The 57,671-nt window shown below is 27.6% G+C and carries 41 protein-coding genes (1 of these 41 running past the window's edge); 33 read left to right on the top strand and 8 right to left on the bottom strand.

From position 1 onward, the window contains the following. The 3 genes from psyc5s11_RS18290 to psyc5s11_RS18280 all read left to right on the top strand — a co-directional run. On the top strand, positions 1–5,245 hold the 3' portion of the coding sequence (locus tag psyc5s11_RS18290) for a phage tail tape measure protein (RefSeq protein ID WP_224033916.1). It extends 1,196 nt beyond the left edge of the window; only the last 5,245 of its 6,441 coding nucleotides appear in the window; the start codon falls outside the window, past its left edge; it ends in the stop codon at positions 5,243–5,245. A gap of 72 nt (positions 5,246–5,317) precedes the next feature. Next, positions 5,318–5,617 (top strand): hypothetical protein, encoded by a 300-nt coding sequence (locus psyc5s11_RS18285; RefSeq protein ID WP_224033915.1) that lies wholly within the window; start codon positions 5,318–5,320, stop codon positions 5,615–5,617. Positions 5,618–6,908: 1,291 nt separating this feature from the next. Then, entirely contained in the window at positions 6,909–8,132 is a 1,224-nt protein-coding gene (locus tag psyc5s11_RS18280) for an amidase domain-containing protein (RefSeq protein ID WP_224033914.1), read from the top strand. 266 nt (positions 8,133–8,398) lie between these two features. Here psyc5s11_RS18280 and psyc5s11_RS18275 read toward each other — a convergent pair whose 3' ends face one another. Then, the gene (locus psyc5s11_RS18275; protein ID WP_224033913.1) at positions 8,399–8,845 is read right to left on the bottom strand and encodes a DUF4829 domain-containing protein; all 447 of its coding nucleotides are present in this window, start codon (positions 8,843–8,845) and stop codon (positions 8,399–8,401) included. A gap of 658 nt (positions 8,846–9,503) precedes the next feature. Here psyc5s11_RS18275 and psyc5s11_RS18270 point away from each other — a divergent pair. The 17 genes from psyc5s11_RS18270 (at position 9,504) to psyc5s11_RS18190 (ending at position 25,631) form a co-directional block, all read left to right on the top strand. Beyond that, a complete protein-coding gene (locus psyc5s11_RS18270; protein ID WP_224033912.1) occupies positions 9,504–9,641 on the top strand; it encodes a hypothetical protein in 138 nt (45 codons plus the stop codon). Positions 9,642–9,791: 150 nt separating this feature from the next. Then, positions 9,792–10,856, top strand: a complete 1,065-nt coding sequence (corA, locus tag psyc5s11_RS18265; RefSeq protein WP_224033911.1) for a magnesium/cobalt transporter CorA — start codon at positions 9,792–9,794, stop codon at positions 10,854–10,856. A 430-nt stretch (positions 10,857–11,286) separates the two neighbouring features. Beyond that, positions 11,287–11,895, top strand: a complete 609-nt coding sequence (locus tag psyc5s11_RS18260) for a recombinase family protein (RefSeq protein ID WP_375541963.1) — start codon at positions 11,287–11,289, stop codon at positions 11,893–11,895. Positions 11,896–12,779: 884 nt separating this feature from the next. Beyond that, a complete protein-coding gene (locus psyc5s11_RS18255) occupies positions 12,780–14,360 on the top strand; it encodes a hypothetical protein (RefSeq protein ID WP_224033909.1) in 1,581 nt (526 codons plus the stop codon). A 3-nt stretch (positions 14,361–14,363) separates the two neighbouring features. Then, complete coding sequence (locus tag psyc5s11_RS18250; RefSeq protein ID WP_224033908.1) at positions 14,364–16,829, top strand: hypothetical protein; 2,466 nt, start codon at positions 14,364–14,366, stop codon at positions 16,827–16,829. After that, positions 16,816–16,998 (top strand): hypothetical protein, encoded by a 183-nt coding sequence (locus tag psyc5s11_RS18245; RefSeq protein ID WP_224033907.1) that lies wholly within the window; start codon positions 16,816–16,818, stop codon positions 16,996–16,998. Before psyc5s11_RS18250 ends, psyc5s11_RS18245 begins: the two co-directional genes overlap by 14 nt. A 181-nt stretch (positions 16,999–17,179) precedes the next feature. After that, positions 17,180–17,527, top strand: coding sequence for a hypothetical protein (locus psyc5s11_RS18240; RefSeq protein ID WP_224033906.1), 348 nt, complete (start codon positions 17,180–17,182; stop codon positions 17,525–17,527). Positions 17,528–17,553: 26 nt separating this feature from the next. After that, on the top strand, positions 17,554–18,021 hold the full coding sequence (locus psyc5s11_RS18235; protein WP_224033905.1) for a hypothetical protein: 468 nt from the start codon (positions 17,554–17,556) through the stop codon (positions 18,019–18,021). A 12-nt stretch (positions 18,022–18,033) separates the two neighbouring features. Next, the gene (locus psyc5s11_RS18230) at positions 18,034–18,534 is read left to right on the top strand and encodes a hypothetical protein (protein WP_224033904.1); all 501 of its coding nucleotides are present in this window, start codon (positions 18,034–18,036) and stop codon (positions 18,532–18,534) included. A gap of 159 nt (positions 18,535–18,693) precedes the next feature. Further along, positions 18,694–20,400 (top strand): DUF4209 domain-containing protein, encoded by a 1,707-nt coding sequence (locus psyc5s11_RS18225; RefSeq protein ID WP_224033903.1) that lies wholly within the window; start codon positions 18,694–18,696, stop codon positions 20,398–20,400. 296 nt (positions 20,401–20,696) lie between these two features. Next, on the top strand, positions 20,697–21,902 hold the full coding sequence (locus psyc5s11_RS18220) for a hypothetical protein (protein ID WP_224033902.1): 1,206 nt from the start codon (positions 20,697–20,699) through the stop codon (positions 21,900–21,902). Positions 21,903–22,094: 192 nt separating this feature from the next. Beyond that, positions 22,095–22,466 (top strand): hypothetical protein, encoded by a 372-nt coding sequence (locus psyc5s11_RS18215; RefSeq protein WP_224033901.1) that lies wholly within the window; start codon positions 22,095–22,097, stop codon positions 22,464–22,466. Positions 22,467–22,612: 146 nt separating this feature from the next. Further along, the gene (locus psyc5s11_RS18210) at positions 22,613–22,768 is read left to right on the top strand and encodes a YegP family protein (protein ID WP_224033900.1); all 156 of its coding nucleotides are present in this window, start codon (positions 22,613–22,615) and stop codon (positions 22,766–22,768) included. An 89-nt stretch (positions 22,769–22,857) separates the two neighbouring features. Next, positions 22,858–23,943, top strand: coding sequence for a hypothetical protein (locus psyc5s11_RS18205; RefSeq protein WP_224033899.1), 1,086 nt, complete (start codon positions 22,858–22,860; stop codon positions 23,941–23,943). Between the two features lie 283 nt (positions 23,944–24,226). Next, on the top strand, positions 24,227–24,643 hold the full coding sequence (locus tag psyc5s11_RS18200; RefSeq protein WP_258712466.1) for a 3'-5' exonuclease: 417 nt from the start codon (positions 24,227–24,229) through the stop codon (positions 24,641–24,643). A gap of 49 nt (positions 24,644–24,692) precedes the next feature. Beyond that, positions 24,693–25,079 carry a hypothetical protein gene (locus psyc5s11_RS18195; protein WP_224033898.1) on the top strand — a complete coding sequence of 129 codons (387 nt, stop codon included), beginning with the start codon at positions 24,693–24,695 and terminating at the stop codon, positions 25,077–25,079. Between the two features lie 321 nt (positions 25,080–25,400). Beyond that, complete coding sequence (locus psyc5s11_RS18190) at positions 25,401–25,631, top strand: hypothetical protein (RefSeq protein ID WP_224033897.1); 231 nt, start codon at positions 25,401–25,403, stop codon at positions 25,629–25,631. Between the two features lie 231 nt (positions 25,632–25,862). On the opposite strand, the gene fliB is transcribed toward psyc5s11_RS18190, so the two are convergent. Continuing rightward, positions 25,863–27,020, bottom strand: a complete 1,158-nt coding sequence (gene fliB, locus psyc5s11_RS18185) for a flagellin lysine-N-methylase (RefSeq protein ID WP_224033896.1) — start codon at positions 27,018–27,020, stop codon at positions 25,863–25,865. Between the two features lie 241 nt (positions 27,021–27,261). On the opposite strand from fliB, the gene psyc5s11_RS18180 reads away from it, so the two are divergent. Then, a complete protein-coding gene (locus psyc5s11_RS18180; RefSeq protein ID WP_224033895.1) occupies positions 27,262–28,293 on the top strand; it encodes an FIST signal transduction protein in 1,032 nt (343 codons plus the stop codon). Between the two features lie 11 nt (positions 28,294–28,304). After that, entirely contained in the window at positions 28,305–29,276 is a 972-nt protein-coding gene (locus psyc5s11_RS18175; RefSeq protein ID WP_224033894.1) for a methyl-accepting chemotaxis protein, read from the top strand. Positions 29,277–29,422: 146 nt separating this feature from the next. On the opposite strand, the gene psyc5s11_RS18170 is transcribed toward psyc5s11_RS18175, so the two are convergent. Continuing rightward, a complete protein-coding gene (locus psyc5s11_RS18170; RefSeq protein ID WP_224033893.1) occupies positions 29,423–32,335 on the bottom strand; it encodes an ABC transporter substrate binding protein in 2,913 nt (970 codons plus the stop codon). Positions 32,336–32,976: 641 nt separating this feature from the next. Between psyc5s11_RS18170 and psyc5s11_RS18165 the strand changes: the two genes are divergently transcribed. The 3 genes from psyc5s11_RS18165 (at position 32,977) to psyc5s11_RS18155 (ending at position 37,142) form a co-directional block, all read left to right on the top strand. Then, a complete protein-coding gene (locus tag psyc5s11_RS18165) occupies positions 32,977–33,831 on the top strand; it encodes a prohibitin family protein (protein WP_224033892.1) in 855 nt (284 codons plus the stop codon). Between the two features lie 382 nt (positions 33,832–34,213). Beyond that, positions 34,214–34,963 (top strand): hypothetical protein, encoded by a 750-nt coding sequence (locus tag psyc5s11_RS18160; RefSeq protein WP_224033891.1) that lies wholly within the window; start codon positions 34,214–34,216, stop codon positions 34,961–34,963. A 61-nt stretch (positions 34,964–35,024) separates the two neighbouring features. Beyond that, positions 35,025–37,142, top strand: coding sequence for a [Fe-Fe] hydrogenase large subunit C-terminal domain-containing protein (locus psyc5s11_RS18155; protein ID WP_224033890.1), 2,118 nt, complete (start codon positions 35,025–35,027; stop codon positions 37,140–37,142). 195 nt (positions 37,143–37,337) lie between these two features. Here psyc5s11_RS18155 and psyc5s11_RS18150 read toward each other — a convergent pair whose 3' ends face one another. From psyc5s11_RS18150 to psyc5s11_RS18135, 4 genes are all read right to left on the bottom strand, one after another. After that, positions 37,338–38,948, bottom strand: coding sequence for an IS1182 family transposase (locus tag psyc5s11_RS18150; RefSeq protein WP_224033889.1), 1,611 nt, complete (start codon positions 38,946–38,948; stop codon positions 37,338–37,340). Positions 38,949–39,094: 146 nt separating this feature from the next. Beyond that, positions 39,095–40,573: an ISLre2 family transposase gene (locus psyc5s11_RS18145; RefSeq protein WP_224033258.1), complete on the bottom strand. Its 1,479-nt coding sequence runs from the start codon at positions 40,571–40,573 to the stop codon at positions 39,095–39,097. 270 nt (positions 40,574–40,843) lie between these two features. Further along, positions 40,844–40,918 carry a hypothetical protein gene (locus psyc5s11_RS28250; protein ID WP_224038223.1) on the bottom strand — a complete coding sequence of 25 codons (75 nt, stop codon included), beginning with the start codon at positions 40,916–40,918 and terminating at the stop codon, positions 40,844–40,846. A gap of 48 nt (positions 40,919–40,966) precedes the next feature. Continuing rightward, positions 40,967–41,560 (bottom strand): TetR/AcrR family transcriptional regulator, encoded by a 594-nt coding sequence (locus tag psyc5s11_RS18135; RefSeq protein WP_224033888.1) that lies wholly within the window; start codon positions 41,558–41,560, stop codon positions 40,967–40,969. A gap of 207 nt (positions 41,561–41,767) precedes the next feature. Here psyc5s11_RS18135 and psyc5s11_RS18130 point away from each other — a divergent pair, with 207 nt between their 5' ends. The 8 genes from psyc5s11_RS18130 to psyc5s11_RS18095 all read left to right on the top strand — a co-directional run bounded on the left by psyc5s11_RS18130 (position 41,768) and on the right by psyc5s11_RS18095 (position 55,814). After that, the gene (locus tag psyc5s11_RS18130) at positions 41,768–43,093 is read left to right on the top strand and encodes a TolC family protein (RefSeq protein WP_224033887.1); all 1,326 of its coding nucleotides are present in this window, start codon (positions 41,768–41,770) and stop codon (positions 43,091–43,093) included. A gap of 90 nt (positions 43,094–43,183) precedes the next feature. Continuing rightward, the gene (locus psyc5s11_RS18125) at positions 43,184–44,395 is read left to right on the top strand and encodes an efflux RND transporter periplasmic adaptor subunit (RefSeq protein ID WP_224033886.1); all 1,212 of its coding nucleotides are present in this window, start codon (positions 43,184–43,186) and stop codon (positions 44,393–44,395) included. A gap of 13 nt (positions 44,396–44,408) precedes the next feature. Further along, the gene (locus psyc5s11_RS18120) at positions 44,409–47,552 is read left to right on the top strand and encodes an efflux RND transporter permease subunit (protein ID WP_224033885.1); all 3,144 of its coding nucleotides are present in this window, start codon (positions 44,409–44,411) and stop codon (positions 47,550–47,552) included. A 399-nt stretch (positions 47,553–47,951) separates the two neighbouring features. Beyond that, positions 47,952–49,283 carry a methyl-accepting chemotaxis protein gene (locus psyc5s11_RS18115; RefSeq protein WP_224033884.1) on the top strand — a complete coding sequence of 444 codons (1,332 nt, stop codon included), beginning with the start codon at positions 47,952–47,954 and terminating at the stop codon, positions 49,281–49,283. Positions 49,284–49,673: 390 nt separating this feature from the next. Beyond that, the gene (locus psyc5s11_RS18110; RefSeq protein WP_224033883.1) at positions 49,674–51,782 is read left to right on the top strand and encodes a cell division protein FtsA; all 2,109 of its coding nucleotides are present in this window, start codon (positions 49,674–49,676) and stop codon (positions 51,780–51,782) included. Positions 51,783–51,828: 46 nt separating this feature from the next. Beyond that, a complete protein-coding gene (locus psyc5s11_RS18105; RefSeq protein WP_224033882.1) occupies positions 51,829–53,010 on the top strand; it encodes a M20 metallopeptidase family protein in 1,182 nt (393 codons plus the stop codon). 197 nt (positions 53,011–53,207) lie between these two features. Beyond that, positions 53,208–54,182, top strand: coding sequence for an RluA family pseudouridine synthase (locus psyc5s11_RS18100; RefSeq protein WP_224033881.1), 975 nt, complete (start codon positions 53,208–53,210; stop codon positions 54,180–54,182). Between the two features lie 12 nt (positions 54,183–54,194). After that, positions 54,195–55,814 (top strand): putative polysaccharide biosynthesis protein, encoded by a 1,620-nt coding sequence (locus psyc5s11_RS18095; RefSeq protein ID WP_224033880.1) that lies wholly within the window; start codon positions 54,195–54,197, stop codon positions 55,812–55,814. 62 nt (positions 55,815–55,876) lie between these two features. Here psyc5s11_RS18095 and spoVB read toward each other — a convergent pair whose 3' ends face one another. Beyond that, the gene (spoVB, locus tag psyc5s11_RS18090; protein ID WP_224033879.1) at positions 55,877–57,376 is read right to left on the bottom strand and encodes a stage V sporulation protein B; all 1,500 of its coding nucleotides are present in this window, start codon (positions 57,374–57,376) and stop codon (positions 55,877–55,879) included. Between the last annotated feature and the right edge of the window lie 295 nt (positions 57,377–57,671).

Here is a 57,671-nt window from a genome sequence, read left to right as displayed (position 1 = left end):
ATTTCCAGAGAAAGCTAATGAAATGGGAATCTCATTAGGAAGAACAACCGAAGATGCTATAACAGCAACAGCTACTTTTAAACAATTAGGGTATACATTCAAAGAAGCAAGTGAATATATGGCTAAGAATAGTTTAGTATTATCAAATGTTGGGGATATGTCAGCAAGTGATAGTGCTTCAAGTTTAGTATCAATTTTGAAGGGTTTCAAGCTTGAAGCCAAAGATACAACACAAGTAGTTGATGTTCTAAATGAAGCAGGAAATAGGTTTGCGATTACTACAAAGGATTTGACCGAGGGATTAAGAATTGGTGGTGCTTCGCTTGCTTTAGCTAATAATGATTTAGCACAATCAACAGCTTTAATTACAACAGGAACTGAGGTTCTTCGTGACAGTAATATGGTAGCCAATGGACTAAAAACTATAAGTATGAGAATCCGAGGTGTAAAAGATGATGAAGGTGAATTAGTTCCTAAAATGAGAGAAGACCTTCAATCAATAGCAAATGTTGATATAAAAAATGTAAATGGTGGCTTTAAATCTACTTATGAAATCATTAAATCTCTTGGAGAAAAGTGGAGTACCTTCTCAGATATTCAAAAGGCTAATTTAAGTGAGGAAATAGCAGGAAAAAATCGTGCAAATGTTTTCGCTTCATTGATGCAAAACTACCAACAATTAGATAAAGTATATCAAATGGTTGGACAAAGTGCTGGTTCTGCTAAGAATGAGCAAGAATCTTACATGAATAGTATATCTGGAAAGCTAAATACATTTAAGGAAACAGTAAAAGCTGTATGGTTAAATTTAGGTAATTCAGATGGAATAAAATCATTATTATCTGGTAGTGCAAATGTAGTCGGTGGATTGAATAATATAATCAAAACATTTGGTGCTATGCCAACAGTAATAATGGGTGTTGTTGGAGCAATGACATTATTCAATACTAAATTTAGAGAATCAATGACAATATATCAACCAACATCTATAACTAATTGGATTAAAGGGTTAGAAGGAATAAAAACAACATGGGCAAGTGTAGCTCAAACTGCCACTCAAAATATTACTTCTACAAAGCAAAATATAACATATATGAATTCCATAGGAGAAAATGCCAGCAAAGCAAAAGTTCAATTAGCAGGATATCAAGGACAATTATTGTTAGCAAATATTGCACAAAAAGCTTGTGCAGTCGGAGCAATGGCATTACAAATGGCTCTATCTATGGGGTTATCTTTAGTTATATCTTATGCAATTACTAAAGTAATGGAATTAGCTAATGCTCAAGAAAACTTAAAGAAATCTAATGAGGATGTTATATCTAGCTATAATAGTACAAAAGAAAGTGTAGCAAGTGCAACACAATTATTAGCTGAAAAGAAAAAAGTTGAAGAACAATTAGCTAATACTAATGATGGAACTAAAGAAAATAAAGATTTAAAAGAAAAATTATTAGAAGTTGAAAGACAATTAGCACAAGCATTACCAAATAGTGTTAGTGGTTGGGATGCACAAGGAAAGGCTCTTGCAACTAATAATAAATTAATTCAAGCACAAATAGATTTAAAGAATAAACAATTACAACAGGATTCTATAAAACAATTAAAAGATAATACAACTATGTTTGATGCAGATATAAAGAGTTTTAAAAATATGCAACAAACTTTAGAAAATTATAAAAAGTCAAGAGAAGAAGTAATTGCTAAAAATGCAAGTGCAAAAGCAAGTGGAAATAAATTAATCGAATTTTCAACGCAACAAGCTATAAATGATTATAACAAAGAAATTTCAGCTATGGAAACATCGGTTGCACAAAGAAGATTATTAATTTTACAATTAGTACAGACAGGAAAATCTTATAAAGAAATTGCTGATAATATTGGTGAAACAGAAGATGTTGTAAAGAGTTATACTGACTCAGTAAGCGATAACACACAACAACAAAAACAAAATTCTAATCAATCTGAAAAAGTTGCTGATAAAACAAAAATTGTAGCAACTGCAATGAAAGAATTAAATTCTGGAGCAAGTATAAGTAAAGAGAGTTTACAAGCATTACAAGAAGCATATCCTGCTATGGGAATAAATGCTGATAATGCAAAAGATAGTGTTCAAAAATTGAATGATGAAATTAGTAAAAATACAGCCGATGAACATGCTAAAGATATTCAAAAAGCTACTGATGCATATGCAAAAGCTACTCAAGAGATTTCTAAATGTAATGGATTTATTGATAGATTGAATAAATCACAAGCTATGACACCTGCAATTGCAAGTGCTATTAGTAAAGCCTATCCAGAAATTGGTGACAATATTAATAAAGTTGCTACAGCACAAGAGTTCTTAAATCAGAAAATAAAAGAAGAACAATTAGCACAGGCTTCGGCATATGAAATTATGCAAGGAGATTCAGAAGAATTTTACCAAAATAAGATTGCTTCCAATCAAGAATATCAAAATGCTTATGAAAATTTATTAAGTGCCTTTGTTTCAGATGGACAAAAAGCAGATAATATAGATTTTGGAAATTATAAAACTCTTAATGAATTAAAACAGGGTACTCAGCATCAATTTGGTGTAGCTATAGAAAATTGGCTCGTATCATTCGTTGGGGAATCAGCTAAAGGATATGCTACAGATTTTGAGAATTTTCGTTCAACAGCAGAGCAAAAAGCCAGTGTATTAGATAAGTTAAATCAAGAAATTAAGAAAATTAATGCAAATTTAGCTGGTGCAGAAGCAATGAAAACAGTATATGAGGGGACTAAGCAAAGGTTAGAGTGGCAAGGAAATGATTTAGGACAATCTAATATGGATAAATTTTTAGAAGAGTCGAATGACAAAGCTATCTCTCAATATAAAGCAAAAAAAGAACAATTAAATGGAGCAATTCAAGAAGTAGATACTAAATTTGATAATTTTGGTGCTAGTATGAAAGGATTCTCTGGTGGTGGATTAGGTGGAACTTCTGATTTTAGTGGAACTGGTGGAGACTCAGGTAAAAAGGCTGAGGAAGAAGCAAAAAAGGCTCATGAAGAATTAGTTAAAAATGAAAAAGAAACACTTACTAAAATAACTGATGCTTATGATGAAGCTAAAAATAAGATCGAAGATAGTATTGAAGAAATTAATTACAATGAAAAACTATTAGGAGATTCTAATGACGGTGAAAATTTCACTAAAAAGATGGAATTAACAAACCAAAAATTAGGAGAACAAAATAAAATAGTTGGTGAATCTGACAAACAGTTACAGGCTTTGAAAAATACAACAGTAACAACCGAAGAAGCTCAAAAGGCATTGTCATCAGAGGTTTTAAAAGCTTCAAAAGAGTTAAGAAATGAAAAGCTTGAGATTGCTTCACTCAATGAAGAAATGAAAAAATCTAATGAAGAACAGGTTAAAAAGAAACTTGAAACACAACAAAAGCTTGAAGAAATACAAATGGAAGTTAAGCAAAATAAAGAAAAGAAAGACTTAACATACCAAATATATGGTTTTACAGAAGATGAATGGAATACATATAAAAATTCTAGAAAAGATGAAATCAATCAAGAAATTTCTGATTTACAAGATAGGACAAATGCAGATGAAGATAATCTTAGTGCAAAAGATGCTTTAATTGCTAAACAACATGAATTGAATGACCTTGATAAAGAATCTTATAATAATATAAAAGACTTTCAATCTGCTTATGAAGAAATACATAATCAGCGTTTAACTGCTATTGATGATGAATTAAAGGCTTTAGAAAAGACACATGATGCAGAAGAAAAGGAAAATAATTTATTAGAGAAGAAAAAAGCTTTAACCGAAGCACAAATTTCTTTAGAAAAAGCTAAAAATGATAAATCATTATACCAGTATAAAAAGAATGAACAAACAGGGGTTTGGGATTTTGAATGGGTAGTCAATGAAGAAAATGTAAAAACTGCTCAAGATACATATGATAAGGCTAATAAAGATTTAAAAGATTATCAAAGTGACCAAGATTATGAAACTAAAAAATCTGAATTAGAGCAACGAAAAACAGACGAAGATACATTGATTAAGATTAAGAAGGATAGCTATGATAAACAACAAAAGATATTAGAGGAAACTCAAGCAACTGAAAAGTCTACATTTGAATATCATTACTCAGATATGGATAAATTAGTAGAACAAGAAATGAAAGACCTATCTGCCAAGTACGGAGATAATTGGAAAATTATTTATGAAACTATTGATAAAAACCTTACTGACGTTGAAAAGAGATATGATAATTTAGCTAAAATGAAAGCTATTTTGGGTATTGATGGACTTGCTAGTTCTTCTAATAAAGCAACAAATTCTAATACAGCTATAGGAACTACAACAGATGTTAATGGAAATGTTGTTAAGAATACAAGTAAAAATGATATTATAAACAATAATAGTGAATCACAAGTTAAACAGGAACTACAAACATATACAGATGCTCTGCAAAACAAATTAGATATAATGACTAAATATGCTACACAAATGATTAAAGTTAAAGCAGGTTTTGAAAGTAGTATATTAAATTTACAAAATGTTGGACAAAAGGCACAATATGATAGTTATACTACATTTGCATTAAAATATTCTAATTTTAGTGATAAATTCTTAGAATTATTACAATTGATTTATGACTTTAGATTTACCAATATTGTAAATTTATCTACCCATATGCAAGATTTAATAAAGGAATCATTATTGAGTTGTGAAGAAGCTTATAAGAAGTTTGTGGCTATGAGTTCTGCAATGGGAATTGATGTTAATGGTTCAATTGATATTAGTAGTGCATTAACAGAATTTGAAAAATATAAACAAAGTGTAGCAGATTGGACTAAGACAAAAGAGGATACATATACAAATGAAAAGAATAATCCTTTGACTAATCCAACTTCATTATCTGATTATGAATCCAAATATAATGTAAATGCTAATGATATAAGTAAGAATCCATTGTATGACTATTCTAAAAGGGCAGAACTATATAATAATAGTTGGGCATCTATGTTTTCATCTGATGTAATAGCACAAATGGGTAGATATAATGTTAATAGTTCTGGTATGGCATCCTTAAATTCACAACTGGGAACAGTAACAAATAATAGTAGTAAATCAAGTTCTATTACTAATTACCAAATAGACAAAATAGAAATGACTGCTACAGATGACCCAATAGCAACATTTAATAGTATAGTAGAATATGCTAATCAAAAGGCAGTATTAAAAAGCTAAAATATAAGACTTAGGAATTTATATTCTTAGGTCTTTATTCATGTAATTTGAAATACAAGGAGGTGTTTTTATATGGGTAGTAAACTTGATGTAAGTGTTGAAAAAGTAAAATCAGGAAATACTTTAACTGAATTTGTTGAGAATATAGCTAAAAAAGTATTTAAAAATATGTTTGTTTTGAATACTTTTATCGAAGGTTCAATAGTTGAAGTATTAGGAACTAATAAATATAGTGTTAGATTGATAAATGGAGAAACTTATGAATTACCATCAAGAGAAGGAATAGTTTTAAGTGTAGGCAATACAGTTCTAGTGGCTCAAGTAAATGGTGATATAAATAAAAGATTCATAGATTGCATTAAACCTTATTAATAGAAAAAAATGTACACAAAATTATTCATAATGTTATATATTGCCTCTACAGTAAACTGAATATTAAATTGTAGAGGCTGTTTTTCATGAGATTAGAACTTTTAATTAACGTTTCTATTATAGATAAATAAAATGGAAAGTAAAAATAAAATACAGTGGAATTTATGTAGGTCAATATAAAAGGAATTATTGATAATGAATATTAAAGGGAAGGAGGAAAATGTATATGGATGAAAACATAACACAATCGATTCTACAAAGATTAACAAAAATTGAAACATTGCTAGAAGTAGATGTTAAGAATCTAGCTAATAAGGGGAAGATAATTATAAAATTATAGATACTAGAATTAATAAATTAGAAAGTAATAATTTATGGATAGTTAGAAGTATAATATTAGTTATAATCGGAGCAATTGGCACAGTTATATTAAAGTAAGTACATATAAGGTGAGATATATAAATATATTTTCAACTAATTTTTTTCGAGTTTATATTTATTAGTAAGGATTAAGATTATGTTAATGAATAGCGATTTATAAGGGTAAATTATTAAAAAATATTTTGCTTGATTTAGACTTTATCATGGTAAAGTATTGAGAAACTGCATATAAGAAGAAAAATATAAGAATAATTGATAAAACTTTTGATAGGTCACTATTATTAAAGATATTAAAACAGATGTTGATTACATAAAAGAAAAGATTTCAAGGTAAGTGTAAGTAATAGAAAAAGGCTAAAAACAGAATCTATTGTTATATAAATATATAACAATACTTTGATCATAAATTTGAAAACTCCACAGTGAGCATACACTGAAATTAAATAGATGTTAACAATTGTAATTATCCAACTGCAATAGCCATTAAAAATTACTCTAATAATTCCATAGTAGGTTTATTCTGCATGGCTTCAATTTCTGTGGTTTTACATTGACTTTATATTTTATTTAAGCATAATGACTTATCTTAATAATTTCTTTTAATCCTTTAAATTAACACAGTTGATTATCATGTATTTTAAATATTCTAAATAATAATTAGTAACTAGATAACCTACATCTCGAATAGATTTTAATAACCGCTTTTTTCTCTATTATCATTATACTACATTTAACAACTGGCAAGGGTATTCTCGTCATGCTACGCTTATAAAATTACTATGAATTTGAAATCATGGTTTACATATGGTGGTAATAATGGTAAGCTTATTAAGTAATGTACATTATTATACAAAAATATATATATTTCCAACAGTTGGATTAATTTTTAAGTATTTAGGAGGACGAAAATATGAAAAAGATAAAATTATCAAAAACTATTTTATGTTTATCTCTATCTTTATTAGTTTCTGGTGCAACTGTAAATACTACAGTATTCGCAAGTACAATAAATCAAGACAAGGTAAATATCACAAGTGCACAACCCCAAAGAGAACTAATCAATATTAAAAAATCTATTAATTCTTTTTTAAATTCCAAATATGATGTGATGAAAACATGGAATTATAACAGCTGTAGTAATATAATTAAAGATTCCAAGTTGTTAGAGTGGAAAGATAAATGTAATAAGTTCAATAGCGAATGGTATAGAAAAGTTAATCTTAAAATCGATAGTTATAGTTCAAATTTAAATATAGATAATATAATTAAAACAGATGACGAAACATACGTAATTGATGTAACTTACGATATAAAATTCCAATTACAAGGGACTAATTCAATATCAACATCTATGGGAGAAAAATATAGGTTTGAAATAAAAGAAGAAGATAATCAATATCATATTACTAAAATGTTAAATTTAAATGAGGACGTAACAACATCCACTGATAACATAGAAACAGATAATGATGATGTAACAGTATTAAAAAGTAGTACAGTAACAAACAGTATAGAAAAAACTAGTACAAGCACTTCTGCTGCTGTCTTTGTTGATTATGATAATTTAATTGATTCAAAAATATCAAGTATAAATAATCAAATAAATAATATTGATGCATATTATGAAAAATACAACACGTTTAAAACTGGTACTCAAAATGAAATGTTACAAACCCAAAGTCGGTCATCGTCTTATTCTGGTTATAATTCTAGCAATGCTGTAAGCTATGCACATATTTTTGCTGAAAAACATAATTCAGCATATTCATATTATACTGGCAAAGATTGTACAAACTTTGTATCACAATGCGTTAATTCGGGATTAATTCCAACTACAAATTATTGGAAGCCATATAATAGAAACTGGAATACCGTTAATGGCTTTCATGATTATATGACTAATAATGGATATGCTACATCAACTGAGTCACAAAGTGGTGCTAGATTAGGTGATGTTGTACAGCTCTATAATCCAGCTTCTGAGGATTGGACACATTCGGTAATTTTAACTGGTACTGATTCATCAGGATGGGTATATTGCGCGCATTCAAATGACAGAACTGATTATCCATTAGCTGATGGTTATTCAGATGGTGGATGGTCGAACTTAAGAACAATAAAATTTTGGCACTAAAAATAGAAACTTTATACAAGGGGTTAATTTTGATAACATCCATAAATTAATCTAACTATTATTAATTTAATTTGGAAATTACTACACAAGACAATACCTGTAGTAATTTCCAAATTTTTTAAGTATCTCTACACATTATTATATTTAGTAATATTTTTTCAAAGATACTGTCATTATGAATTTATATATACCTAAACTTCATTTTAATCTCAAACCTACCTCAATTCTACATAAGTTCTCGATTTTTTTATTATTATATATATTTTCTAACCTTCACCAATCTCTCTTATAATCCAGTTTGAATTCTCATCAGTTTTTGTTATAGTAACAAACTTTTGATTTTTCCCATTTTCATCAAATGCATCTTTACCAGTCTTCATTTGTAAGTCGTAGATTACTTTATAGGATTTAACATCATAATACTTAGTATCCATTCCACCTCCATATTTATTAAATGCATCAGCTACTTTGGTATTTTCCTCAATACTTATAAGATTTATATTTTTTATATCTTTACGATTATAAAAATCAGAAGTTTTACTATCTGTAATACTATTTATAAACTTTTCATCTTTAGAATTTAATGCTATAAAATATGCTTTAACAACATTTTCTGGCGTTGATATATCATAGTTAACTTTATTATTTCCTGACCAATATACTAATAGTATAGATATTAATAGAATAACAATAACGCAAAGAAATTTTTTCATTATTATATCCCCCTTCTTATTATTTTTATGATAACAAAAAAATAACATAAATTCAATTTTTTTTCCAAAATGAAATAATATATAAATATGATTACTTGAACAATATAATATTCCTGTAATCATTTTATATATTATATTTATACAGAACTCCATCTTTTCTTTGTTCTTTATGTCGTTCAAAACATATAAAGCTAAATAAATCAAATATAAGTGTTTCGTTCTAATTTGATACTTTACTGCGATGAAGCACTAAAAAATGACGCTAAAAATACACTTAAACCTAGTATATAAGCCATTATCACGACGTGCACATATATAATATATCGTATACTGATATATTGGTACAAATAGTTATAACCTTAGTAATAGAGCCATTTGTAGAGGTATGGTGAAAAGGTCACGAAGAGTGTTGCGATAGGTACTAAATAGTTAGAATTATGACATTCTAAGTATAAAATGTTGTGAAAGGTAAGGAGTATGAATACTCTATAATATAGTAATACCAATGCTTTGAGCCTCTACTAATAGATACTAATAGTATTATTATAAGTCTCAAAGTTGGCTTTTACGAAATGTAGCTAACGAACATATGTTTACTTGTCTAAGAATTTATTGTATAATAGTGAATAATTAGTAAATATGTAGGAGCGTATGGTTGATGGATAATATAGATTTAGATATATTAGATTTATTTAATAGATATTTGGTTTGGATAAAAAGTAATAGTCTTACTGATACTTTAGATAGTTATAATTTTTATACTAGTCATATAGAAAAAGTAGAATTCAGCAAATAATTTTATATGTACAAATCTTCATAATTAATTTACAATAGTAAAATATTGTTCAGTATAGGTAAAATAAAAAATTGAAATGATATAAAACAACTATATTTTGGGAAATATTATGTAGAAATTAAATAAATATGTATTAATAGGTGATTGTTTATGAATAAAATTATGAAAAAACGTTCTATAAAAGCAGGATTGCCTCCAGGAAGTCTAATATACACTGGAGAAAAAAAGAGTGAAGCAATTCAAATAAAGCTATTTAATTATGATGTAGATAGATTTGAGGAAAAAGTAATTGATTTAAATGATGTAAGCTTGTTACACCCGAAAGAATCCACTGTATATTGGATTAACGTAGAAGGCATTCATGATGTCAATACTATTGAAAAACTTGGTGGTTGTTTTGGGATTCATCCTTTGGTGTTGGAAGATATTCTAAATACTGGGCAACGTCCTAAGATAGAGAATTATGATGGATATACTTATATTGTTGTAAAGATGCTATTCTATGATAATAAGTTGAGCGAATTTACCACTGAACAAGAAAGTTTCATACTTGGTGAAAATTATGTTATTTCTTTTAGTGAAAGGAAAGTAGAAATATATAATACAGTGCGTGAAGGAATTAGACAAGGAGTAGGACGTATTAGAAAAATGGGTACAGATTACCTGATTTATAATTTGCTTGATGTAATTGTTGATAATTACTTTGTTGTACTAGAAGAATTGAGTGAAAAGATTGAAGATACAGAAGATGAGTTAGTATCGAATCCTTCGAAGGATACATTGCAAGTCATTCATAAATTAAAAAAACAAATGTTATATCTACATAAATCAGTATGGCCGTTACGGGAGGTAGTTAGTTTTCTAACACGAAGTGAAACACCGCTAGTTAAAGAATCTGTGGATATATATATAAGGGATTTATATGACCATGTAATTCAGGTAATGGATACTACTGAAACTTTAAGGGATATATTGTCTAGTATGTTGGACATGTATCTTTCTAGTGTAAGTAACAAAATGAATGAAATAATGAAAGTTTTAACAATTATATCTACTGTTTTTATACCTCTATCATTTATTGTGGGATTATATGGCATGAATCTCTCAAATATGCCAGAATATAATTGGCCATGGATGTATCCAGTAGTATGGGTAATCATGATTTCTATTGCAACTTCAATGCTTATTTTCTTTAAAAAGAAAAAATGGTGGTAGGCATAGCCAAAGTAATGCATAATTTTCTATAATTTAGTAATCTAAGAAGTATCGAAAGTAAGGTATTTCTTTTTTTATCACCAGATTTTTAAAGCTATGAAAATGATAACTCTACAAGACAATATATATTCTAAAATTAATTAATAATATCAAAATAGTTTCAATTCAAAAAGGTGTACCTTTAAGAACAGTACAAACACTATTCATAAATAGCATAAAATAGTAAAAGAAAAGTACTTTGCGAACAGAAATTTGGTGAAAAGTATCTATCAACCTTTACGAACACTTTTTGCATGATTTATTCAGAATGTAAAAAAATAAAGAAAAGTATTCGTAAAACAATTCATAAAAATAAATTGACCTTTACGAACATAAATGATATAATGGATATATAAGGTAGATGAATTAAATTAATGAGAGGTTGATGGATATGGAAAATAAAGTTTATGGTTATGCAAGAGTTAGTTCAAAGGAACAAAATTTAGATAGACAATTAATTGCATTAAAAGAATATGGTGTTGAAGAAAAGAATATTAAATGTGATAAAGCCAGTGGTAAAGATTTTAATAGAGAAGGATATCAAATCTTAAAGAATGAATTATTAAGAAGTGGAGACACTCTTGTAATAAAAGAACTTGATAGACTTGGCAGAGATATGAATATGATAAAAGAAGAGTGGCAAGAACTAATTAAGATTGGAATAAACATTGTTGTTATAGATACTGAAATATTAAATACTCAAGGTAAGAGCGATTTGGAAAAGAACTTAATTAGTAATATAGTGTTTGAATTACTTTCATACATGGCAGAAAAAGAGAGACAGAAGATCAAGATAAGACAAAGAGAAGGTATTGAAGCATTAAAAGATAGGAATTATGGAAAGGGTATTGGTAGACCATCAGCAGAATATCCTGTAAACTTTAAAGAAGTATATAATAGTTGGAAAGCGAAAGAGATAAATGCAACTAAAGCAATGGAAACATTAGACTTAAAGAGAACTACATTCTATAAGTTAGTTAAACAATATGAAGATAATTAGAAGGTTAGAAATAGCCTTCTTTTCTTATAGATTGAATTATATTGATAATAGAAATAGATTTTAATTACATTAATAGAATAGTTTATTGAATTGAAGGAATAGTTTATTTAATAGCACTATATATAATAGTAGAGTTTTTGAAGAGGAAGGTATATAGGTATCTTCTTTTTTGTATTTATAAAGAGTTTATATGTGAATAATTGTCTTTATAAGATAGCTTCAAAGTGGCTTTATAGCATGATATGCAAGTGATGATGCTATAGATGTTATAATACCTAATTGCTTTGTAGTGGTGTAGGGGGCGTATTTTACATACTCGAAGCGAACGTATATTCGAAGAAAGGCTAGATGTCATTATGGCATGGGTGGGGGAGTGTTTTTACATCGAAACGATAGAGTATATACTGTAAAATTTGGTTTATTATACAGTATAAGAAACTTAAAGATTGTGAGTATTAACCTAATATCATGGCATTTGCTAAGATGTTAGGTTAAATAAATATTAATTTATGGTTAGGATTAAATAAAAATGTAGCTAAAAATAATAGATATAATATTGTTAAATATATATGTAAGAAATGGAATAACTCCAAGGAAAATATAATAGTAATACAGAGTGTTAATTGAAAGTAATAATATGTAATACATATTACCATGTATTAGAAAAAGGGAAAGTGTTGAGAAATATAATTATGTATATATATTATTTTACTAAGTATGTTATTACAATTAATTAGATATAATACATTTGATGAGTAAATAATTCAATTACTACAAATATATATTATTGCACAAATCAAAGATTAGTTTAAGTAATTAAGTTCTAGATTATTTAGTATTAATAATTTAAGGGAGTGATAAAAATAAATTATCCTAAGTATTTTTTGATTCATTACATTGATAATAACATTACAGTAAATGGATGCGATACAGTTAATATACCACGTTCTGCATTTCATCAATTAGAGTTAATAAAACAAGAAGAACTTACAAACAGTGAGAAAGAAATAGTTAAAGCAGCATTCAGACGATATTGTGAAAATCGAGTAAACGATAGTTGGTATATATTTGAATGTGATGCAACCAATAAATGTACGGCATATAAATTAGATAATTGTACCGCTAAAGATGATGACAATTATATACTATTTTATAATGATAATCATTATGAAGCTTCGGTGCATTTAGAAGATGATATTATATATGTAAGACGTCGTCGTTGTAACATAGAAACTTATACATTTAAAGTTAAAGTACCAATAATTTTACTTAAAGTAGACACGAATATAGAATTTTTAGCAATTCCAACAAAATTAGCTAAGGTTGCTTTTAGTGATAATTATCAAGAGGTATTAACAAAGTGTTCAGTTAAGCCTGTCAAATTTAATCTAACTAACTTCAAAAACTACTTAGCTAATGAAGGTTTGTGGTACACAAACAATGATTTAATAAATCTACATTCTTGTACAGATTCTAACTACTTGACAATATTAGCTGGGTACTCTGGAACAGGAAAGTCAGCATTGGCAAAAGCTTATGTAAAATATATGACAGGTGATGATAGCTCAAGGTATAAAATTATACCAATTACACCATTATTTACAGAGCCGTCCATATTGTATGGCTTTTATAGTAGTACTAGGAATGTATACAAACCAGACAAGAATGGGTTTATTAATTTGGTACATGAAGCTAACGAAGAGGATAACCAACATAAGACATACTATGTGATTTTTGATGAAATGAATTTAGCACCGGTTGAAAATTGGTTCTGCGAGTTTATAAGCAAAATGGAATCGGATGATTACTTAGTATTATACGATGATACAGAAGAGATAAAATCAGCAATAGATGACCTTATAAATAGTGAGGAAGGTGGGATACCACCTCAGATAGTGAAAAAGTTAGAAGCTATGTCTAAGCAGTTCTGTCAGAAATATAAGAGTAGGTATTCACTTAGAAATATTAAATTTATAGGTACTATAAATGAAGATGAAAGTGGTAATACTGTTAGTGGAAGAGTTCTTGATAGGGCGAATAAAGTTGCATTGCAAAGACCTAACTTAGTCGAAATAATAAAGGTAGCTACAAAAGGTATTGAACTAGGAAAGTATCAAAGTTGGTTTATTGAAATAGCTAAAAAATTAAACGAAGCGACATTAGAGACAATATCTGAACTAGAGATTAGAAATAAAGATTATTCAGATATAGAAAAGTTTTTAATATCTCCACGTGTTATTATTACTTCTCTTAAATATATTAATTCTGTAGAAAAAATAGATGGCGGTACAGAATTTCTGGAAAATGGAATAGATTTATTATTATGTCAAAAGGTATTCTCTAAGTTATCAGCTAATGATAATAATGTTTTAGTTGAAAAGTGGAGTAATGTATGTAACTCTGATTTATGCAAACTTGATAAGAGTTTGGCTAAACTTAATGAAATATTAAGAACATTGGATTAGCCTATGAGTAATGTAAAAATTTATGTTGATGAACACAATAATAATACAAAGTGTTTGATAGAAAAGAGTAGAACAGGGCTAACTAAAACAATAATACTTTTGGAACCTATAAGTGAAAATTCAACTATAAAGGTTTATTTAGATGACTATGACTATACCGATAAATTTAATAATCTATCAGAATTTAATAATCAACATGGAGGAGCAGGAAATTTAATTGGTAGCTATGCATTTAGTTGCAAGGTAGAATTGGAAAATATAATAATAAAGTTAGATGTAGAAGCAAAATTTTTATCTACCGAAGCCAAGGAATATTTAGGTGAATGGAAAAATGAGATATATAATTTAACAAGAACAGTTGAAAATAACTTTGGTGTTAGTTATATTAGAAAATATCTTCTATATTCCATGTATGGATTTGATGAATATGAAAAAACAAATTATGAGAATATAGCAAATATATTTATAAAGAACTATGATAAAATATTAAAATATTATAGTTATATAACATCAAGCAAAATATTTAAAAATACTGTATCTAATATATATTCTAATGAGTATGTAGAATCAAACTCGATTAAGAGTGACATATATAATGATATATTTAGAGAGCGGAATCCAGACGTGCAATGGCACGAAAAGAATTATATAGAGTATAATACACCTGAAGTACAATATTTACATTATATGTTCTATACATTTATCTTGTTGATAGATAAATGTATCAAGAATTTATCAAAATTGAATAGGCAGGAGAATAATACAGTAAGCAGTATTACTTATGCAGATACACTTAATCTACTTCAAAAGATTAAAAAGAATTTCAGTGCTATAGCAGTTAATTACCAAATATCTCTACCTAAGAGGGCACTTACAAATAAGGAATATAGGTTTATTTACAAAATATACAGAGACGTTTATAATAAGTCAGACTTATTGGCGGATTTTTCTAAATATTTAGAAGAGGAAAGCCTAGATAGTATTAATTATATGAATAAGTTATATGAAATATCTTTATTTCAGAAAGTAGCAGAGATAATAGGCAGTCAGTTAAAGCAAAAGTCAGAATGTAGGAAGAGTGTAAATGGTTTATTGTATAGGTATGTTTCTGATAATGATACTATTAACGTATACTTTCCGTTTAATAGAGATTTATCTGATATAAATTTAGATCTTAACCCAATATGCGGAAAAGAATCTTACTTAGATATTATAGTATCTAGCGAGAATAATAATAAATTATTAGGTAGTTTTATTATAGATGCTAAATATAAATACTCTGGCTTTTATGATAAATATATAGGACAGATGGTTAGATATGCAAATGCAGTAAGGTATAATAATAGCAATATAACAGAGTTTAATTTGCCAGTAGTCAGTGACTGCTATCTTGTATTTCCATTTAGAAAAGATGATCTAAAAGATATGCCTGTATTTGACAAAAAGTATCATATACTAACAGACGATTTATTTAATGATACAGTACTAGCTAGTATGCTAGATTATCAATTAAATGTTATAGAATATGTAGACGATAGACAGGAATACACAGAACAAGAGAACTTGGATTTTGTAAATACTTATAAAGTTAATGATGAAGTGCATAGAATACCAAAGAAAAGTGTAGAGTATAATGAGGATGGAAATATAAAAACATTCAATATTCCAACTAAAATTGAGGCTGGTTTATTTGATAATACTGTATATCGAGTAGATAATAATAATTACTGGTTTAAATGGGGGAAGTATGCATCGTCGTATAAGTTAACTAGTGTACTTCTCGATAGAGTATATACTATAAAAGTATCTTCTGTAAATCATTTGCCTGTAAAATTACTTGAATATACCTATAGAAAAGATAGAGAGAAAACAGTTAGATTTATGAATAGTGTAGAATGGTGTGCGTGTAATAAAAAATATAAAAGTTTATATCCTATAAAAGAAACAGGATACAATTATGATATAAGTTATTGCGTTAATACTTCATTTAATCGGGTATCTAAAATATTAGTAGAACTAGGTATAGCATTGGAATTTCTGTTACAAGAAGGAGAATTTTATAGTATATTCAAAACAATAGATTTAGATGAGTGTTATCAAGATAATATCAACAACAAAGAATTTATATCAGTTAGTGAGATAAGAAAGTTAATGCTAATAGTAGGAACTCATATAGAGAATATATGTGTTAATAAGCTTAACTTCAAAGTTTCAACATATGGTGAGGCATTACATGTACTTTTATGTTATTTAGTGTTTATTGAGTATGTAGATATAGATAAAATGTTAGACATAAATATAATATCTACTGACATATTGAAATATACTTATCCGGATGTAATACCATCTACAAATCTATTTTTTGAACAGACTAAAGATATTAATGATTTGGTAGCAGTAATGGAAACTTTAAGTAAAATGTACGATGTGGATATTGAATTAAAAATAAACATAAATGAATGTTATTGAGTATATAATGTTAGGTAATTCTGCAACTGTTGTGGAGTTACCTACTTTTATTTGGATTAGTGATGTTGCATGCTTTGAAATAACTCAAGATTGGATAACTTACAGAATCAATGTTAAGACACTAAACAAGGGAGCTGGAAAAGTTTTTGAAATATATATTATTGATTAAGAAACTATGCAATAAAATTGATATTTTATTGTATCAAAAAGAGTGAATTAGCATTTTTTTTCTTTGAAGTTAGGATAGTGTCTATAGGGAATATTTAACTAATTGTATATCAATTGCTTATTTATTATGTATGAATATGGTATAATATGGAGTAATAAGAGATGTCAAAATATTTATAAATATGAAGGGATTGATGGAAATGAGTATGTATTTATTAGCAGAAATAATAAAAGGAGATAATAGGGGAAAAATATTAGAAGCTATTGATTATGCAAATGAACAATGGAAGGCAATTTTAGAAAATGAAAATTATTCAGAAATAAAACATTTAGAAAGAAAATTGGAGCATATGACTAGTATATCGACTGGCAAGAGTTTATTGTTTTATACAGGCATTACTCAATTTAACGATGATGGATTTTCAGAATGCAATAAAGCAGAATTAAGAGCCGTTTTAGACAATATGCACGGAATATGTTTAGAAATAGATTCTATGATAAGTAGTTTTAAGAAAGATTACAATATATAGGTGAATTTAATAAAAGGAGAGTATTTTTGAATACGGGAATTTTAAAATATATAGAAAATTGTGAGTACAAAATATATAAGAAGAATTTGCAACATAAATGTAGAGGCTCTTACCAGAATTATTACTTTGTAGTAAAAGAAACTAAGATAATAGATGTATTTTGGGAAAAGGAGGTTAATGAGGTTATAAAAGAAAGGCTCTCATATAATAATATTGACTTAATTGTATATAAGGTTGTTGAAAGAATTAATGATAAATATTTTAGTTTTTGGAATAACAATCATATTGAATATATTGTTAATGAAGAATTAAAATGTCACACGGAACAAGGTTTTTTCTTTTGTAAGAGTATTGAACAGGCTAAAAATGAAAATTTCAGTAATAGAACAGATATATCCAAACTTAAAGCAAAGGTAAAAATAGATGATTTGATTGGAGGAAATTTAAGAGACCTACAGTTTAGTAGATGTATACCAATAGAAATAATTGATTAGAGAGGCTTTAATATGGCAAATCAAGGGCTTTCAGAGCCAATAAAAAATTTAATAAATGGAGTAATTCAATTATTTTATTATGAAACTAAAATTAAACCTATAGAATTTAAAATAGAATTTGTAAAAGATATATATACCCGTAAACTAGAACTAGCTGTAGATGATAAAGAGAAAAAAGAGATGATTTTAGCAAAAGAATTTTCAAAAAATCTAAATGGGTCGGTAGTGTTGCCAGCACACATTGAAGATGTTCCATATATATTAATTTCTTTACATACTATAGAGAATCCAAAAAGCGATTGTCAATTTATAAGCACAATCATACATGAACTAACACACATACATGATTTTTATTCGTTTAATAAAGATAAATATAATAATATAAGAGAAATTGACAATAGCATAGATTTTAGACCATTTCAGCTTTGGTCAGAGTATAATGCAAGAAGAAATGGACATTATTTTTATAGAAGTATAATAAATATGAATTTTAATAATGTAATAAAAGTCTAATTTAATTTTCGTAATAAATAGAAAGAAGGGGAATACCTCTTCTTTTTTATAAAATAAAGAAATTAATATAAGTTACTATATAAATTCAAAGTATATATTAACATATATTAATGTTATGTTTGGTTAACAATGGCCTTAAATTATAAGGAGGAGGTACTAGTGCTATCTAATGAATTTATATTGCAGATAGAGTGTGAATTAAACAACTCTTATGATATCAATACACTAAATCTTAAATTTCTAACAGAGAAGCTTTTAGATGAAGAACATAGATTATTACTTATACTTAAAAATCTAGATACTTATACTATGCCATATTTATATACAGTTACTCCATATAGAGATATAAGCAGAATAATTAGTAAGAACGATATTGAAAATTTTATCACAGTGGTTGGTATAATAAAGAATATGTATATGAATGCTAAAATTTGTGATTTAATATGGATAATATCAAAAGATTACCAATATGGAGAAAAGGCTTATAATGGGTATTTAAATATAACGGCTGAAACAGGAATCACTCAAGACATAGTTTTTCATTCTTTAATAAGAGCATTCAATATTGCCAAATCAATGAAAAAGGAATCAGAGGAATTAAAAAAAATACTAGATTTGGTTAAAAAATTCTTCTGGAGTAATCCTCAAGATACGACTGCTAAATCTCTTTATCTTATAAAAATGTTTGTAGACGAAAAGTTACAAGATGATATACTTATAGAATTATGCAATTCTAAGATAAACAATAAAAAAATCGATTTAAATTTCAATATATATGATGTTTACCTAGAAGTGGCTGAAAAATTATATTGCAACAAATATAAAATGAATTTAAATAAACTATCGGATAATAATGACCTAGTTGATATAAGAAGAAGAAAAGGAGATTTATATATTAAAGAGGCTAGAAATTCTGAAAATAGTTTTCAATACATTCATAATATTAAAGAAGCAGTTAAAATTTTAAAAAAAATACCTAATACAGAAATGGAAAGAATAAATTTAATTAAAGAAATTGAGCCAATTCAAAAAAAATCTATAGAATCTATGCATAAGTTAGAAGAACGTATTGATTTTACAGAAGAAGTAAAAAAAATTCTTAGCTATTTAGAAGGTGAAAATATAAAATCGTCAATTAAATATTTAGTATTTGGAATACAATTATCTGATAAAGAAAAATTGAGAAAGAGGATTACAGATAATTTGAAAAATGATATTACATATGGTTTAATGCCACCTGCATATGTAAATAAAGAAGGAAAACTTTTATTTAAGTTGCCATCGTTGTTAAATAACACTAAAGAAGAAGATATTAATAGTTATATAGAACATGAGATAATTATTGAATGCAATTTTTATTCTCAGGTTTATATCAATCCGATGCTAAATGAAATATTGAAAAAACATGATATTAATGAAAATGTAATATTAAAGATAACTCAAAATAATATATTTATTCCTCAAGAACGAGTTAAAGCTTTCACAAAAGGTATTTTAGCTGGGTTTAATTATGATTTCCTAACATCATTAAATATTCTTGTTCCACAAGTAGAGAATGCAATAAGAAAATTAGCAAAAGAATGTGGAGATATAGATTATAAAAATAATGATGAGGGTATAGAAGAAGTTAAGACATTAAATTTAATTCTTGAGTCACCATATTTAAAAGATTGTTTGGAATCTGATTTGATTTTTTATTTGAAAGCAATTTTTACATCTAAGTATGGATTGAATATAAGAAATAATTTAGCACATGGGTTGCTTGATGATAGTGATTTTAATACTACATTTTCAATTTTCACTTGGTGGTTTATTTTTAGATTGTGCTGTATGAATTCTTCTTGGATTTTAACTACGCAGGATTAGTTACATATTATACCATTAATTGCAAGAGAAAATAGCTTGTTTACTTATTTAATAAAAGTTTAATTTTATAACACAACTAAGATATTGAAGAGGGATAAGGCCTTTTCTTTTTTTACAAAAAACTTACCGATAATTGCTATTATTGATTGAAATGTGAAGGAAAATATAGAAGGCTACTGTTAAATAAAAAATCAAGGCAGGAGTTAGTAATGAAATAGTAAATATAAACATTGTAAGATATGTTATTAATCATTATAGGAATATTATGGTATTATTATTATGAGGAGATAAGATTTATGATTAAGAAAATAGAGGAATTAATACAAAATCAATTTTTTAATAAGTGGATAATTCGGACAAACAGTGCAGGGATATCTTATATTATGGTTGTTATATTATTTATATCTATGACTTTGATAAAAAGCAAAATATTAAGCGAAATATTGTTGATACTGTTTTGTATAATACTTTCATTAAGAATAGGCTTTAGACTAAAAAAGTTAATTAATCTAGATTATTACAAGATTAATGATGAAATCCAAAAAGAAGACAGGTTAGCAAGAAGCTATCAATTAGGAGATTTTGTTGCTATTATAATATACATTTTATTTGCGATTTCATTTTTTGGTTGTTCTAAGGATATGTTTAATGGTATTTTGGGAATAATATTTTTTGTTATTATATACTTGGGAGCGGCAAGTTTTTCAATTTATACTCATAAACTTAATGTGAGTTGTAAAACTATAACTGTATTTCTAGCAACTATACAAGGAACTTTTATTGTATTAATGGGATTTGGTTTAATATTAGTAGGAATAACAAATATATTAAATCTAATAAATACATCAAGATCAGATAACAGACCATTAGAAGATTTTTTGAAAATATTTGATTACAAAAAAATTATGTTGTTTAGTTATTTTATAAAAGAATATAGTACTGAGATTATTATAATAACAGTTATATCAACGATAGTTTCAATACTATTATATGTAATATTTATTATGAGTGTGCCAGCATATCAACTGGATAAATTAGCATTTGCATTTAAAATAGTAAGTACTATTATTGTTATAGGGGGAATAGCAATATATTTTTATGGAAATGCAATTTATCCTTATATACAAGAATTTGCTAATGAAATTAAAGATAATCCACTGTTAATGTATCAGAAATTCGGCGAAGATACATCAGAAGGACTTAAAAACTTTATACTGAACTATAGTAAAACTGAAATAACCAATTTAGGTTATATTTTATTTTTACCATATACTATTGCAATATTAATATCTACTTTAGTAATAGAATTTGTAAAGAATAAAAATACTAAAAAATCAAATTTAGCATTCTATAAAATATTCGAAATATGCGAGAATAGAAGTAAAAATAACACTGCTATCAATGACAAAGATATTGAAATTTTTGAAAAGAGATTTTGTTATTATGGTGGAGATAAACATAAAATGAAATTGGTAAGAAAAACATATGGATTGAAGATTTAATTAAAAATTTAGATGAACTTAGCAAAAGTATAAAAGTTTTGCTAGGTTCTTTTTTAGAATCAAAAGATTTGTCGAAATAAAAATTATACAGCATATTGTGGAAGCGTATATTGTTGTGTGCTACATATGGTATAATAATTATATATTCGAAAAGTAATAATTATAGATTATACGAGTACAAGGAGGAGAAAAATGGAAACAAATTTTATAGGACTTAATGGAAATAGTGGAGATAGAGAAATTGAAAATTATTTTTATGCAGAATGTATTAAAAACAATCTACCAATATATGACAATAGACATAGATTTCAAAAAAGAGATCAAATCACAAACTTTGGTAACTTTATTCAACTAGTATTATCTAATTTAAGCGTTAGTGATTTAGTAGTTTTAGCAAGTATAATTGAAAGAGTGTTTAAGAGATTTAAAGAGAAAGATTCTAAGTTTTTAACATTAAAAGATTCAATAATATTACATAAAGATGATAGTATAGAGGAACTTGAGGCAAAATTAAAGTTATTAAAAAAACTTGAAAGAATCGAAAATAGACGTGAGGCTAATTAGAAATTCTATAATTTTTTTTATTTTAGGCAAGAGTATAGAAATATATTCTTGCCTTATTTTTTTCGCTAATATCAAACAATATTTTGTAATAAATTAGCATATATGATAAAATATAATTGAAAATAAAAATGTTGGGAGGTGTACTTATGGACGATAAATGGGAAATTTATAAAGATTCTGTTGGAGAATGGAGATGGAGAACGACAGCTTCTAATGGAAAAATAGTTGGATCTTCTTCTCAAGGATATGTAAATAAATCTGATTGTATTAGCAACGCTGAAAGATTTGGTTATACTGGTTAATAAACAGTTTATAAAAAAGAACTTAGTGTAAGCAAAACTTCACTAAGTTTTTTTGAAAATTAGAATATTTTATTGTAGGGGGAATTGGAATGGAATTTGATTGTGAAGAATTTGAACAATTTAAGAAAGAATTTGAAAAGATTTTAGTTGAAATATTTCCGTGTCATGAACAACATAAATATCATGACTATTATGAAGGAGAATTTAATTATCATCAATGTAACAAATGTCCTACCAGTGAAAAGAGTTATATGGAATGTGAACTAATAAAATCAAAATTATATGACTTTATTGATGAAATTAATAAACGTGAGAATACTGAATATACATTGGTTAAATGTTTAGATGTTCATAAAAAAGGGAAAAAAAATAAACCGATAAAAAGAAAACCTGAAATGGAATTAGTTGATGTGAAAAATATCAACAATAGAATGTTAATAGAAGCAAAATCATTACATATAGATGGTAACAAAATTAAAAATGAAGCTAGTTTTAGAGAGTTATCGGGATACTTAGAAAGCTGTATAAGCAATTCATTAGATAATAATATAACTAATTTTTTTGAAGAGAATTGCTGTATATTGTACATTGATACAGATATAGATTGGGGAAAGAATGAAAAAGCATTAAACTATAATTGTGTTTATGATGAAATGATTAAGTGTATAAACACAAATTTTCACATTGATGGTAAAATAGGTGAACTATACCAAGAGTTTTTTGAAAGTAAAGAAGTAATAAATGAAAAATTAATGTCGAAGCAGTTTTTAGAATTTTGCAAAAGTAAAATAGAATCAGGTTACGACTTTGCGATTGGAAAAATTAATTTTACATTTGGTGTATGTAATGAATTAGATGACGAAGAAATTAAAAATGGATTAATGATAAGGGGAAAAATTAGAGAAGTTTTACGCTATGATAAAAATAAAGCTTTTGAAAATATAGAAAAATTTTTAAAACAAACACAAGAGAAATTTAAAAATTGTGATGAATATATGCATAAAAGAAAGATTCTCATAATATCAAATGAGGCATATTATCCTAATGAAAATGTTATGGAATTAATAAAAACATTTGAGTTGCCACAAGAAATAGATGAAGTTTGGTATTCATTTTACGAAAAATATGAATGTCCTAAAATGATTTATAAAAAAGTATTATATAAAATCGAATAATTCAAAATAATGTGCAAAAATATTTTAATTGTTTACTGACAGAAAATTATAGTAGTTATAACATTAATGCATATAGATAAATTGTAATATAATTATATGGAATGATTTTAAGATTTATAAGAATCTAGTAAAAGTGTAATAAACTTTGCTAGGTTCTTTATTTTTTTCTATTGAAATTACGATTCCATACATATATAATGTATTAAATTATATATAGGAATGGAACGATATCACTTTCATATTAACGAACAATCAATAAATGGCATTAAATCATGCTCAAACCATTGAAAATAAAGGGTTACATGGAGTGAAAGGCATGGAGTTTAAAAATGTATATGTTATTAATTGCGTAGAAGAAACAATACCTCATGCATCTAGTATAAAAGAAAACATAGAAGAGGAAAGAAGATTATTTTATGTTGGTATAACGCGAGCAATAGACGAGCTCTATTTATTTTCTCCAAGGAATAGGAAAGGTCAGTTTAAGGATGTTTCTAGGTTTATTGTTGAAGGAAAGTTAAATGATATGCCAGTGGAGACTTTTGGTTATGAAGAGGGAGATAGGGTAGCGCATAAGACTTATGGTATTGGGGAGATAGAAGAACTTAAGGAAGATAAAATAACATTGAGTTTTGGTAATACTATTAGGAGTTTCTCTTTGAAAGTTTTGCTTGATAATAATTTGATAGAGAAGGTATAGAGATATAAAATATTCATCTATAGTATAAAAAAATTCAAGGAGGATTAACATGAAAAAAATTCAGTTACCTAAGTCAACAAGCCAATGTGACGAACTTTATGTTGAAATGAAAAATGCTGATGCAATAATTAAATATTTATACGAAGATGAAGTGGTAAGTAATTTAGTTTCAATTAAATTCAAAACAGTATATAGTTTAACATATACCGAATGTGAGTATATTAATACTTTGGATTTTACTTTTGGATTGGTAGAGATTGATAATTCAAAAATAAAAAGTAATTTATTGAAGATTTGGCAATTGCGAAATGGACCTATCAGTGAAGCTTTTGGAGGGGAAGTGGAAAAGGTAAAACATTATAGGTTATATTTTGATGACTATGGTATGTATGATATTTTATGTAAAGAGATTGAAATTGAAGAAGAAATTAAATGATATGCCTGTGGTATGGTATTGGTGAAATAGAAGAACTTAAGGAAGCTAAAATAACATTAAGTTTTGGGAATACTATTAGGAGTTTTTCTTTGAAGGTTTTGTTTGATAATAGTCTAATTGAGAAGTGATAGTAGGACTTTTCAAGACGATTTGTAAGTCTATTGGGCTAAGACAGTCGACTTTAGTTAGTAAACAAAGCTTTTATAAATACGATTTGCTAAAGTATGTATCTTTTTTGTATGTATTAAAATAAGCATAACATCGAATATATTTCTATGTTATAATAAATTTACTCAGTAAAATCATGTGAGGTGAAATTATATGGATAATGAAATTTTAGAAATATTAAAAGATATGCAAAAAGACATCAAAGAATTAAAAGTACAAGTAACGGAGAATACACAAATACTTAAAGCATTAGAACATTCATCAGAAGTAAATAAAGCAGAGCATGATAAAATTATAAATGATGTTGCTAAGGTTCAAGGTGATGTTACTGGAATTAAAAAGGATTTATCAAGAGTAGAAGTGGCAACAGCAATAATTGGGTAGATATAGCTACCTTAAAGGCTGTTAAATAGTATTCTGATAGTATATAGGTTGAGGAGTTTTGTTACTCCTTAGCCTTATTTTTTTGCTTAATAAACAAATCATAAGGTGAATCAAAATGTAAAACAATAGATGGTTATAAACTAGACACAAATGATACTAGAGTAAAATAGTAAGATATAAGGGACCATAGATAGTTTTGTGTAAAAGCCCAAACTATCTATGGTCCTATTTCTAATTCATTATTAAAATAAGTAGCTGTTCTAAATCAAATAGTTTATTGGTATTAAACATTTCCTCAAGATCATAAAGAGTTTTTTCTGAATTTTCTATTTCTCTAGAATACATATGCATTATATCTATCTGATCATTTATGTCAAAATTATATTTATTATCAATCCATCTTACCACATCTAATTCTTTAATAATAAGATAACTCATGACAGCTAATGTAACTTTAGAATATAATTCTTCATCAAAAATAGATTTCATAAAATATTGGTATATAAAATATACCATTAAATGTTCATATTCATAGGTTTTATTTTTATAATATTCATTAAAATCATCATATTGTTTTTGATAAAAAGCAATATCATCTGTTTTATGAAAACAGCTAATAGCATGTTCTATTATTTTTGGCCAGTTATCATTAATAGGATTAAGGTTTTTGTACATATTCATACATTTAAGCATGTTATCATACTTATGATTTTGTTTAATTTTATAGTGATCCAATATATTAATTAGATCTTTTTGATAGTTTTCCTGAGAATATTTATTTCTTATATCAGCAATTTTTGATAATTTATTTTCATTTATTTCTTCTTGAATATCGTGAGCAAAATTAACAAGTAGTGCAAGTCTATGATTTAAACTTATAGAACGATTTTGCAATATATCTAAGGCTATTTTTCTAGATGATTTTATCTGTATAAAAAGATCAAAACTTATATCATCATATGTGCCTACCATTTCATCATCTTCTGAAACTTCAAAAGTTACTGGTTTAGAATCTAGAAGAATTAATCTTGCAGCCTCAGGACAAGATAAAGATATTCCTATTTCACGTAAACTACCATATTCCTCTTCGAACCTTGGGTATGTCTTGCATGTATAACAAAGACAATCTTCTCCAAGTTCAGTATAGATGTCACAAAGGTTATTATTTAAAAATGGACAATTATCATTTTGTAATACAAAACCAGGTTCACCATCTTCATATAATGTTAAGTTAGATTTTAATCTTTTACCAAATTCACCAGATACAGTTTTATAATGCGCATGTGTTTCCTCATCAATTACGATTTCCCACCCAGCACAACAGGTATCGGTACATTTTGAGCCTACACATTTAAAATCTTTATAATAATTGGGTTCCGTTGTTTTCATGTAAATTACCTCTTATGTTCATTAATTTTTTAATTAAATTCATATTATAATATACCACTTAATTGAGCATTAAGAAAAGCATTTTTAGGAGATGATTCAGAAAATTGAAAGGGGAAAAAACAGAATGTTTGTAATACTCTGACAAATAGATTGTATATTATAACAAAGTTAGATATACTTATATTAAATTTAACGAAATTTCTTATTTTGTTAAAATGTTCAGATGTAGGAGATGATATTTATGAAAGATTTTGTATTTTCAAATGTTGCAGAGGTATTTAATTACACAAAGAATAATTCAGATAAGGGATTTGTTATATTTTCAGGAGCTGAAACGACTTTAGAATTGTCTAAACAGATATCATCTAATGTAATACTTTGCTCTACGGCTGGTGAATATAGTAGAAATGGTTATAAAGATGGTATTATTTCAGGATTTGAGTTTGATTTAGATCAGGCAGAAATTGTTGAAATACCCAATCCACCAATAAAAAATATTAAAAATTTGAAACAAGCTTATAACAAGGTTCGAGGAAATAAGAATGCATTTGCATTTCTCTTATGTGATGGGTTGAATGGTACAGAAGAAAGTGTTGTTACAAGTTTTTATTTTACTGATAATAACTTTAAAATAATTGGTGGAAGTGCAGGAGATAATCTTAAGTTCAAAGAGACATTTATTTTCATTGGTAATAAAAAAGTTAATAGTGTTGTTCTTTTTTTCAATATGAATAAAAGAACTCAAATAATAAGAGAAAATATATATGAAGCATCTGGAAAACGTTTATTAATAACAGATTCAGATTTAATAACCAGAACAGTAAAAACATTCAATAAAGTTCCAGCTAGTACAGAATATGCAAAAGCTTTAAATATAAGAGAACAGGACTTACCAAACTACTTTATGAATAATCCATTAGGAAAAATATATGAAGATGAAATTTATATAGCATCACCTATGAAAGTGAATTCAGATAAATCTATTACTTTTTATTGTCAAATGATGAGTGATACCTTTGTAGATATTTTGAAACCAATTGATCCAGTTCAGCAGATAAGAAAAACTATTAAGAGTGTAGAATTTAAACCTAGCTTTGTTTTAGCTATAAATTGTATATTGCGAAGTCTAAAATTTCAACAAGAAGGTATTTGGAAATCAATTGATAATGAATTAATTTCATTATGTCCAAGTATTACTGGATTTATAAGTTATGGAGAACAGTTTTATAATAAGCATGTTAATCAAACTATGGTATTGTTAGCTATTGAATAGGAGGCTTGTATATGTTTAAATTTATAAATAGTGAAAAATCAAAAGAAATAGATATTCCAGAAGGAAGCAAAATTGTTTATTCCAAAGATGGTGTAAAATGTTTCGTTTATATAGAGGAAGTTATGGAATTAGTAGCTCAAATAAAAAATAACGCTAATTTTATTATTAATGAAGAGGGTAATATAACTTATGGATTGGATAAACTTCTTAAAGGAGCAGAATATACAACAAATCAAACTGAAAAAGTTAATGAGTATTTACAAATATTATCTAAAAATAGTGATAAGACTGAAAATTTACTGGTGGAAGTTTTTTCAAGCCTTAACAAGTCTCAAACACAAATTCATACGGCTCAAACAGATTTTGGCGATTTAATAAAACAAGTTAAAACAGTTTCAACAGTATTTGATGAATTTATTCAACTAATTTCTAATATTCAATTACAATATAATAGCATTCAAGACTTTGCTACTATTATAACTGGAATTGCTGGTCAAACAAATTTATTATCATTAAATGCATCAATAGAAGCTGCACGAGCAGGGGAGTCAGGGCGAGGTTTTTCAGTAGTTGCAAATGAAATAAAAAAACTTTCAGTTGATACTCAAAAGAATGCAAAAGATATTATTGATTCTCTAAAAAGTTTGACATTTTCAATGGATCAATTATCTGATAAATCCAATGAAGGAACTTCGGTTATAAATAAAACAACCAATATTATTGAAAAATCATCTTCTAGTTTAGAGGATATAATTGAAGCAGAATCAGAAGTAAATGAAAATGTACAAGAGGTTCAAAAATCTCAAAAAGAAAATTTAAATGGTATAAAAGAAATATCTACTAATTTAAATAATTTAGTAGATAAATCAAAATCAGAAAATCAGCAATTAGAACAAATTGTTTATAGTATTCAGAAAAAAGCAGATTATTACATTAATATGTTTAATTATTTACATCAAATACAAATGCTTGATGAGGAATAATAAATAATTACTAGAGGAAATTGTAGAAAAATATGCTTCTGTAACAGAATAAACAAAAAAGGATAGCTTGCTATATTGTAACAAGCTATCCTAAATATTTGGGACTATTATTTAATAGGGATAAATAATAAAACTTTAACTACATGCTAGTTAAGGAGGTTTATTATCTGTTCTTTTGGAACTGGTTTACTAACTAAATAACCTTGAAATAAATCGCAGTTATATTTACTTATATATTCTAGTTGTTCTTTTGTTTCAATACCTTCAGCAATAACTTTAAATTCAAGCTGTTTCATAAGTGTTATTATTAAACCTACAACACACTCTTTCTGATTATCACCTAAAATATCATCAATAAATGACTTGTCAATTTTTACTACATCCATAGGAAGGTGTTTTAAATATGTTAATGAAGAATATCCACATCCAAAATCATCAAGAGCTATTCTTATACCTTGTTTTCTAATTTCTGAAAGTAATATTGTCATATCATCAAAGGATTCCATAAAAACGGATTCAGTAATTTCAATCAGTAAACATTCAGTTGGAACACCAGTTTCATTTATAATATTAAATAATATATCCTTGAAATTTTTTTGCATAAGCTGTACTGCAGATACATTTATTGAGATATAAAAATTTTTATGTCCTAAATCTAAAAGTTCATTAGCAAAATTACATGCACTTCGTATAACCCAAGTTCCTATTTCAATAATCTGGCCCGACTCTTCTGCAGCTTGTATAAATTTATCTGGTGGAATAAAACCTTCTGTAGGGCTTATCCATCTTATTAAAGCTTCCATTCCGACTATTTGACCACTAATGACATCTGTTATTGGTTGATAATATAAAATGAATTCATTATTTTCAATGGCATCATGTAAATTATTATGTAAATTAATTTTCCTTATTGTATTTTCACCCATAACAGTATTGAAAAATGTATATTTGTTTTTTCCTGATTCTTTTGAATTGTACATTGCAGTATCAGCATTTTTGAGTAATTCATATACATCGACACCATTTTCAGGATACAATGCGATACCAATACTCGAACTGATATGAAAATGGCTACCATCTATATCATATGATTCTGATATTTTTAATAGAATTGTACTTGCTATATTCTCTATAACTACTTTATCTTTTGAACCTGTATAAAGAATAATAAATTCATCACCACTAAGTCTAAAAGCAGTGTGTTCATCTTTATTCATAGAATTTATACGCTCCGCTACTAATATTAACAATTTATCGCCAACAGGATGTCCAAAAGAATCATTTATTATTTTAAAATTGTCGAGATCTAAAAAAAACAATGCAAATTCTTTTTTTGACTCAGTTAATTTTCCAATTGTATTATATAAAGATACCCTATTCGGAAGTTGAGTAATGGAATCATAAAATGCAAGGTTGTTTATTTCTAATTGATTCTCTTTTAATTCGGTTATATCTTTATAAGCACCATATACTTTTACTAAATTTCCGTTTGCATCGAATTGTGGGTTTGAATTTGAAATAATCCATTTGTATTGTCCATTTTTACATCGTACTCTATATTCAATATTTTTTTTATTAATCGTATTATTTGCATAGTTTGTAGTTATTACCTTTAAAATATCTCTATCTTGTAGATGAACTATATTTTTCCAATCATGAGAAGTATTTAGTTCATCATTTGTATATCCAAGTATCTCAAATAATTTGTCAGAGTATTTTCTAGTATTATCTTTACAATTTTGCTCCCAAGTGATGTCAGTTGAAGATTCAACTACCAATCTATATTTTTCTTCACTTAATAAAATTTCATCTTGTCTTTTGTTAAGCTCAATATAATTTATTTGTAAAGATTCTTCAGATGCAATGAGTTCTTCATATAGAGCGCTAATTTCCTCGTTATTTTCAATGAGTTTTTTTTCTACTTTAATTCGTTCCAGTATATTAATCATAAGATATATAACCAAAGCTAAGAGAATCATAAATATTGAAGCAACAATATAAATTTGGAGTTTATATGTTTCATAGAATGAAAATGGTTTATTAATTACTATACTATCTGGAGGAAGGGGATATGAATCTAATCCATACTTTTTAAGTATGTTGTAGTCATATATAGAACGGAGAGACTTTTTGTCTACAAAAGGGATTTGATTTATATCTTCCCCACTTAGAATTTTAAGAGCAAGAGTGCCTATGTCAATTCCGTGAACTTTAGCACTGAGCACGCTACCACCAATACAGCCTTCACCTATTAAGACTTCTGATGTGGTGAAAATAGGTACTGAACTATTGCTGGAAATTCTATTCGCAAACTTTTCCATGGGGAGGGAAAGCCCTTTTGCATCAGTACTATAAGCATCAAAAATGACTATACTGTCATTTTCAAGAGTTGAAACCTTATTAGTTAATTCATCAATATCATAGTTACTTAAATCATCTACAATAAGATTTACATCAAGTAATGATACTGAATTTTTTACTAAATTATAAAAACTTATCCCTGTCTCAGTATTGTCATGGATTACATATAGTTTTTTTGTTTTAGGTTTCATTTTTAAGGCATCATTAATAGTCACTTCTGGGTAAGTAGATTCGTAAATACCAGTTACATTAGTGACATCTTTTAATATTATATTAGCAGGATCTTTATTGACGCCTCCGAAGACTAAGGGTGCATCAGAGAATAAGTCCTTCCTATATTTTATTGCAAAATTCAAAGCTGCATCATCTGTTGTGATTATTAAATCAATTTTTTTTCCTGAATATTTATATTTATAATACTCATATAACTTGTTCAAACTTTCTTCAGAGTTATATCTTTTCCAATCCATGTATTCTACATACTTTATAACGTTTTCTTTAGAATTTAAAGTATCAATAATCCCGTCACATTCTCCATCGGTCCAATAAAAACCATTAGAGTAGGAATTTATAATTAGGATATTTTTAGGGAGTTCATTTGCTTTTACCGAAATTTTCTGAAAGTCTATTACAATAAATAATAGGAAAAGTAGGAAAACTAATTTTTTTGATATTTTAAGTTTTGAAGTATTTTCCATAAAACATTTCTCCATTCTTATCATTAAGATATATAATAACCATATCAGTAAATAAACTAATATAATTACAATTATAGTCTATGATATACTATTTTTCCACAAATAAATGAGGAACGTTTTTTGGTTTTATATAGTAAGAAAGCTTCCAAAGGCCGAATTCACCTATTAATATTATTTTTGGATTACTAATTATAAAAGAAATATTTCAGCAAACTGATGAAGACCTTATTGGTTCTATTCATTTCGATGTAAGATATCAATATGATTTAAATTTAAGCCATGCTTGTTTATTGTTGCTACAAGGAGTAGAATGATTCTTAATAAACTCTAATTCTTGTTTCTAATTATTTAAAATCTAAAAAAGTATTAATAAGAATATTGTTTATACATTATTCAATTCTACGAAGGAAAGACTTTATAAGGAAAGTGACCAGTTAGAAACTAGAATATATGAAATTAAAAATATAATAAAGGGGAAGTACAGATGGTATTATATATAATAATAGCAATGATAGTAATTATTATATGGTTATTAAGTTTAAATTTTGCTGACAAGATAGGTAATTTTTTTATAAATAATATAATTAATAAAATAAAGAATATATTTAAATGAGATATATAAAAGAAGGAGATAATAAAAAATGAAAAACAAAATGATAGGGGCAATTGTTTCAGGCGTAGTACTTATAGGCATTTTAGCTTGTGGCATAATGTCAGCACATACAATTAAAGCAGGGTATGTAGGAATTGTATATTCAATGGATGGTGGAATAAGAGATGAAGTATTATCTCAAGGATTAAAGTTTGTATCGCCTTTATCTTCAGTAAGACAATATTCAGTAGCAACAGAACAAGCATATTTATCTAAAGATGCAAAAGAAGGTTCAAACGGAGATGATTCTTTTTCAGTTCCAACATCAGATGGTAAAACAGTAAATGTTGATCTTGAGTTTTCGTATCATTTCGATGCAGATAAATTACCACAAACTTTTACAAAATTTAAAGGACAAGATGGTAAAACAATTGAGGATACATTTATTAGAGGTAAAATGAAAGCATGGACAGCAGAAGTAAGTAGTAAATTTAGTGTAATAGATATTTATGGAGAAAAACGTGCTGATTTAAATGCAAAAGTGTTAGAACATACAAAACAAAATTTTAATGAATATGGTATTGTAATTGATTCTGTAAACTTTTCAAGAATAGGATTGGATGATGCAACATCACAAGCTATTCAAACTAGAATTAACAAGCAACAAGAATTAGAGACATCTAAATTAGAAGCTGAAAAAGCTAAGATTGATGCAGAAGCTAAGGTTACTCAAGCAGAAGGTCAAGCTAAGGCAAATGATGTATTAGCTAAATCAATAGACCAAAGTATTTTACAATCTAAATTCATAGATAAATGGGATGGTAAAACTCCTATAGTTATGGGTAGTGGTGGTAATATAATGGATATATCATCTTTAATGAATCAAGATAAACAAGTGAAATAAAACAATAAAAACTTAATAATTAATATCAAAAGTGTACAAGCTAAATTAATATAATTACAGATTATTACTTATAGAATTTATATATCATAAAAGGATTGCTTATTTTAATAGCAGTCCTTTTCTAGTTCATATTGTTATTTTATTTCATGTGCCTAAAATATTTATAGAGATCCATGATAAAAATCATGCTTATGTGTGTAAAGTTACCAATATTATATATAACTACATATAGCATTTTATCAGAGGCATAATAATAAGTAAATATTATTAAAAAAGTAATAATGCACATAAAAAAGGATGTTTTAGTAAATACAATATAGTATAATATAAATTATTAAGTGTGGAATGAAACGAAAAAAAGAAAATAAAAGGGGTAATTAATATGAAAGCAAATTTAAAATTAATAATATTAAGTATGACAATAATATTATTAACAATGACTCCAATAACTACTGTAAAAGCATATGAAATAACATTAAATATCCCAAAAGATAATACATCTGATATATATAATGTAAATATCGCTGTAATAAATCATTCTAACGATTGTAATATTGTAATAGTTCAAAACGATAAAGAGTATTATTCTTTTATTACAGATGATAATACTTTTAAAGTAGGTGAGGCACTAACAATAACAGTCAATTCAAGTGGAATGGTAACACAAGCAAAACCATATGTTAGTAAAAGAGATAATTATAAATTGGGCGATAATGGTATAACATATGTAAATAAATTAACAACAAATGGAGAATTACAAGAATATGCAACTAGATGGTTAAAGGATAATTACAACATGACTTTAGATATTCCAGTGGAATTTAATTCAGCTAAACAAAATAACAATGCAGATTATATTGTATATGGACAAACTTTCTATAATAATGATAAGCCAGTTAAAATTATAATTGATTATTCTTTGAATACTAACTCAGAGGATAAAAATATAATAAAAGAAAGAATGTTAATTCATGAACTAACACATTATGCCTTAGCAAAACAAGGCTTACCATATGAAGATAATACAGTTAGTTTTACAACTGAAGCATTAAAAAATGGTGCTAGTATTGATGATAAAGATAATACTGCAGGAATATTACATTCTCATATTTTAATTAACCAAAATCTTTAAAAGTCTTTTTGAATAATTCAAATTAAAAATGACGAGGGTTAAGGATAAGGAGAAATTATTGATGTATAATTTTATAGAACAAATATATTTAGACGAGGAAAAATGCATAGGCTGTAATAAATGCATCGCTAATTGCCCTGTTACTGGCGCTAATATTGCTTATATTGTTGATGGAAATAATAAAATAAAAGTTAATACTGAAAAATGTATTCATTGTGGAAAATGCATTAAAGTTTGTGATCATAATGCTAGAGATTTTAAAGATGATACAGAAAGATTCTTTAAAGACTTATATAATGGAAAGAAATTATCAGTAATTGCAGCGCCATCTATTATAGTAAATTTTCATGAATATAAAAAATTATTAGGTTACTTAAAAAATTTAGGAGTAAACTTTATTTATGACGTATCCTTTGGTGCGGACATAACTGTTTGGGCATATTTAAAAACAATGAAAAAAGATAATTTAAATACGATGATAGCTCAGCCTTGTCCTTCAATTGTTAACTACATACAAAAATATCAGCCAGAATTAATAGATAAACTTGCACCGGTGCATAGTCCAATGATGTGTGCTGCTATTTATATGAAAAAGTATGAAAATATAAAGGATGATATTGCATTTTTATCACCATGTGTCGCAAAATCTGATGAAATTAATGATAAAAATACTTATGGTTATGTAAAATACAATGTAACCTTTAAAAAACTAACAGAATATTTGGAAGCTAATAATATCGATTTATATAATTATGAGGAAGCTAAATTTGATGATATGGGTTGTAGTTTAGGCTTTCTTTTCAGTAGACCAGGAGGACTTAAGGAAAATATTGAGTTACATATAAAAGATGCTTGGATAAGACAAATAAACGGGCCACATAATGCTTATAAATACCTTGAAGATTATAACAATAATTTAAAAAACAACAAGGAAGCACCTTTACTTGTAGACATTCTTAATTGTTCTTATGGTTGTAATTTTGGTACAGGTACCTGTAATAAGTATACAAATTCCACAACAATAGATGAAGTTGATTATAAATTTGCTAAGTTAAAGAATATAAAAAAAGCAGATAAAGGTGGAAAATTAGTACGGAAAAAAATTAAATGGTTATATGGTTATTTCGATAAAAAATTGAAACTTGAAGATTTTAGAAGAGTATATAACAAAACAATTATTGTTAATGATATAATAGAACCCTCTAATAAAGAATATGATGAAATATTTATAAAAATGAACAAGCTAACTGAAGAATCAAGAAATATTAATTGTTCAGCATGCGGTTATAGCTCTTGCAAAACCATGGCTAAATGTATTCATAATGGATTGAATATATTATCAAACTGCATTGATTACAACAAGAAGGAAGTAATTATTGAGCATCATTTATTAGAAGAAAGAAATGAATTTTTTACAAATATATCTCACGAGTTAAGAACTCCAATAAATGTTATTTATTCTGTTTTGCAAATGCAAATGAGTTATTATGATAATTTATCCATAGAGGATATTACAAAATATAATAATATAATTAAACAAAATTGTTTAAGACTGATTAGATTAGTTAACAATATAATTGACTTATCTAGAATAGAAGCAGGATTCTTTAAACCATTATTTGCAGTAGAAGACATTATAAGTGTAATTGAGAATATAACCTTGTCAATTACAACTTATGCAGAAAATAAAAAGATGAATGTAGTTTTTGATACAGAAATGGAAGAATTATATTGTAACTGTGATTCGAATTTAATTGAAAGAATAATGTTAAATTTGTTATCGAATTCCGTGAAGTATGGAAGAGAAAAGGGCACTATTAAGGTATGTATTTATAAAACAGATTTACATAACGTGACTATTAGTGTAGAAGATGACGGAATAGGAATACCTGACGAAATGCAGAAAAAGATTTTTGAGAGATTTCAAAAGGTTGATTCAAGTTTATCTAGACAAAATGAAGGTAGCGGAATAGGTCTATCTCTTGTAAAATCTCTTGTAGAAATTCAAGGTGGCACTATAACTTGTAAAAGTAAACTTAATGTGGGAACTAAATTTTTAATTACTTTTCCTTTTGACAGTGAAGATAATGAGTTGGCTGCAAGCATGGAAAATCATATACTTTATGAAAAAAATAGTGCTGAAAAAGTCAATATTGAATTTTCAGATATATATATTTAATATTAAATAATTTTATCCAAAATTTAAGGCTGAAAATAAAGGGAGTGTCGCAAAATGATTGATTTTCGATCAGGAGCGATGCTCCTTTTCGATTCAAAGAAAGAAATCTCCCCAAAATTGAAATATCAAATCAATTTTGGGGAGATTTCTGAATTTCAAGCGCACTCAAATAAGCCTACTTATTTTATTCCATAATTAGGCAGTAGATTTTAATTCATGAAGATGATTTTGGGTTCTTTCATTTTGTATTTTTAAATGCAATTTGTTAATGTTGTAGCCAAAACAAAGCAAAATAAATTCAGTTTTAACACTATTTTTTCCACGTGTTAAAAATCTATTGAATTCATAATCACTTTTTAGAACTCCAAATGCTCCTTCGACCTGAATAGATCTGTTCATTCTTAATTTAGTTCCAAATTCAGTTGTGATATTTCTATAAGATATTTCACGCTTTTCCACAAAAGTTTTTGAAACTTGCATCTTTCTATTTCCTTTTGCTTTCGTGCACTTCGATTTATGAGCACAGTTATCACAACTTTCACACTCATAGATAGTAGCCTCTGATTTGTATCCACTGGCGGATTTTCTATTAATAATAGAGGTCGGAATCAACTTTCTACCATTATGGCAAATATATAAATCTGATTCTGCATCATATTTCATGTTTTCACGTTTACTAATATCATTTTTAAAACTTCTTTTTTTCCACTTTTCATAAGTTTGTGGTTTTATATACGGAGTTTGATTGTTAGATTCTAAAAATAAATAGTTCTCCTCACTTTCGTAACCAGAATCTGCAATTACATTAAGATATTTATACCCAATTTTTTCTTGCATATTATTAAGCATAGGTATTAATGTTGCTATATCATTTCTATCATCAAATATTCCGACCCCGGTTACGTATTCACTTTCAACTGCGATTTGTGCATTATATGCAGGTTTCAATTGACCATTTCTCATATGGTCATCTTTCATACGCATAAAAGTTGCATCTGTATCAGTTTTAGAATAACTATTTCTTTTTGATAATATGTTTTTACTGAAATTATATTTTTCTTGTCTTTCTTTATATTCAAATAGTTGCTCTATCCATTTCTGAATTGCAGTTTTTCTTTTACCAATACCGTGAACAAACTCTATGTTTCTTTTGTCTTTTTCATATAAAAGCCATTCGAGAATTTTATCAATATCATATATCAATGTTTCTTTTTTAACAATAAAGTCTCTCGATTCTTCAAGATTGATATTTTCAGCAAGAGTAAGAATCTTATCAAACATTTTTTCCTCATTTTTATAAATGGATTTCTTCCAAACAAAAGTATAACGATTGGCATTCGCTTCGATTTTAGTACCATCAATAAATACATTTTCAAATAATATTTCCTTTTGAGCTGCTAGATATTTAACTTGTTGATAAAATAAATCTTCAATTACTTCATTTGAAAGATATTCTTTACGGAATCTACTAATGGTAGCATGATCAGGTGCTTTATAACCTTGAAGTAGCCACTTGAAATTTATATCTCTTTTGCATGCTTTCTCTATTTTTCTACTAGAATAAACATTTTGAGAATAAGCATACGATACTATTTTGAACATGATTTTTGGTTCCACTGCCGGTTTTCTTCCAACGGAAGAGTACGCCTGATACAACTTTGTATAATTTAATCCCTCCAATATATGGCTTAGCAAGCGGACTGAATCATCTTCTGGTATTAAGTTTTCTAAATTTAATGGTAATATAAGTTGATAATTATCATTAAATTGATTATAATTTTTATTGTATAATTTGGTTTTTAACATAATTTAATTATACTAAAAATGTGAATTCTTTTGAATTCACATTTTTTATTTGGTTGAGTCAAGTAAAAGTTGGCAAGAATTTTATTTAAATTATTATCCATTATTTTACATTGCATTTTTAAAATTTCCCTACCCATACTGTATATTTAACTATAACTAATATCACTAAATGATTTTAATCCACATAAATCACGTACTATTTTTCTACCTAACGTTGCGGCAGCTCCGCTATACGGAATTTGTGCACTATTGCACTTATATGCCTTACACTTATTAGATTCTTTATTCGCTTGAAATACTGTTAATGGTAGTTTTGCAACTACTGTATCAATAACATCATCAGAAATAATATTTCTGTAGATTTTATCTACAGTATCAAACAACCTATTACTAAATTTTTCAGATAATATTTTAGATAAATTATCTGCACCATTAATAGACCAGCTCATTTTTCTGCCCTTCATTCTTTGAGCTAATACATCACAAATATTATGTTCCATTGTGCCTAGATTCTTGTATTCCATGCCTTCCGGCGCCGTAGGCATGTTTATGTCACTTCTTAATTTATACGGTATTAATCCATCTCTATTGTGAACAAAGTAATCATATAATTCAGTAAGCTTCTTAAATGCAATATCTTTTTCGTTTGTAAGTATCATCATATTTACAATAGTTTCTAGACCTTCATCAATTTTACCTTCTCTAAATAGTTTTAGTAATTGCTTTTGAGCTCTTTTATCACTTACCTTACGTATAATCGCTTGGCCTACATGAAATGGATCTAGCTGAAAATGAATGTCTTCATCCTCACAAGTTGCTTTAATCCAATTTGCTCCATCACCGTTTAATATTCTAGTTTGAATTTCATCTACATTGTATTTTTCTGAAATTGTTGCGCTAGCAAGCTTTTTAAAGTGATTGGAATTGCTAAAGCTTGCACAAACAGTTTTATCAACAACCACATATTCTTTTTTGCTCCCTGGGCGTAAAGTCCAGCCAGTATATGATACTGCTAGTTTTAACTCTTTCTTTTTATTTTTCCCTTTTGGTCTATCATTACCTTGAAGATAGAGCCAAACTCCATCTTGCTCCTGAAACAATACTGGTACTTCCTTTTCGCCTTTTAATGCACCTTTGTCATTTAACTCAATTTTACGATTTTCTATTTCTTTAATCTTTTCCCCAAGTGTTTGAACTATGTTCCAAACGCCTTGAGCACTAATATCTTGATTACACATAGTTTTAATATTCTCAGATGTCTTTCTAAAAGAAACCTCCGTCACGTTAGTTAAAATAGTTTCTACGAGATTTATAGACACATTTCCTAAAGTGTCCATCCCTAAATACTCATCCAAAAGGTACTTAGTTGCTTTCTTACCATCTTCAAGTTTAAATTCATAAATGCGCCTAGAATACTCTACGTTCCCCATAATAGTCCTCAAACAAGTTTGCTTACGACCTTTATTACGGTAAACCTTGCTATCTCTTTCATTAAGTAGTTTTTCATCTAAAAATTCTAATATACTTTTTAAAGCATTACAAGCTTCGTCACAAGCATATTTATAAATTCTTTTCTCTAACTCCTTGAAAGTCATTCCTTTATCATTTAAACTTAATTCATACATAAATATAACTCCATTCTATTTAGTCTTAGCAACTTAATTATAATGGATAATTTATGTATTTGGGAGATGCTTTCGCATCTCCTTTTACTATTTATACAGTTTTTATTACTGTTTCTGCCTACTAAAATTATACTCTAACTTTTTATTTTTTTTATAAAAAAATGAGCTGCCACAAAACTAACTACGTTAGTTTTGCAACAGCCCCTTTTTATTGTGTATTAATAAAGCCAAACTCTGTTAGTGTCAAAGTAGTATCAACTATACCATTCATTAGAGCCAACCCGTGTGCATGGTTCCATTAGTATCTAAGTAGTACCAGTTACCATAGTCATTTATCCATCCCATCAAACATTTTATAGCTATCAGAATTTACATAGCAGTTAAGCATCTTTCTTAGTTATCATGTGTTATATGTAGCCCAGCAACTATAGTATCACAATATTCCACCATTTGATCAATTGAAATAGGCATACCTTCTTCAAGCCACTCACCAGCTGAATAAACTAGTGCAGGAGAATAAAATTCTGCAATAATTGATATTGGAACGATAAATTTAATTCCGTTATTCTCATCATGTTCTAATTTTGCCTTTATACATTCAAGTACTATTTTTCTAAGTTGTTTCATTGCAGAACCATTATTTAATAATCCTACAGAATACATTTTCCTATTTTCACACATATGTTCAAGAAGAAGTCTAAATAAATTTGTATAATACTGTTTTGCATTATCAGCAGGAGTATATTGTAAACTCTTTTCTTCAAAATCTTTTATTAATTGCCTAAGCAGAAAATCAAGTAATTGATATTTATCTTCAAAATGTTTATAAAAGGTAGTTCTATGTACCATAGCTTTATCACAGATATCTGAAATTCTAATATCATCAAAATTTTTTTCTGTAAGCAAAGATATTAGAGATTCAAAGAGTAGTTTGTGTGTTCTCCGTATTCTTAAATCAAGGTTTTCATTAATTAGATTATTATTCATAAGTTCCTCCTAGCTAAATAATCTACATATATTTTAAATTGTAGACTAAGTATATAAATTTAAGATATTGTATCTTGATTACCTTATGATAACAGTATAAATTATAAATATACAGTTGTAAAGATAAGATACATTAGTATAATAAATATACAGATGTAGAATAAGTATTTTTTTGAAATTATTAAAAAATTAAAGAGGTGAATGCAAATGAGAAAAGATATAAAAAAAGTATTAACAATTGGAATTCTTCTAAGTATTATGAATAGCAGTATTGTGCCAGTATTTGCAGTAGAAAATAATGAAAAAATGAATGTGTCAAAATCAACATTATCTGATGAGAAGGCTGGATCTATTTCAACTCAATTTCAAAATGTACAAACTATTAAAGTAAAAAAAATTCTTACATTAGATAAAGCAATAGAAGGGGCTATAAATAACAGTGATAAATTAAAATTAAAGTCAAAGGAAATAAAAATGTACGAAGATAAAATGGATCTTCAAGAAAAAACTAATGATTATTATAAAGTTATTGGTCAGAAAGTATATGATTTTCCTTATGATAAGTTTGAACTTCAAGAAAAGCAAACAAAGCAATCAAAAGATTTCATGGAAGATCAAATAGCTTCAGATATTACAAATAAATATAATGATATGATTTTAAAAGAAATTGAGATAAATAAATCAAAAAGAAATCTAGAATTCAAGAAAAAAGACTTAGAGTTTATGAAAGGAAAACTAACACTCGGAATGGCAACGCCTAATCAGCTTAATGATGCACAAATTGAAATAAAATCATTACAAGATGATATAACATCAAAAGATAATTCATTAAATAACAACAAAGATTATTTTAAAGTGATAACAGATTTAGATTTAAAAAATACCTATACACTTGATTACAATGTAAATTATACAAAATTTAAAATAGCTGGTTCAGCTGATGAGTACATAGATGACAAAATTGATAAGTATGTAAAATATGATACTGAAATGTTAAAGCTGACTAAAGATTATATGAAGGATCTAAAAGATGATGGAATAAAAGACATTATGGATAAGGAAGTAGAAAAAATTCCAGACAAATCTTCTTCTGTAGCAGTAAATGCTGATGGCACTAATACATTTGATTCAGGGTCATATGCTTTAAAGTTAATAGCTTATCAACAAAATCTGCAAGAATATTATACTAAGATTAATGCTTATGGAGAATATCTAGATGGTAAATATAGCGTTAGCACCGCGCAAGTTAAACTTGATGACACAAAAAAGAATCTTAAAAATGCATTAAAGGAAAGTTATTCAACGCTTCTTGATTTAGAAAATAAAATAGATACTTTAAAAGAGCAAGTTAATTCAACAAATACAAAAGTAAGATTTGCAAAAGCACAAGTAGACATGGGATTAATGCTACAAAATGACTATGATAAACAAATTTTAGAAAATGAAGATTTAGATACCTCTCTAAGAAAACTTATTTATACCCATAACAATTTAAGAGATAGTATACAAAAACCATGGATATTAAGCAATTAAAAAATTTATGATGGAAAAATGACAAAGTATAAGCAAGAATGAGGCTATATATAATATTTTATTGTAGCTTCATGAATACAAGGAGGATATATGAATAAGAAAATATTAGTTATTTGTTTAGTACTTTTAAATCTTGTTACATTAAGTGGATGTAGTTCAGAAACTGATACAAAAGCAGATGTAAAAACTTATCCAGTTAAAACTGTAGAACTTCAAGATAAAAGTTATCCAATTTCATTAGAGTATGAAGGGTTAACAGGAGGAAGTGAAGTTAGAAAGCTTTCATTTAAAAGTTCTGCAAAAGTTTCAAAAATATATGCTTCAAAAGGTCAGTATGTAAAAAAAGGAGACAACCTTGTTGATTTAGATAAAACTGACTTGAATTTTGAAATGGAGGGAGCCAAATCTCAAATGGATGCTGCTTCAGCACAATATGATAAAGCAGTAAATGGTGCGGAGGCTGAAGATATAAACAAAGCTCAAATAGCAGTAAAGAATGCAGAAGATAATTATAAATATTGCAAAGATTTGTATGATAAAAATGTCACTTTATTTGAAATGCATGCAGTTACGCAGCAACAAATTAATGATATTAAAATCAAATTAGATGGAAGTGAAAGTGAGTTAAATGCAGCTAAGGAAACTTTAAATCAGCTTAAAAATGGAACACGAAAAGAAGATAAACAAGCGCTACTTGCTCAATTAAATGCTGCAAAAGCTAATTATGATTCAAAAGTTAATTTAGTTGAAGATGGTTCCCTTAAAGCAGATGTAGATGGTTATGTAGTAGATATTCTTTGCAAAGAAGGGGAGATGCAGTCTGCGGGCTATCCAGTTGTTTTAATTAGAAGCGAAAGCCAAGTTGTCACTGTGGGATTATCTGATAATGATGTAAAGAAAATAAAACTAGGAACAAAAGCACAAGTTAAAATAGATGATGTTACCACTGATGGAGAAGTCATGAACATAGTTCAAATGGCTGATAGTAAATCAGGAACGTATAGTGCTGAAATTAAACTTGTAAATCCTATAGATAATAGTAAATTTTACATAGGTCAATCTACAAAAGTTTATATTAATGAAGGTGAAAAGAATGGAATTTGGATTCCAATTTCAACTATTTTAAATGATGGACAAGATTATGTTTATGTAGTAGAAAATGGACATGCTGTCAAGAAAAATGTAACTTTAGGACAAACTAATGAAAATTTAGTATGTGTAGAAGGACTAAAAAGCGGAGATAATCTTGTTAATGAAGGCATGAAAAATATAAAATCTGGATATCAGGTTTCAGTAGAATAAAGGAGGAAGAATTATGGGATTAATTAATGCTGCTATAAAAAATAAAAAGATAGTATTGTTTTTAGTGTTTATTGCTATCATAAGTGGTTTGGCCTGTTACCATTACATTCCTAAGCAGGAAAGTCCAGATGTTTCATCCCCAGCAGCCATGATTACAACAATTTATCCAGGGGCTTCTCCTAAGGATGTAGAAAGTTTAGTTACAAAAAAGATTGAAGATAAGGTTGAAGAAATAGATGGATATGATTATGCTGAATCTTTTTCTCAAAATAGTGCATCTATAGTTATTGTTTACTTAAATAGTGATGCAGATAAAGATAAAGCATGGCGTAATTTGAGAGATAAAATAAAAGATTTAAAATCCGATCTTCCTAACGGTTGTCAAGAGAGTACAATAGATACAAAGCTTACTGAAACAGCAGGTATGATTTTAGGTGTATCTGGTGAAAGTTACTCTTATGAACAATTAGGAAATTATGCAGATGATATAAAGAAACAATTAAGTAATGTTAGTGGTATTTCTAGATTTGATATAAAGGGAAAGCAAGATAAACAAGTAAAAGTAGATGTAGATTTAAGCAAAATAAATAAATATTCTATTTCTCTTGAAGATGTATGCGGTGTATTACAAGCACAAAATGTAGAGATTCCTTCTGGATCTTTAGAACTCGCGACTGGAAAAATAAAAGTGCAGACACCTGGCAGCTTTACATCTCTAAAGGATATAGAAAATACAATTGTAGGAGTTTCAACAGAAACTGGACAAACTTTGAAGCTTAAAGATATAGCTAGTGTCCATATGGATTATGACGATGATTCTAATTATAAATATACTAATAATGGAGAAAATGCAGTATTAATTGCAGGGTATTTTCAAGATAATAAAAATATAGTTTTAATAGGTGATGATGTAAGGAACAAATTAAACGAAATAAAAAAACAATTACCACAGGATTTGAAGATAGAAGAGGTTACCTTCCAGCCTAAAGATGTAGATGAATCAGTTTCTTTCTTTATGAAAAACCTTGAAGAGGGTGTAATTCTTGTAGTTATAACTGTTCTAATCGGAATGGGAATTAGAAATGCACTAGTAGTATCTTCAGTAATTCCAATATCTATTGCTTTATCATTTATTGCTATGGAAGTTTTAGGAATAAAAGTACATCAAATATCAACAACGGCACTTATTATAGCATTGGGAATACTTGTAGATGATGCAATTGTAATAGGAGACGTTGTGCAAGTAGGAATTGATGAGGGACTTAGTGGAGATGAAGCGGCATTTAAAGGAATTAAAAAATTATTTGTCCCTGTATTTACATCTACATTAATTATAGTTGGTGCTTTTGCTCCTCTTTTAAGCATACCAGGATCAGTAGGAGAATTTATAAGAACACTGCCACAAGTAGTAATGATTTGTATAACTTGCTCATATATATCAGCACTATTTATAACTCCTGCTATGTCATCTTTATTTTTTAAGAAGAGTAAAGCTGTTAAGAAGGAAAATAAAATTCAAAAGTTATTTCATAAGCTTTTGACTTATGGACTTAAGCATAAAATAAAGATTGTTGTAGCATCTTTACTTGTATTTGCAGTGTCAATGGGATTAATGAATTTATTAGGTGCACAATTTTTTCCTTATGTAGATAAAAATATTATTTATGTAAATGTGTCTAATGAAAAGGTTGAAGATTTGGATAGTACAGGTAATTTAGTAAAAGAAGCAGAAGATGTTTTAAAATCACAAGAAGAAGTTACGGGTTATACTTCAGCTATAGGTGGTGGTCTGCCTAGTTTTTATATTACATTGCCTACTGTAACACCATCAAAAGATACAGCTCAAATTATGGTAAAAATAGATCTAGATAAAACTAAAAAGTTTGATACAAGGGAAAAACTTGTTGAACATATACAAAATGAATTAGATAATAAAATATCTGGAGGAGTTGCTACAGTAAAGCTTTTGGAGCAGGCAGATCCAATAGGAGCACTTGTTCGAATGCGGCTTACAGGAGATGATTTAGATAAAATTTATACTGCTTCAGAGCAAATACAAGAAAATTTAAAAAATATACCAGGAACTACAAACGTAAGAGATGATGCAGCTAAAAAGACATTTGAATATGAAGTGAATATAGATAGTACTAAAGCATCTCAATATGGTTTGCTAAAGTCTGATATTTTGAAACAAATGAACATTGCATTAAAGGGATATAACAGTTCTGTATATAGGAAAGGTGGAAGCGAATACGATATATTAGTTAAAAGTAATATATCATCAGTAGAAGATTTGAAGAATTTACAAGTAAAATCAAGTGTTACAAATAATAAGATATTGTTATCACAAGTATCAACTATAAATCTTAATTCACAGCTCGATCAAATAAAGCATTATAAGAAAGATAAGACTGTAACAGTATATAGTGATTTAAAATCAGGCTATAATTCAGCTGATATAGAAAATACAGTGAAACAAGAAATAAATAAAATGGAGTTAAATGGAGTAAATGTTCTTTATGATGGAGAGCAAAAACAAATAGAAACTAACTTCACAAGTCTTGCCATTGCTGGGGTAGTTATAATAATAATAATTTATTTAATTTTATTTGTTCAATTTAAGTCATTTATACAACCCCTTGTAATAATCTATTCTCTACCATTATCACTAATAGGAGTAATAGTAGGGTTATTAATGTGTGACATGCCTCTATCATTAACTGCTGTAATGGGAATAATAAGTTTGATTGGAGTAGTTATAAGAAATGCTATTTTGCTTGTAGAATATATAATTGAAGGTAGGCAGGAAGGTCTTTCTATAGATGAAGCTTGTATACATGCTGTAAGCTTAAGATTTAGACCTATAATATTAAGTTCAGTAGCAACTATTACAGGACTTGTACCACTTGCATTTTCTAAGAGTGCGTTATTTGGACCTATGTCTGTAACTATAATATTTGGACTTGCATCAGCTACGTTCCTTACATTTATAGTTGTCCCAGTAATGTATTCTTTAATTAATACTAAGCTTGAAGAGAGGGAAGCAAAGGAGAATAAAGTAAGTATTGAATTAGGAAATCTTTATTCAAAAATAAAGATTAAAATATTAAATATCTACGATTTATTATGTCAACATTTAAAAAACTGGAAAAAGTAGAGGCATTTAATATAAAATGTAGAATATTAATAGCTAAGTGTATAAATCTAAGATAATTAATACTATAAGTTTTGCCACGCAAGAAGAATAAAATAATCATAGAATCAGAAACAATTTAGTTTAATCTATTCAAATATAAAATATGTGGTAAATATCATATTGACAAGAACGTCTTAAATAAAATACACTGGTACTATAATACTAATTAGTGCCAGTGTTCTATTATTTATCCAATGTTTTTGGAAATATTAATTTACATGGAAAATTCTAGACTTTGTTTTCAATGAAGTTTTTATTATAAACATTAAAATAATTCACAGTAACTTTTTTAGTTTTAACCGAATTATTAAAAATTGATGTCTATACCTTATAAATTATACTATGCGAGGAGGAATATTAATGAACATAAAAGAAAAAATCGTAAATTCTACTTTGGACTCTATTAAATTCAAACTAATAATTGCTGTTGTAATTGTGCAATGCTTTAGTTCTTACATAGGACAAGCGGTAAACTTAGCTATAGCACGTGGAAGAGATGCACTAAAGGGAGTTGGCGTGGCTACTTTCTTTTTAGATGGCGCTATTGGTGTTTTTGTATCTGCCGCCATCAGCATAATAATATCAGTTTTTATAATAGTTTATATTTATGATAGGTTAGTTTTAAAGAGACTTAAAAAAGTATTGAATTTCACACAAAAGTTAGGTGATGGAGATTTATCTGGAGAGCTTAATTTTAAAGGTCATGATGATATAAGCAAGCTAGGAGAGAGCTTAAATAAAGCTGCATCAAATATAAAATTACTAGTATCAGATATAACTAATATTTCTAAAAATATCAATACTTCAAGTCATGAATTATTAGAAGGTACAAAAAGTTCTCACACAAGTATAAGTGCTATTAATTCAACTTCAGTTATACTTTCTAATGAGGCTTTAAATTTAATAGACACTACTCAAAATGCAAATTCATCAATTGAAGATATAGTGAAGACAAATCAATTACTTTTAACTAAAGTAAAAGATGGTTTAACTTCATCAACTGAAATGGAAACAAGAGCAGCACAAATGAAACTAAAAGTTTCTAGTTCACTTGAAAAAGCAAATATAACTTATAGTGAAAAACAAGAAAAGATTCTTAAAGCTATTGAAGCTGGTAAAATAGTAGAGGAAATTAAGATAATGTCTGATACAATAAAAGGTATCGCTTCTCAAACAAATCTTCTTGCATTAAATGCATCCATTGAAGCTGCAAGAGCAGGTGAACAAGGTAAAGGTTTTTCAGTTGTAGCTGAGGAAGTGAAAAAATTAGCAGAACAGTCTACAGAAGCTATTTCAAATGTAGAAAATTTAGTTACTCAAGTAAGAGAAGTTTTTGATAACCTTTCAGTAAGTTCTCAAGATATTCTAGAGTACATTGATAACAATGTTAAAGCTGATTATGAATTATTACTTGAAACAGGAGATCAATATCAAAAGGATGCAAAACTTATAAATAACATATCTACAGAAGTAACTTCATCTGCTAAAATTATGAATACATCAATTGAAGAAATTAGCAAAGTAATTGATAAGGTTGTTGATATATCAGGAAAAACTTCTGATTCTACAAGTGAAATTAATGCTAGTTTGTCAGAGATAACATCGATAATGAATGAAGTAAATAATGCTATGGAAAATCAAGTTAGTTTATCTAACGGATTAGAAAAATCTGTTGAAAAATTCACGTTATAATACTAGTTTAGGGGATATTGTGACCCTTGAAGTCATAAGTTAAATATAATCTACATACAAATAGGTGGCAGGCACCAAAATTAAGTGACTGCAAATTATTTGTGTGTAGATTATATTTTTTTATAAATATAAATAAGTCATATTTCTTGAAAGTATAAAAAAGTAATTACAGTAAACTCACAAGCTAATAGTAATATTAATAAACATTCATAGAAAAAATGAAATATATTTTAAGTCATTGTATGAAGTTGTCTTATAATATATAATTTATAGTAGATTTATGTAATTTAAAATCTAAAGCATGTGAAAGAAAATTATAAGTCAAGACACTAGTATATTGACTTGTTATTTTTAAATGGGCATGAATAAAGGAATAAAGGTTGTGTTTAGATGGAATTAAGAAGATTTAATCAAAAAGATATAATTTTTGCCTTAGATATAGGAACAAGATCTATTATAGGAACAGTAGGTATAATAAAAGATAAGAAGTTTCAAGTAGTATGTGAAAAATACTTAGAACATGAAGAAAGAGCCATGGTAGATGGTCAAATACATGATATTACTTTGGTTGCGTCTGTTGTTCAAAAAGTTAAAGCTTATCTTGAAGAAGAGCTTCAAATACAACTAAATGAAGTATCTATTGCAGCGGCAGGTAGATTTTTGAGAACAGTTGATGTAAGAGCAGATATTGAACTTAATCAAGATGAAGAAGTAGATAAAGAAATTATACGAAGTCTTGAATTAAGTGCAGTAAAAAAAGCAGAAGAAGAAATAGCAACTACAACTGAAGGAAAATTATATTGTGTTGGATATTCAGTAAAATGTTTTTATTTAAATGGTTTTTTGATATCAAATTTAATAGGGCATAAGGGTCAAAATATTGGAGCAGAAGTTATTGCAACATTCTTGCCAAGGTCTGTAATTGATTCTCTTTATTCAGTAATGAATAAGGTTAATTTAAAAGTTGTAAATTTAACCTTAGAACCAATAGCAGCCATGGAAGCTGCAATACCAAAGAGCTTAAGACTTTTAAATATTGCATTAGTAGATATCGGAGCTGGTACATCAGATATAGCAATAAGCTCTAAAGAAAGTATTTCAGCCTATGGCATGGTTCCCATGGCAGGAGATGAAATAACTGAAGCTATTGTTCAGGAATATTTAGTTGATTTTAATACTGCTGAAAATATAAAAAGAGCTATAAGTGAAGAAAAAGAAGTAACATATATTGATGTTTTGGGCCTCGAAAACACAATATTATCGGAAAATGTATTTAAATTAGTTAGTGCTATTGTTAATAAAACAGCAGAAGAGATTTCTAAGAAGGTTTTAGAATTAAATGGTGATAAAGCTCCTAGTGCTGTATTTTTAGTAGGCGGAGGAGCTCATACACCAGGTATTTTAGAAGCAATTGCAGATAAGTTGAAATTGAAACCTCAAAGAATTGCAATTAAAGATAGACAAGCAGTTACAGAATGTATCTCAGATAATATATTGGGTTCAGCTGGAGTAACTGTTCTTGGAATAGCTTTAACTGCAATACGAAGCTTAGGTAATGATTTTATTGATGTTGTTTTAAATAATGATCCAATTAGTTTATTCAATTCTCACAAACATACTATAATGGATGTGTTACTCCAAGCTGGAATAAATCCTTCATTATTAATAAGCAAAAATGGAAAAAGTATTAGATTTAATTACAATGGATCTAAAAGAATTGTTTTTGGTGAATATGGAACTAGTGCTAAAATTACAGTTAATGGAGAAGAAGCTACTCTGGAAACAGAAATTAAAGCAAATGATAATATTATATTAGAATATGCACAAAATGGAATAGATGCAGCTCCAAAATTATATGAGCATATTAGAAATGTAAATTCAATTTCAATTTATTTAGATGGAGAAATTATAAATATTGATCCAGTAATACTTGTTAATGGAAAAAGAGAAGATTTAAACTATATAATAAACAATGGTGATGAAATACAAGTGCTTTTACCTTGCAATGGGTCTGATTTTAAGAAATATATATTAAAAGAAGAAGTGACTTTATTAAAGGATGAAATTGTGTTAGAAGATAAGTACGAAATTTCAGAGGGAGATCATATTATCAGAGAAATTAAAATTCTAGAGGAAATTGAAGCTGTAGAAGAGAGTATGGTTTCAGAAAAACAAATAGAAAATATAACAAAAGATAATAATTATAAAAGTATAGAAATTGACAGTACAAATAATTTAAAAAAAATAGATGTTACAGAGCAAGAAGAGATAGCTGTTACTATAGAAGAATTTTCTGGTATAACAGTAAATATAAATGGAGAAAAGACGACATTAAACGGTAAAATACAATACGTAATTGTAGATATTTTTGATTATATTGATTTTGATTTAACAATACCAAAGGGAATAATTAATTTAACTTTAAATGGAGAAAAATCATCATATACAGCAAAAATAAAAGATGGTGATATAATAGAAGTTTTTTGGAGTAATATATAGATTTAGTTAATAAGGCACAATCAAAAATTATGGAGGAAATAAAAAAGTGATAGATTTTAAAGAAGAAGCTAATCTTATAAAAGAGGAACTTATAAAAATAAGAAGAGATTTACATGAACATCCTGAACTTGGATTTGAAGAAGTTAGAACATCTAAAGTTATTAAGGATTTCTTGAAAGCAAATGAAATTCCGTATATTGAAGTAGCCCAAACAGGTGTATGTGGAATTATAAAAGGGACAAAAGAAGGAAAGAATAAAGCTGTAGCAATGCGCGGAGATATAGATGCGCTTCCTATTCACGATATGAAAACTTGTGAATTTAAGTCTAAGATTGACGGCAAGATGCATGCTTGTGGACATGATGCTCATACAACAATACTTATGGGTGCGGGAAAGCTATTAAATAACAATAAAGATAAATTTTCAGGAACTGTAAAGTTATTATTTGAACCAGCAGAGGAAACTACAGGTGGAGCAACTCCTATGATAAATGCAGGGGTACTTGAAAATCCAAAGGTTGATTGTATTCTTGGACTTCATGTGGATGAAGAAACAGAATGTGGCACTATAAAAATAAAAAAAGGAGTAGTTAATGCTGCATCTAATCCATTTACTATAAAAATAACAGGTCAAGGAGGACACGGAGCATCGCCTCATACAACTGTTGATCCTATAGTTATAGCAAGTCATATTGTAATAGCACTTCAAACAATAGTAAGTAGAGAAGTAGCGCCTGTAAATCCAATTGTTATAACTGTTGGAACTTTGAATTCAGGGACAGCTCAAAATATTATTCCTGGAGAAGCTACGTTAAGTGGAATGATAAGAACTATGACAAAGGAAGATAGGGCATTTGCTATAAAAAGATTAAATGAAATTGTAGATGGAATTGCAATTATGTCAAGAGCGAAGGCAGAAATAAGTGTAACTGAAAGTTATCCTTGTCTTTATAATAATGATGAATTTGTAGATTTAATACATGATAGTGCAACTGAAGTTTTAGGGAGGGAAAATGTTTTAGAGCAAAGAGCACCTAAGATGGGGGTTGAAAGTTTTGCATATTTCGCAAATGAAAGACCATCAGCATTCTATTTCTTAGGATCTGGGAACAAAGAAAAGAATACTACAGAACCTGCTCATAGCAACTTATTTAATATAGATGAAGATTGCCTAAACATTGGAGTTTCTATTCAAGCTTTAGCAGCATTCAACTATCTAACAAAGTAGTTTCAATTGACAATGTACAATTGACAATGTACAATTGACAATTAAGGAACAAATCCTTTCGGGATTTGAAACAATTAGAAAATAAGAAATGCCTTGGCATTTCTATATGAAATAATACAATTTCCAAAGGGAATTGTATCACAATTGTTCATTGTTAACTGTCAATTGTGCATTGAAAAAATTAGGAGTGATTATATTTGAAAATAGAAATAGGGCCAAATGAAGCAGGCCAAAGATTAGATAAATTTTTAAGAAAATTGTTAAAGGATGTACCTTTAAGTGCAATTTTTAAAGCTTTAAGAAAAAAAGACATAAGAGTTAATGGTGCAAAGCAAAATGAAAAGTACTTCTTAGTAGAAGGCGATATAGTAGAAATTAAATACATACAAAGTAAAAAAGAAGATAAAACAGAGAAATTTATTAAGGTTGATCCAAAAGGAATTAAAATTGCATATGAAGATGAAAATATGTTAGTACTAGAGAAATGGATAAATGTATTAGTTCATTCAGATAGTAATACTAGTAAAGAACCAACGCTTACAGATTTTGTTCTTTCATATTTGAATGATAAAGGAGATTATATACCAGAAAACGAATTGACATTCACTCCAGCAGCATGTAATAGATTAGACAGAAATACATCAGGTTTAATTATTTTTGGAAAGAGTTTCGACGGATTAAAGTGTATAAATGAAGCAATTAGAGAAGATGAAATAAGAAAACATTATTATACTTTAGCAAAAGGTAAAGTAAGAGATGGTCTTTATGAAGGATATATAGTAAAAAACCTTGAAACTAATATATCAACAGTACATGATACAGAAGTTAAGAATTCTAAAAGAATAGCAATGGAAATAAATGTAGTAGAAACTAATGGTGCATATTCATTCTTAGATATTAATTTAATTACAGGAAGAAGTCATCAAATAAGAGCACATTTGGCACATTTGGGAAATCCAATAATTGGGGACAATAAATATGGAGATAAGAAATTAAATTCATTTTTTGAAAATAAATATGGATTAAACTATCAATATTTATATGCTTATAAATTAATTTTTAGAAATATTAATGATAAGCTAAGTTATTTAAAGAATAAGACCATAGCAGTAGCAATACCTCCAATATTAAAAAAAATAAAACAAGATGTGTTTAAATTCTCAATTAGATAGGAGAGGTAATTTATGGAAGAGAGATCAGCCCAAAGTAGTAGTAATAGAGGCTTTTTAATTCTTTCAATAGCAGGTCTTTTAACTAAAGTAATATCAGTTTTTTATATACCTCTACTTCAAAGAATAATAGGTCTTGATGGATATGGAATATACCAAAATTGCTATGAAGTTTTCTTATTTGCATATGCAGTTACAAATCTTGGAACTCAGCCAGCTATTGCAAAAGTAGTTGCAGAACTTACAGCACTCGGAAAACCCAATGATGCTGTAAGAGCTCTTAAAATATCGAGGACTCTTTTAGCTTTAGTAGGTGCAACATTAACTATATTTTTAATGTTATTTGCATTTCCAATTGGAAACCTAATTAAAAATCCAGCAGCATCTTATGGAATTTTAATGCTAGCACCAAGTATATTTGTTACATCAATTTTATCCTCTTATAGAGGATATTTTCAAGGTAGAAATAGCATGACAGCTATAGCTGTCTCTCAAGTGTTAGAACAAGTTATAAATATTTTAATTAGTTTAACTTGTGCATTCTTTTTAGTGAAAATAAGTATTGCATATGGTAGTGCGGGAGGTACTATTGGTACTTCAATAGGTGCTTTTGTTGCATGTCTTTATATGGTTTATATTTATGGGAAGAAAAAGTTTGAAGAAGATTCTGTAGAAGCTCAAGGTACAAACAAAAGAGTAAGAACTAAACACATAATTAAAAAATTAATAAAATATGGACTACCAATTACTTTATGTTCAGGGCTTCAAAATTTCGGTAGCCTTGTAGATATGGTAAATGTAAATAGCAGGTTAGCAGTTGCAGGTTTTAATATGCAACAATCTCAAGTTCTTTATGGAGTTCTTGGGAGATATAAAACTTTACTATCAGTTCCACTTATAATTGTAACAGCCCTTGGGACAACCGTGTTACCAGCAGTAGTAACAGCTATGGCATTAAAGGATAAAAAAGAAGTAAGAAGAAAAACAACTTTTGCCTTTAGAATAACTTTTATAATAACAATACCAGCAGCGATAGGTCTTTCGGCCCTTGGAAGCGAAGTTTTTGAATTGTTATATGGAACAGAACAAGGCTTTGAACTTATGGTAATAGGTTCCGTAGTACTGATTCTTATGGCAGTTGTACAAATACAAACTGTAATACTTCAAAGTATGAATAAACTTTATTTTGTTCTTGGAACTTTTATAATAGGTATAGCTTTAAAAGTAATTGCTAATTATATTTTAGTAGGAATGCCAAGTATAAATATTTTAGGTGTTGTTGCAGGAAACTTTTTATGGTTTGCAATACCAATGTTTTTAAATCAAATAAAATTAAAAAAAGTTCTTAGAGTAAAAATTCCTATGTTTAGAAGTATAATTAAACCACTTATTGCATCAGTAATAATGGCAGGAGCGATATTTGGACTAAAAAAATTTGTATTAATTTTAATGGTGTTAACAAATGGAAGTATTATGCTAAAAGGAGTTACAACTCTATTGATTATTGCTATAGGAGGGCTTGTTTATTTATACTTAATGTTGGTTTTGGGTGGAATTAAAAAGAGTGATATAGATAGCATATCACCTAGAATATTTAAATTATTACCTAGATTTTTAAGAATGAAACTTAAATAAAATAATAAAAAATAGAAGATATATTTAGCCTAAGATTTGGGCTGAATATATCTTTTGTTTTTTTAACCCTCATTTTCCCCAAGTGTTCCAAGATAGGTGAATATTAAGAAAACAAGTCCTATTACCATAAAATTATTTATTATTAGAGAGTTTGTGAATATGTGTTTTGAAAATATGTTTATAATTAAGAAAGTTAGAAGACCAAGTAATAAATATATTATTACATTTAATTTGTTTAAATTAAGGTCAATATGTTTATTGACTTCGTACATATTAAGAATGAGTCCAACTGTGCAGGCTATGAACATGGTTAAGCTATATCCAAAGATATTAATTGAAGGAATTGCAGTAAATATGTATAAACATATTAATTCAATTATAGCCTCAATTAATGAGTTTCTAAGAATTATACCTTGTCTATTAAGCCCATTTAATATTCCAAACATTGTCACTGCAGGAAATAATATTGGAGCAGCAAGTGAAGCAAATCTAATATATGATCCTAAATCATTTCTACCATAAAACATTTGGCCTAAGGAATCTGGAATTATACTACAAATTATTGTAGTTGATATGCCAAGTAAGAATGCAAATTTAATGACTTTTTTTATTCTAATAGAAGCCTCATATTGTTTGCCTAAAACTAAAGTTTGAGAAAGATCTGGAATTAGCAATGTGTTAATTGTAGAAACTATAATTAAAGGTATTACTATTATACTTAAAGCCATTCCATTATATCGTCCTATCATACTTAAAGCCTCACTATAACTAAAGCCAGAAATAAGTAATCGCCTCGGAACAATTAACGTCGCAAGGGTGCCTAAAATATTAGTCAAAAATCCATTCATAAGAAGAGGCATAGAAATAATCACTACATCAAAAAGAAGCTGAAATCCGCCTTCGCACTTTTCATAAGAAATAATCATTTTCTTTATGGAATATTTATAATAAATAAATAGGAAAAATAAGCTTTGAAATTCACCTATACATAATGCAACAGTAGCTAAGGTTACCATACTTTCAAGGGTTTGAGCTTGAGTTAAGAAAATAAGCAAGCTTACAGTTATAATTCGCATAGCTTTTTCAAAAATATCAATTATAGCTGGTACTGTAATTTTAGAAGTTCCATAAAAATATCCTTTAAGTATGTTTGAAATAGCAATACATACCATAGCAGGGCAAATGACTCTAATAGCATCGATAGTTCGAATATCATTGACACCATATTTTCCTATTAGTGGAGCTGAAAAAAATACTATAATACCTATTAAAAATGCCCAAGATATATTAAACAGTGAAATAACTCTGATAGTTTTTACTATATTATTATGTTCACCTTTTTGATTGTAGACAGCAGTTATTTTTGAAATAGATGCAACTATTCCAGCAGTCATAAGACATATAAATAAATTGTAAATAGGCATAACTAAATTATAAAGCCCCATTCCTTCTGCCCCTAAAACTTTAGAAAGATATATGTTAAATATAAAACCAAGTATGCCTGTAGTTACATTTGATGCTACCAGTAAAAAAGAATTCTTTAAAAAGTTATCTTTATCCAAAGTTCATTCACTCCTTTAAATTACTATAAAGCATATTCAACATAAGCTTTAAATATGCACATATAAAAAGAGTGCGAAGCACAATCAGGAACTTCTCACATATAAAAAGATTCGCACATATAAAAAAAGTGCGTCAGCACAACCAAGAACTTAATTAAGCACAATTAGGAACTTATCACATATAAAAAGAGTGCAAAGTACAATTAGGAACTTATGCACCTATAAAATTTGTGACTAAAATACAAAACTATACAAAATGTCACAAAACTATACAAAGTGTCACAATAGTTTACAA

It is taken from the genome of Clostridium gelidum, assembly GCF_019977655.1.
Taxonomy (GTDB): domain Bacteria; phylum Bacillota; class Clostridia; order Clostridiales; family Clostridiaceae; genus Clostridium; species Clostridium gelidum.
This window is presented reverse-complemented; position numbering and strand designations above follow the sequence as displayed.

What these genes read in the sequence shown, in the direction of transcription:
- psyc5s11_RS18190 (WP_224033897.1), top strand. Translation starts at nt 25,401, where the DNA reads ATGGATAATGAAATTTTAGAAATATTAAAAGATATGCAAAAAGACATC.
- psyc5s11_RS18210 (WP_224033900.1), top strand. Translation starts at nt 22,613, where the DNA reads ATGGACGATAAATGGGAAATTTATAAAGATTCTGTTGGAGAATGGAGA.
- psyc5s11_RS18250 (WP_224033908.1), top strand. Translation starts at nt 14,364, where the DNA reads ATGAGTAATGTAAAAATTTATGTTGATGAACACAATAATAATACAAAG.
- psyc5s11_RS18150 (WP_224033889.1), bottom strand. Translation starts at nt 38,948, where the DNA reads ATGTTAAAAACCAAATTATACAATAAAAATTATAATCAATTTAATGAT.
- psyc5s11_RS18215 (WP_224033901.1), top strand. Translation starts at nt 22,095, where the DNA reads ATGGAAACAAATTTTATAGGACTTAATGGAAATAGTGGAGATAGAGAA.
- psyc5s11_RS18135 (WP_224033888.1), bottom strand. Translation starts at nt 41,560, where the DNA reads ATGAATAATAATCTAATTAATGAAAACCTTGATTTAAGAATACGGAGA.
- psyc5s11_RS18175 (WP_224033894.1), top strand. Translation starts at nt 28,305, where the DNA reads ATGTTTAAATTTATAAATAGTGAAAAATCAAAAGAAATAGATATTCCA.
- psyc5s11_RS18195 (WP_224033898.1), top strand. Translation starts at nt 24,693, where the DNA reads ATGAAAAAAATTCAGTTACCTAAGTCAACAAGCCAATGTGACGAACTT.
- psyc5s11_RS18220 (WP_224033902.1), top strand. Translation starts at nt 20,697, where the DNA reads ATGATTAAGAAAATAGAGGAATTAATACAAAATCAATTTTTTAATAAG.
- psyc5s11_RS18260 (WP_375541963.1), top strand. Translation starts at nt 11,287, where the DNA reads ATGGAAAATAAAGTTTATGGTTATGCAAGAGTTAGTTCAAAGGAACAA.
- psyc5s11_RS18095 (WP_224033880.1), top strand. Translation starts at nt 54,195, where the DNA reads ATGGAAGAGAGATCAGCCCAAAGTAGTAGTAATAGAGGCTTTTTAATT.
- psyc5s11_RS18170 (WP_224033893.1), bottom strand. Translation starts at nt 32,335, where the DNA reads ATGGAAAATACTTCAAAACTTAAAATATCAAAAAAATTAGTTTTCCTA.
- fliB (WP_224033896.1), bottom strand. Translation starts at nt 27,020, where the DNA reads ATGAAAACAACGGAACCCAATTATTATAAAGATTTTAAATGTGTAGGC.
- psyc5s11_RS18165 (WP_224033892.1), top strand. Translation starts at nt 32,977, where the DNA reads ATGAAAAACAAAATGATAGGGGCAATTGTTTCAGGCGTAGTACTTATA.
- psyc5s11_RS18145 (WP_224033258.1), bottom strand. Translation starts at nt 40,573, where the DNA reads ATGTATGAATTAAGTTTAAATGATAAAGGAATGACTTTCAAGGAGTTA.
- psyc5s11_RS18120 (WP_224033885.1), top strand. Translation starts at nt 44,409, where the DNA reads ATGGGATTAATTAATGCTGCTATAAAAAATAAAAAGATAGTATTGTTT.
- psyc5s11_RS18270 (WP_224033912.1), top strand. Translation starts at nt 9,504, where the DNA reads ATGGATAATATAGATTTAGATATATTAGATTTATTTAATAGATATTTG.
- psyc5s11_RS18130 (WP_224033887.1), top strand. Translation starts at nt 41,768, where the DNA reads ATGAGAAAAGATATAAAAAAAGTATTAACAATTGGAATTCTTCTAAGT.
- psyc5s11_RS18285 (WP_224033915.1), top strand. Translation starts at nt 5,318, where the DNA reads ATGGGTAGTAAACTTGATGTAAGTGTTGAAAAAGTAAAATCAGGAAAT.
- psyc5s11_RS18115 (WP_224033884.1), top strand. Translation starts at nt 47,952, where the DNA reads ATGAACATAAAAGAAAAAATCGTAAATTCTACTTTGGACTCTATTAAA.
- psyc5s11_RS18160 (WP_224033891.1), top strand. Translation starts at nt 34,214, where the DNA reads ATGAAAGCAAATTTAAAATTAATAATATTAAGTATGACAATAATATTA.
- psyc5s11_RS18280 (WP_224033914.1), top strand. Translation starts at nt 6,909, where the DNA reads ATGAAAAAGATAAAATTATCAAAAACTATTTTATGTTTATCTCTATCT.
- psyc5s11_RS18275 (WP_224033913.1), bottom strand. Translation starts at nt 8,845, where the DNA reads ATGAAAAAATTTCTTTGCGTTATTGTTATTCTATTAATATCTATACTA.
- psyc5s11_RS18245 (WP_224033907.1), top strand. Translation starts at nt 16,816, where the DNA reads ATGAATGTTATTGAGTATATAATGTTAGGTAATTCTGCAACTGTTGTG.
- psyc5s11_RS18155 (WP_224033890.1), top strand. Translation starts at nt 35,025, where the DNA reads ATGTATAATTTTATAGAACAAATATATTTAGACGAGGAAAAATGCATA.
- psyc5s11_RS18230 (WP_224033904.1), top strand. Translation starts at nt 18,034, where the DNA reads ATGGCAAATCAAGGGCTTTCAGAGCCAATAAAAAATTTAATAAATGGA.
- psyc5s11_RS18125 (WP_224033886.1), top strand. Translation starts at nt 43,184, where the DNA reads ATGAATAAGAAAATATTAGTTATTTGTTTAGTACTTTTAAATCTTGTT.
- corA (WP_224033911.1), top strand. Translation starts at nt 9,792, where the DNA reads ATGAATAAAATTATGAAAAAACGTTCTATAAAAGCAGGATTGCCTCCA.
- psyc5s11_RS18240 (WP_224033906.1), top strand. Translation starts at nt 17,180, where the DNA reads ATGAAGGGATTGATGGAAATGAGTATGTATTTATTAGCAGAAATAATA.
- psyc5s11_RS18205 (WP_224033899.1), top strand. Translation starts at nt 22,858, where the DNA reads ATGGAATTTGATTGTGAAGAATTTGAACAATTTAAGAAAGAATTTGAA.
- psyc5s11_RS18180 (WP_224033895.1), top strand. Translation starts at nt 27,262, where the DNA reads ATGAAAGATTTTGTATTTTCAAATGTTGCAGAGGTATTTAATTACACA.
- psyc5s11_RS18110 (WP_224033883.1), top strand. Translation starts at nt 49,674, where the DNA reads ATGGAATTAAGAAGATTTAATCAAAAAGATATAATTTTTGCCTTAGAT.